We start from the raw sequence: 57,671 nt of genomic DNA, 5'->3' as shown, positions 1-57,671 counted from the left end.
CTGCAGATCTTTGATATTTTCCAGCGGATACAGCTCGTAAGCGGCATCAGTGATACCCTCGTTCTTGAATTTTTCGGCAAAATATTTCTTTGAAAAAGAATGTGAAAGGGGGTAGCCTATAAGCCCGTATTGTTTCATGGCGTAATATTAGCAACATTTCATAAGTTATGGAAACTATTGAGCAGTGGGAGGCAGATTCCTCTTATTTAAAATATAAAACTTTTGCTTTTTGCCTGCGCCAGCAAATAACGAATGCGATGAGCAAAGTACCCGCGGGTATAAACAAGGCATAATCATGCATAGGTTTGGTAGTTAAGGCAGCCAGGATAGCGCCTGCCAAAAAACAAACGCAAACAAAGCCAAACAGCCTGGCTTCGCGCAAGGCAACCGGGTTACGCGAGGGCATCGTTCCCCGAAAAAAAGCTTCGGCAAAGCGGCGCAGGTTGCCAGTGGTCATTACGGAGTTATAGGTCCATTGTTCCAGTTTGGTAAAGCTTGAATTTTGCATGGCCGCCACCAGCGATATGGCCAGCACCAGGGGAATATCCGGAAAAGAATCTGATAGGAAAGAGCAAGCTATGAGTACAACGATCTCAAATCCCAAACAAGTTAAGGCGGGCTTAGGCAAATATTTTAATACCGATGGCAGGTGCATCCGGTAGGCAATAAACACCCCGATCAAAAATGCTATAATGGGCGGAATATGGTGCATGGCCTGCTGCCAGTCGCCCTGAGCGGTATACATCCCCAGGAACACCACGTTACCCGTCATGGAATTGGCAAATACCCCGCCATGCCCTACATAGGTAAACACATCCAGGAAACCGCCAGACAGCGTAAGCAATGCCGCAACTTCTATAGAGTTATCGGAGTACACCTGTACAGGTACCTGATCCGGATTGGCTATTGATGGGTTTTCAGCTTCCGTGGCCATTGCTGCTGTTTTATAATTTAATAGCTCAAATGATATTCATGCCCAAGATAAAAAACAAATTAATGAAAAAGACATAAAAACGAATAAGCCGCGAGATTTCGCGGCTTATTTACAATTTACTGCGGGTTATTTAAAATAGGGGTTTTTATTGACTGACGGCCCATTCACTCAACTGAAAATCGGGGCTTCCGTTGTTAGCTGTGACGTACAGGCGATAATACTTGTAAGCGGTAGTATTGCTAAACGTATAACTTTTGGTTTGATTTCGGGACGGGAAGCTTTCGTTAGTACGCACATCAAGTTGGGTAAACACAACGCCATCATTGGAGCCTGCTAATTTCCAGCTTTTAGGGTCACGGTCAGGGGCATCATTACCGGATGTTAGCGCGTATCCTTTTAATACTACTGCCGTTGGGTAATTTAACTGCGCCCAGAAACCGGTGTCATAACCAGCCACAAAAAATTTAGAGTTAAGGTTGTTATCGATCAATTTTAAGGAACCCTCGGCTGCACCCGGGCCACCGCTGTTTTCTTTACTAACGGTAAGGGTAAGATTTGTTGGCGTACTTCCGGGATAAGTTACGTTGGGAAATGTGGCTTTGGCTTGTTCCAACTGTATGGTCCAGTCGTTACCCTGCTCGTCCTTGTTTCCAAAGGCGGTAAGGGCCAGTTGTTTCAGATCAGCACCGGCGGCACCACTCCAGAAGTGTACAAACTCGCCAAAACTCAAATCGCGGGAATACTCATTGATATTGGTTACCCCATTTGAAACAACATGCTTTGGAAAATTAGCAGCCAGCAAAGTAAAATACTTATTAAGCACTGCAGTTCCTCCGTGTTGGGTATAAAGTGGGTACCACCAATCTTTAAACCAATGGGTATTGGCACGCGGATAGGGATCTGAACCGCCTAAAACCAGGTTGTACCAACGTTGGGCATCATCGTTTCTGCCCAGGCCAAGATACACGTCATAAATATACATCTCCATCCATTTGCTATCGTGCCAGATATTAAATGCGGGTGAGCCATGCACATTTTTGGAAGCGCCTTCAACAATGTGCCCTACTTCGTGGGTGGTAAGGTCAAGATCGTTGCCGGTTCCGGCAGTCCAGGCTGTCAGGCTTGATGATCCGCAGTCGATCACGTTACGGTAATCGTGACTGCCATCCATATATGTACTGGGATGACCGCCACTATATTTACCGGCATGCAATATCACATACAACTGTGATTCGGCACCGAAAGATCCGTAGGTTTTTTTGGTATAGTTCCAAACCTGGGCCAGGTAGGTTTTAGGCCATACAATGCTTGGATTAACATCGTTATCATAATAAACGGCAACGCTGGTATCGTTGGCTACATTATGTACTATCTGATTGTGTTCAAACCAATGTTCCTGCCAAAGGACAGGGGCAGCATTGGTAGTTTGATTTTTCTTTGCATCACTGTCAGGCTGATCATTCCCGATTAATTGATTTTGCTTTGAACAGGACATAACAGCCCCAAGCAGCAGCGCGCTCAAAAACGTAGTTTTGATTTTCATAGTGTGTTTTATAAGGTTGATTAATAAGTTTCAATTAATACACGCCATACGGCCAAATCATAAAAGCACTTTCCCTATCGCCTAACTCAGTTTCACAAATCATATATTGATAAAACGATTTACTAATATATATAATTATTAAATCATTTATATTATTTCTCCGAAAATTTATTTCCAGTGGCTTAACAATTATATTATTGATTAAATATGTAGATAATGTATAGATATTGGAGACTAGAATGTATAAGGGATATTTTATAGTTTTCGCATTATTGCGCCAGCCTTGGTTACTTTTTGCTGCCGCGGGCTTTCAGCCCGTGGTAATCATGGCTTCAGCTTTCAGCTGATACTAAAGCTGAAAAGCTTTAATCATGTCACCTACCAGATACGCTGCGCTTAATCTCGCGGGAGCGTGGTGTTTGTTGAAATTACGTGAAGCGAGCTTTATGTCGAACTTATACTACTTAAACGGGTTACCTGTAGCGTATTGGCTAAAAGCTATTTCCAATCCCAATGCTGCCATACGTTTAATACTTAGTTTATCTATATACGGTCCTCCGATAAGACCATTCCCGTTATGAACATCCTGGTCAACCTGGATATAGGCTTCTGCATGATTGATCAGTTTTTCAACTCCCGATACATCCTGCTCCAGATGGCTAAGTAAGTTTTTTAGCTTGTTTTCAAAAGTATCCGGCCCCGGGCTGGGTTCATAAATGGCACAGCTATATTTATATAAAGCCTTACCAAATGCCCTTTTATCATCTTTGTTAAATGTTTCGCTGGGCTTTAATAAGCTCATAGCGGCTATTTGCAGCCAGGTAAGGTTTTCGGAGGTAGCTCGCAAATAAACTTTATGATGGCTTTCGGTACCTATATATCTGATGGCGATATCCGGCGAAGTGTCAAAATAAATGGCCAGGTAAAACTTCTCTCCTGCTACCTGCAGATACACTATAGCGGTATTTTCCTCGCTTTCCAGGTCAACCTTTACTATTTGCGGTATACTATCAAGTCGTACTACATCATGAATTTGCATATATTGTTCGGTAGCTCCCCAGGTTTGTTGTTCAATTTCCCGTAAAGCGGCCCGGATAAGCTGGTCTGTAAAATTCATTATATGATTATTGATATGATAAAGCTATACAATTGGCTCTAAACAAAAAAAGCCTCCAGCAATTAACCCGGAGACTTCTTAATTCATATAGTAAGATCAGTTATAAATTCAAAAAATGGTCGAAAGTATCACTGCGGATACCTAATCGTAGCGTTTCCAGCGGGATAATATCTGTTGGCGCGATATTACCCAGACTCACATTGGCGCCTATCAGTTTTATAAACCATACCTGCTGCGCTTTTTGCGGGGCCTCCCAAATAATCGTGCCTTCGGGTATCTGGGTCAGGATCTCATCAACAAGGCCCTGCCTTACCTCACCCGAATCGCGGTAAATGCCTACGTTGCCACTTTCGCGGGCCTCGGCTATCACTTTCCAGGAGCCGGCCTCAATTTCGGCCTGCATCAGTTTGATCCATTTATAAGGCGCGAAGATCTTTTGCACATCCTTGGAGCCCACTTCTGATATTACCGTAACCTGTTTAGCCAACCTACTGATGTAATCGCATTTAACCTCATGCTCAATAGTGATAGATCCGTCAGAAACTTCACAGTGCTCCAGCTTGTATTTATCCAGTATGCGGCAGTAATCATCAAACTGGTTGCGTACTATGAAGGCCTCGAACAAAGTACCGCCAAAATATACGGGAATGCCCGCGTCCTGATAAAGTTTTATTTTTTCGGTTAAGTTGGGGGTAACGTATGAAGTTGCCCAACCCAGTTTAACAATATCCGTATAAGCTGCACCTATTTCCAGAAAATCCTCTACCTGCCTTAAACTCAATCCTTTGTCCATCACCATGGTGATGCCTTTGTCACGGGGTTTTGCTGTGCGTTCGGGAAGATCATTGATCATATAATTCATACAATAGATGGTTATAGCCTATAACTAAAAGTTCTAACGATGCAAATATCCGAAAAAAAACTGACTCAATACTGCAATTGTGCTAATTTCAGATGTGGAAATGATGAAGTTTTTGTAAAATTTATATGTCGATTAAAGGAAGCATTGATCATGGTGTAAAAAGGGATGTCAGTCTGAGCTCAGTCGAAGACTCGCGCGCTGAGGCCTGCCCACCATGGTTCGACGGGGCTCACCATGACACCCTGCTCACCATAAACAAAAAATGGCGACTGATACTGAGATCAACCGCCATTCATTCATTCGCCCATCTGTTTATTTCGTATACTTATTTATAATATCCACAATCACTTTGTTCTTCTGCAACTGCGGCAGGTAATCAAAAAGAATATAATGCTTGTCCGGATCGCTGGTTAGGGCCATCTCCAGATGGTTCAGGGCCTCATTGTATTCGCCTTTGGCAAATAAATAAGCCACCATGCGGTAATAAAGTTCGGCCGCTTCGGGGTTGTTTTTAATAGCCTCCGAAATGATCTCGATAGCGCCGGGCAACCTGTCCTGCTCATATAAGATGGATGAGTAATCCAACCAGGCATCAATATCCAGCGGATTAAGCTCTACCACTTTTTCATAAGCCTGCTCAGCTTCGGGCATGTGGCCCAATTTATATTCGGCATCGGCTATGGCAAACCAATAGTCGGCATTGGCGATATCCAGATCGAGCGCTTTTTTATAAAAATGCAGGGCTTCAAAATAGCGCTCCTCAAAATCAAGCGTAACACCTATGCCAAACCAGGCGTCGGCCAGCTTAGGGTCCATCTTAACCGATTTTTTATAAAAGGCACGCGCATCATCCATCTGCTCCAGCTTTTCGTAGCATTCGCCAATAGCGCAGTAAGTATCGGCATTAGGCTGTTCGTACTCAAAAGTGTGGCGGTATACTTCAATAGCTTCGGCATATTTTTCCAGGTTAACCAGGGCATTACCCTTGTTAAAGTAGGCCGATGCAAAGCTGTCTTTGATCAGTATGGCGTAGTCGTAAGCGTCGATAGCCTTTTCAAACAGGCTCAGCTTGGTGTAAGCATTACCCAGGTTATACCATGCAGCATAACTGTAAGGTTCGTTATCGATATACTGCTGATAAAACTGTACGCTCTCCTGCTGGTTGTCCATTACGTCATAGCAAAACGCCAGTTCATAAAGGGCATCCTGATTTTCCATATTCTGCTTAAGGCAAAGCTTAAGGTAGGTTATGGCTGTGTCATAGTCGCCCATGTTTTGGTACACATAGGCAATATGCAATAGGATCTCGTCGGTTTCCTCTGCCAGGCCCAATGCTTTTTCATAATTTTCCAGGGCTTCGCCATAGCGCTCCATACTTTCGTACAGATTACCGCGGATAATATAAATATCCGCGTCGGAAGCCTCCAGCATAGCCGCTTTTTCCAAAGCCGCGAATGCCTCGGTCACTTTATTGGTAACAACCAGTAATTGTGCCTGTTTAATTAAAAAAACCGCTGCAAAAGGGTGCTGGTTACGCGCGTATTCTGCTACTTGCAGTGCCTTGGCCGGATCATTTTTCTCTATGTAATAGTCGATAATGTTCTCAAACGCCTGGGCATCAAAAAAGTACTGGTCGTGATTACGGATCATCTCCTCGTACCGTTCTACCGAAAACTTTGGATCTTCGGTAAAACCAAATTCAAATTCTTCTTCCATTCAGTTTTGTTTGCAGAACATCCGCTTTAGGTTAACAATTGTTATTGCCTTCGTAAAGACTTATTGAGTTCAAATTACAACAAGTAAGCCTCCAATAAACAATTTAGTTTTCAACATTCGCACATTTTTAACATGATTTGTGTGCAAAGTATTGATAATTAACCACAATCAATTCGCGTGCGAAAGGTGGATAAACTAAAAATTGCCTCAAGATTTTTACCTTTGACAAAAGTAACAATTATGAACCTCGATATTTCAGACATTCTAAAACGTTTACATATAAACGATATTAATGATGCTTTTAGTACAGGAAACCACTGGGGCAGCAGTGCAGGCGCTACCGTAAAAGATATCATATCGCCGGTTGACGGCAAAAAAATAGCCTCCGTAAAATTTGCTTCCGAAAACGATTATAACCAGGTAGTTGAACAAGCATCTAAAGCTTTTAAAACCTGGCGCAATACCCCTGCCCCCAAACGCGGCGAGATCGTTAGGCAGATAGGCGAGGCTTTACGTGCCCATAAGCACGACCTGGGCAGCCTGGTATCTTACGAAATGGGCAAAAGCCTGCAGGAAGGTTTGGGCGAGGTTCAGGAGATGATAGACATTGCCGATTTTGCCGTTGGTTTGAGCCGTCAGCTGTACGGATTAACCATGCACTCCGAAAGGGCCAATCACCGCATGTACGAGCAATACCATCCGCTGGGCATTGTGGGTATCATCTCGGCATTCAACTTCCCGGTAGCAGTTTGGAGCTGGAATTCCCTGCTGGCCTGGGTTTGCGGCGACGTTTGTATCTGGAAACCATCAGAAAAAACACCGTTGACCGCCATTGCCTGCCAGCACATCGCGCAGGAAGTATTTAAAAAGAACAATATTGAAGAGGGGGTATCCAACCTCATCATCGGCGACCGTAACATTGGCGAGCTGATGGCTGCCGATACCCGGGTACCTTTAATATCAGCTACCGGCTCAACACGTATGGGTAAGGCGGTTAGCGCGGCTGTGGGTGCCCGTTTGGGTAAAAGCCTGCTGGAGCTGGGCGGCAACAACGCTATCATCATCAGCGAAAACGCAGATCTGGACATGTCGCTTATCGGCGCCGTATTTGGCGCGGTGGGTACTGCCGGCCAGCGTTGTACCAGCACGCGCAGGCTCATCATTCATGAAAGTGTTTATGAGGCCTTTAAACAAAAGCTGGTGAACGCTTATAAACAGATCCGCATTGGCAATCCTTTGGATGAGCATAACCACATGGGGCCGCTTATTGATCATGATGCGGTAAACCTGTACCTGGACTCTATCGAAAAATGTAAAGCCGAAGGCGGGAAATTTGTAGTAGAAGGCGGCAAGCTCGAAGGCGACAACTATTCATCGGGCTGTTACGTAAAACCTTGTATAGCTGAGGTGGAGAACCACTTTAAAATAGTGCAGCACGAAACCTTTGCCCCGATACTTTATTTGATAAAATACAGCACGCTTGATGAGGCCATCGACCTGCAAAATGGTGTTCCGCAGGGTTTATCATCGGCTATTATGACTAATAATTTGCGCGAGGCAGAACAATTTTTATCCTACGCTGGTTCTGATTGTGGTATAGCTAATGTAAACATCGGCACATCGGGTGCAGAGATAGGCGGCGCGTTTGGCGGTGAAAAAGAAACCGGCGGCGGTCGCGAATCTGGTTCTGATGCCTGGAAAGTTTACATGAGGCGCCAAACCAATACTATTAATTATTCAAAAACGTTGCCTTTAGCACAAGGCATCAAGTTTGACCTTTAACGAGGTTCGAGGATCGTGTTGCGCGGATCGGGATATTAATACTTTATAAGAAAAGATCACCGAACCTCGCAACACGATCCCCGAATCCATTTAATGATTTTTTTATTTTCTAATTCTTGTACATGTTCAATTACCGCAATTTATTAATCACCGGCACCACCTTATTAACTGCATTAACATTAAGTCAAACAATTTCTGCACAAGTAATTCCTCCGGCAGAACCCGAGCCGCCCAAAGGCTGGCAACTGATGGACCTGAAAGAAAACGGTTTTTATGGCATCAGCCTTAAACCCGCTTATCTTTTTTTACAAGGCAAAAAAAGCAAGCCTGTGGTGATAGCTACGATAGATAGCGGTATTGATACTTTACAAAAAGACCTGAAAAGTATCCTTTGGACCAATACTAAAGAAATTCCCGGTAACGGCATCGACGATGATCATAACGGTTATGTGGATGATATACATGGCTGGAATTTCTTGGGCGGCCCCGATGGCAAAGCCGATTTTAATGAAACCACCGAAGAGGTACGTGAATACAATAAGCTGAAAGGTAAATTTGAAAACCTAACAGATACCAACGCTGTTGATAAAAAACAATACGCTTACTGGAAACGTGTAAAAACCACTTACGATAGCACAGTAAACAAATCGCGCACCGAGACCGAGCAATTACAACCCATCATGAATGCGCTGATGGTAACCAGCGGCTATATCAAAAGAGGGCTCAGCCTGCCTGCCAACGGCACATTTAAACAGGCCGACCTGGTAAAACTTAAACTGGCTAATGACACCCTTACCCAAAGCAAATATGTTTGGGATTCTATTTTCTCGCAGGAAGGCACTAATAAAACCAATGCCGCCATTATCAAAGATCTGAGCGAGTACCTGGCCAAATTAAATAACGACCTGTCCCCCGATTTGGAAGCCCGCAAACGCATAGTTGGGGATAATGTGGACAGCATGGATCATAAACCTTATGGCAACAACCTGCTTAAATTCACAGATGCCTCACACGGTACCGGCGTAGCCGGCTTGATTGGGGCGATCCGTAACAATGGCTATGGTATCAATGGCGTTGCCGATAACGTACGTATTATGGCCATCAAAGCGGTGCCTAATGGTGATGAATATGATAAAGATATCGCCAACGCTATCCACTATGCTGTTGATAATGGCGCCCGTATCATCAACATGAGCTTCGGCAAAAAAATATCACCACATAAAGAGTGGCTGGATGAAGCCTTTAAATATGCCGCATCTAAAGACGTACTGCTGGTACAAGCGGCTGGCAACGATAACCAGGATGTTGATATTACTCCCGATTATCCAAACGATACTTTCCTGGATGGATCAACCGACGCGGATAATGTGATCAATGTTGGCGCATCGGGCCCTAAACTAGGCGAGCACCTGGCTGGCGATTTCTCCAACTATGGCAAAAAGAATGTAGATGTATTTGCCCCGGGTGTTAAAGTAACTACTGTTGACACCGATGCCGAGTTTATGACCGAAGACGGTACCAGTTTTTCATCGCCCATAACAGCGGGAGTTGCGGCTCTACTGCTGGAGTATTATCCAACGCTGAGCGCTAAACAGTTGAAACAGATCATCCTGCAATCGGCCACACCTTTAACCGGCACTACGGTGTTCAGACCGGGCAGCAAAACCATCAAAGTTGATTTTACTACCCTTAGCAAAACCGGTGGTATTGTAAATGCTTACAAAGCCGTACAAATTGCCTCGAAAATGAAGGGCGAGCGGGCCAATTGATAAACCGCTCTTTATCATCCTGTGGAACGAAGGATCTTCTTCGAGAGCCTAGCAACCCAACACGCGTAATGAAGAAGATTTTTCACTTCATTCAGAATGACAGAGGGATATGAAATAAAAAAAGCCCGGCCGATAAACGGCCGGGCTTTTTTATTGATCACTTTATTTAATTCTACTATTCAATTCCGACAGTGGCATCGTAACCATCCGCCCAATTGGTTTTTTACCCCTGTAGGTGATCACCCGCAGCGTTGTGGCATCCTTTGGCGCATCAATAGGTTGCGTATATTTTGGATAGAAATTATCCGGGAACGAATTATCAAAACTGTAATAGGTATCCAGGCCATCCACCTCATTGGTCAGCGTTATTTTTAGTGTACCATCAGCATTGCGTGTGGCATTAAATGAGGGATCATAAGCGCTTGGCGCGTATTTAGTTTCGGCAGCGTTAAAGCGGCCGAACTGTTTCTCTACTTTTCCAAAGAAGTAAGGCCAGCTTTTCTTTTCCTTTGGCGACCATACCGACTCGGCAATGGCCATACCCCTTGGCCAGGTCATGTATTCGGCCTGGCGAATGTTGTACACCTGCTCGGTCCATAAATTAGCCTGGCCGCCTTTGATCAGCCTGGCATCAACACTATCAGGCACGGGTTCAAACTCGTACGATTTGCTCAGGCGCAGTGTGGCGTAAATTTTGGTTTCGTTAACACGGTCGCTTTGCATATAATCCAGGTAGGCAAAAGTTGTTGGGCTCATCACTACCTCATGGCCCTGTTTAGCGGCTTCAATACCGCCTTTTATCCCTCTCCAGCTCATTACCGCGGCGTTCGGACCAAGGCCTCCTTCAATGATCTCATCCCAGCCCATAAACTTTTTACCTTTTGATTCTACTATTTTTTCTAATCGTTTCTCAAAATAGCTCTGTACCTCCTGCTGCGTTTTCAGTCCTTCTTTAGCCATCAGGGCTTTTATAGCATCGCTTTGCTCCCAAAAGTTCTTAGCGCACTCATCACCGCCCATATGGATATAAGCAAAGGGGAAGAGTTGCGCCACTTCGGTCACTACCTTATCCAGAAAAGTGTATACATTTTCATTGGCCGGGCAAAGGGTGTTATCCACAATGGCCCTGTTGTGCGGGCCGCTCCAATCCATAAAAGGCTCGCCGGAGTTAACCACATATTTATCGGCGCCGGGCGTGCAGGATAGTTCCGGATAAGCTACAACAGCAGCAAGGCTATGCCCCGGCACATCTATCTCCGGTAATATATTTACAAAGCGGTCTTTGGCGTATTGGACAAGTTCGCGGATATCTTCCTGGGTATAAAATCCACCGTAAGTACGTGGTTCATTCGCGGCAGGTGGCGTAAACGTTCCAAACTGGCCAACCTTTTTAACGTTATAAGCGCCAACTGTGGTCAGCTTCGGTAAACTTTTGATCTCTACGCGCCAGCCTTCATCGTCGGTTAAGTGCAGGTGCAACAGGTTCAGCTTGTACTTCACCATGGCATCTATATATTGTTTTACTTCGGCTTTTGTAAAAAAGTGGCGTGCCACATCAAACATTAACCCCCTCCAGGCAAAGCGTGGGTAATCTGTAATTTCTACACAAGGTACCGTCCATTTCACATTTTTCGCCAGCTGCTTGCTTTCAATATCGGCGGGTAATAATTGCATCAGCGTTTGCACACCATAAAACAAACCCGCAGCCTCATTGGCCCTGATCACGATCTTTTTAGCCTTTACCGATAAGGTATATCCTTCGGTACCTATAGCGGCATCAACAGTTTTATTTAAAACAAGCCGGATAGAAGCCGTGGGGGCCGCACTTTTAATGGTCACGGATGATCCCGGCGCTGTAGTCAGTTTCTTTTTCAGATAACTGGTTACGGGCGCTAATTCGGACTGGCTACCCGCCTCCACTATAACGCTTTTGGGCAGCAGGAACTGACCCGCCGTACGCGTGGTTTTTACCGGTTCGGGAATAATGGATAAGCCGCTTTGGGCAACCTGGCCAAACGATAGGGCGTGCGCAAGGCAACAGCAAAGCAATAAGGATAATTTTTTCATACAGAAGGGATATGTTTTAATTGGGAAACGGTATGCAAATTAAACTTTTTAAATAAAATTAAAAAGTTGCAAGCTAAATTTTGTTGTTTTAAATTGCATATCAATACATCCGTAGCTGCGCCTGTAGTATATAACTGATCGTACAAACCAATTATTCATTTACCTGACCTAAAACCAGATACCTATGGCAACTGACAGAAGAAAGTTTTTAAAACAATTTGGCACCTCTGTACTCCTCACTTCGGCATCGCTCACCAGCCTGGCGGCCAAAGAAGAGCATGAAAAAAGAATTTTACAGGCCGAAAAACGCGTAAGTCCTAATGATAAGATCAGGATAGCCACCATAGGCATGGGCATTATGGGCTTTAATGACACCCACGCCGCGCTTACCGTGCCGGGTGTGGAGCTGGTGGCCGCCTGCGATTTGTACAAGGGCCGGTTACAACGCACTAAGGAGGTATATGGATCCAATATTTTCACCACCGATAATTACCACGATATTTTAAACCGCAAAGATATTGATGCCGTTATTGTAGCTACCAGCGATAACTGGCACAGCCCCATATCTATCGAAGCCATGCACAAGGGCAAAGCCGTTTACAGCGAGAAACCGATGGTGCACCACATTAGCGAGGGGTTGAATGAAATAAAAGCCCAGCAGGAAACCAAAGCGGTTTTCCAGGTAGGCAGTCAGCGGGTGAGTGGTATCGCCTTTAAAAAGGCAAAGGAGCTTTACCAGGCGGGCGCTATTGGTAAGATCAACGCAGTTGAGGCTTCTTTTAGCAGGCAAAGCGCGCTGGGTGCATGGCAATATACTATTCCGCTGGATGCATCGCCGCAAACGGTGGGTTGGGAGCAATACCAGGCCAACAGCAAGGTGAAACATGCTTATGACAGTAATCGTTTCTTCAGATGGCGCAATTACCGCGAATATGGCACCGGTGTAGCCGGCGACCTGTTTGTACACCTGCTTTCGGGTATTCATTTCATCACCGGATCCAAAGGACCAGATAAAATATTTGCCATTGGGGGCCTCGACTACTGGAAGGATGGACGTAATGTTCCTGATGTGATGAGCGCCGTGATATCCTATCCAGAATCACCGGAGCACCCGGCTTTTCAGGCTACCCTGAGAGTAAATTTTGTGAGTGGTGAAGGTGACCGCGCTTCAACCAAGATCGTAGGTTCTGAAGGCGTTATCGACATGAGCGATGGCGGCGGCTTTACCATACATAAAAGCAAAATGCCGGTAGCACCAGGTTACGGAGGCTGGGATTCGCTCGGCACCTATCCCGAGGCCATGCAAAAAGCCATTATTGAGGAATACAATAAAAAATATTCGGCTGCCGATCAGCAAACACCCAAGCTGGATGATGTAGTTTACCATGAGCCCGAAGGCTATAGCGATTCCAACGAGCATTTCGCCAATTTTTTTGATTCGATGCGTACAGGCAAACCCGTGGTTGAGGATGCGGCTTTTGGCTTCCGCGCCGCGGCGCCTTGCCTGGCCTGTAACGATAGTTATTTTGAGAATAGGGTGATCAAATGGGATCCGGTGGGGATGAGGCTGGTGTAGGGATTAATGCAATCAACCGGTCATGCCGAACTTGTTTCGGCACCCCATTAGCAAGGTGAGCAACATACCGGTTAGCCTGTCCTATGGGATCCTGAAACAAGTTCAGGATGACATTAGCCTTTATGTCATTGCGAGGAGGAACGACGAAGCAATCTCCTCACTTGCATATTGAACGCGAGGAGATTGCCACGCTTCGCTCGCAATGACATATTAATATAAAACAAAAAAGCCGCTTAACGCGGCTTTTCATATGTATAGTAAAATTTAAATCTTTTATTCTTCCACCATTTCACTGTTGGGACTGTTCACTTCGGGAACTTCGTGTTTGAAATAGTGTTTCTGAAATACCAGTATCAGGATAACACCTACGCAGATAGAGGCATCGGCCAGGTTAAATACCGGTCTGAAAAACTCAAAAGGCTCATTACCCCAAACGGGTACCCAGGCCGGGAATGTACCCCGGAACAATGGGAAATAAAACATATCAACCACACGCCCGTGAAATAGCGGGGCATAATTGTACATGATACCATAAAAGGTAGAGTCGATGATATTACCAACAGCTCCGGCCAAAATGAGCGCCACATTCATAATGAGGCCACGGTGGTATTTATGCTTTATTAAATAAATAAGCGTATAAACAATACCGCATACCGCAAAAATGCGAAACAGCGTCAATGCAAGTTTTCCTGCGTCACCTCCCCATTCCATGCCAAATGCCATACCGTTATTCTCGGTATAGTGCAGCATGCCATGGCTACCAAAAAAGCGGATCTCTTCGCCCATGAACATATGTGCCCTTACCCAGGTTTTAATGATCTGGTCAAAAAGAATAATAAATATAGCAGTGAGAAAAGGTTTGGTGTAAGCAGCCTTCATTTATTGCTTTAATTTAGCTTCCATAGTTAAGGTGGTGTGCGGCACGGCGCGCAAACGCTCCTTTGGTATCAGTTTACCGGTTTCGCGGCAAATACCATAAGTTTTGTTTTCAATACGCACCAGGGCGGCTTCCAACTGATCAATAAATTTTTTCTGACGGGCAGCTAACTGGTTAATTTGTTCTTTTTCCAGTGTGGCCGAGCCATCTTCCAAGGTTTTATAAGTACCGGCAGTATCATCAGTTCCGTTCGCGTTTGGCGAGCTTAACGAAGTTGCCAGCGAGTTTAACTCTTCTTTGGCAATACGCAGTTTATCAAGAATAAGAGTTTTAAACTCTTGCAGGTCCGATTCAGAATATCTGGTTTTTTCGTTTTCTACTTTCATTTATACTTTACTAATAACAATAAAAATTTCATTTCCGTCAATCTCTACTTTGTCACCTTCATGTAACTGAGCGTCAAGCACTATGCTCTCTGCTAAAATTTCGGCGCAAATATAGGATAAATTATTTTTTACCGCTTCGCTGATATAAGGGTGCTCGCTAATGCGAACGTCAATTTTATCAGTAACCTCAAACCCTTTTGTTTTACGCAGGTTCTGGATACGGTTTATCAACTCTCTCGCAATCCCCTCCTCTTTTAATTCGTTGGTTATGGTAACATCTAAAGCTACAGTTAGTTTTCCCAAATTTGCAACTTGCCATCCGGGAACGTCTTCTGCTATAATCTCTACATCCGCAATCTGTATTAAGTACTTGTTATCAAGAACATTAACAGCGCCATCACTTTCCAGTTTGGCTATATCATCCTGTGTAAAATTATTTATAGCCTCGGCCACAGCCTTCATATCCTTACCTACTTTTTGACCAAGAGCCTTAAAATTCGGCTTTATTTTCTTTTTAATAATGCCCGCGGTATCGGTAATATATTCAATATCCTTGATGTTGGTTTCGGATAAGATCAATTCTTTTACCTGCTCCACATGCTTCTTAAAGCCCTTGTCCAATATAGGTAATAATATTTTGCTGAGCGGCCTGCGCACCGGAATCTCGATCTTTTTACGCAATGATAATACCAATGATGATACATCCTGTGCCAGTTTCATGCGCTCTTCCAGGTCGGCATCAACCAGCTCATCATGATAGGTTGGGAAATACGCCAGGTGTACCGATTCAAATTCCTCTTTACCGGTAACCTTATTCAGATCTTTGTATAAACTATCGGCAAAAAACGGAGCTATTGGCGCCATTAATTTACTGATGGTGATTAAGCAGGTATACAATGTTTGGTAAGCCGACAGCTTATCATCGGAGTTATCTGATTTCCAGAAACGGCGGCGACTTAAGCGGATATACCAGTTGCTGAAATGCGCATCTACAAACTCCTGTATAGCACGGGCGGCTTTAGTCGGCTCATAATCGGCATAAAAAGCATCCACCTCACGGCTCAGGGTATTGAGTAATGATATTACCCAACGATCAATTTCCGGGCGTTGTTCCAATGCTATTTCGGGCTCGCTATATTTAAACTGATCGATATTGGCGTAAAGCACAAAGAAAGAGTAAGAATTGTACAGCGTACCAAAAAACTTACGACGAACTTCATCAATACCTTCTTCGTTAAATTTAAGGTTGTCCCATGGCGCGGCATTGCTGATCATGTACCAGCGAGCGGCGTCGGCTCCATATTGTTCAATAGTGGTAAAGGGGTCAACAGCATTGCCCAACCGTTTCGACATCTTGTTGCCGTTTTTATCCAGCACCAAACCATTTGAAACCACGTTTTTGAAGGAGATACCTTTATTGCCCACTTTGGCATTCACCGCTTTTACTTCGTCGCTGCATTCGCTCAGCATTACGGCTATAGCGTGCAGGGTAAAGAACCAGCCACGGGTTTGGTCGACCCCTTCGGCAATAAAATCGGCAGGGTAGGCAGCAGCAAATTCTTCTTTATTTTCAAAAGGGAAGTGCCATTGCGCGTAAGGCATAGCGCCTGAATCAAACCAAACATCGATCAGATCGGGCTCCCGAAACATTTTGTTACCGGCAGCCGAGGTCAGGATCACATCATCCACATAAGGGCGGTGCATATCTTCCAGCTTAAAGCCTGCGGGCATAAAACCGGCTGCTATCGATTTTTCGATCTCGGCATTCAGCTCGGCAATAGAGCCAATGCATTTTTCTTCAGATCCGTTCTCCTCTCGCCAAATAGGTAACGGTGTACCCCAGTAGCGTGAACGCGACAGGTTCCAATCTACCAGGTTTTCCAGCCAGTTACCAAAACGACCTGTCCCCGTTGATTCCGGTTTCCAATTGATGGTTTTGTTGAGCTCCACCATTTTATCCTTTACCGCGGTGGTACGGATAAACCAGCTATCGAGCGGGTAGTATAATATCGGTTCGTCTGAGCGCCATGAGTGTGGGTAGCTGTGCTCATATTTTTTAACGTCAAACGCCTTATTGTCTTCTTTCAGTTTAATGGAGATCAGTACATCCGTTGCCTTAAAACCTGGCTCGGCACGCTCTGCATCACTATAGTATTCTTCTTTAACGTAGCGACCGGCAAAATCGGTCACTTCATCAACAAAACGCCCCTGTTTATTAACCAGTGGAACTTCCTTGCCTGTTTCATCCAATACCATTACCGATGGTACGTTTTGTTCTTTACAGGCCCTGAAGTCATCCGCACCAAAAATAGAAGCAGTGTGTACGATACCTGTACCGTCTTCGATGGTTACAAAGTCGGCCGGGATCACGCGGAAAGCGTTTTTCTCCAGGTTTTCATTACTTACGTAAGGCATCAGCTGGTGGTAACGCAAACCGATCAGCTCAACGCCTTTAAATTCAGCTCTTATTTCCCATGGAATAACTTTATCGCCCCCTTTATAATCCTGGAACGAGGCGTTTTGGCCTTCGGCTTTAAAGTATTTGCCTACCAGGGCTTTGGCCAGTACTACACTTACCGGCTCATATGTGTAAGGGTTAAAAGTGCGGATCTTTACGTAGTCGATATTTTCGCCAATGGCCAGGGCGCAGTTTGATGGCAGTGTCCATGGAGTGGTTGTCCAGGCCAGTATCGCAGTATCCTCGTTTACATCTTCAAATAAAACAGGGATAAGGGGATGCTGCTGATCGTTCTTTAAATGGAACTGAGCTACTATCGAAGTATCCTTTACCATTTTGTAGGTGCCCGGCTGATTTAGCTCATGCGAGCTTAAGCCTGTACCCGATTTTGGCGAATATGGCTGTACCGTATAACCTTTGTATAAAAGATCCTTTTTATAAAACTCCTTCAGTATCCACCAAAGGCTTTCAATGTATTCGTTTTCATAGGTGATATACGGATCGTCAAGATCAACCCAATAGCCCATTTTTTCGGTCAGGTCGTTCCAAACGTCTGTGTAGCGCATCACCTCCTTGCGGCAGGCATCGTTATACTCTTTAACGCTTATTTTTTTACCGATATCATCTTTGGTTATCCCTAAAGCTTTTTCAACAGCAAGCTCAATGGGCAGGCCATGGGTATCCCAACCGCCTTTACGCTTTACCTGGAAACCTTTTAGCGTTTTGTAACGGCAAAAAATATCTTTAATAGAGCGCGCCATCACGTGGTGAATACCGGGCATACCATTAGCGCTCGGCGGCCCTTCGTAAAACGTGTAGGGGTTACTTGCCGGACGACTGCTGATACTTTTGCCAAATATGTTGTTCTGCTTCCAAAACTCCAGTATCTCTTTGCCTGTTTGCGATAGGTTTAACTGCTTATATTCCTTATACATGTATATAGTTCACCTCAATTTTTAGAGGTTGCAAAAATACGGAAATTATAAATGATTTTTTTAATTTGGACGAATGAAAAATAAAGTAAGGCGTACAGTATTGATGTTGTTGATTGCCGTAATTCTGTTTTCGGCATCAATGGCTATCCCTGCTTTATTCCATTCGGGGTGGAAAGACCTTGTTCAGGGTGCTGCTCTGGGCCTCACCATAGCCGGCATCATCAGTATTATTACCCTGGTTATTGATTACCTGCGCGAAACAAAAAAAGGAGCCTGATCTGTTATTTTTAAGACAGTTAAAATTTATATCTTTATATATACTTATAAAAAGCGCCAAATGAGATCTAAAGCATATATCATTATTTCGGGAATATTATTTATTGCAGCTTTAATCATCAGCCTGCAAAGTGCAGATCATTCAACCGCCGACAAATGGGCCAGCTTTGTGATGGGCCTTACATCTGTTACGTTTATAGCTGGTCTGATATCGCTTTTTACAAAAAACAAGCCAGCTAAAAACGAGCAGGCCTTGAATTAAAAGATGCTCCTGCTGGCCCCGCCATCTACCTGTATGGTTGTGCCGGTGATATAAGCCGCCTGCTCTGATGCCAGGAAGGTAACCAACGCTGCCAGCTCCTCGGGTTTGCCAATGCGGCCAAGCGGTATGCTTTTGGCCCTGTCTTTTATGGCTTGTTCCGGATCTACATCTTTGGGTAAGGTATGTTTTATCCTGTCGGTCAGGATCAATCCCGGAGCCACATTGTTTACGGTAATATTGTACGGACCAAATTCATCGGCCATGAGTTTGGCCATCCCCACCACGCCCATCCGCATAGCGGTCGACAGTACCGAACCACCCAGCACGGCTTTTACCGAAACACTAACAATATTGATGATGCGCCCGCTGCCTGTTTTTTGCATGTGCGGCAATACCAGCTTGCTCAAACGTGCAACACTTAGCAGGTTAAGATCAAAAGCTTTTTGCCATTGCTCGTCGTCAAAGTTCTCGAATTTATCAAAAGGAGGTCCACCGGCATTGTTCAGCAAGATATCTATCCGTCCAAAAGCGTTCCCTGCTTTGTTAACGAAAGCGTCTATCTCGTCGGCTTTGGAAACATCAACTGGTATCGCGATCACCTCGTTCCCGGTGAGTTGATTTATTTCGGCGGCTGTTTTATTTAATTCCACCTCATCTCGCGAGCCAATGATCACTTTTGCGCCCTCGGCAGATAAAGCTGTGGCTACAGCCTTGCCTAATCCTTTACTGGCCGCTAATATTACGGCTACTTTGTTGTTGAGTTTAAGATCCATAATACCCCTCCCTGCCCTCCCCATCCCGATAGCTATCGGGAGAGAGGGTTCTGATTTGCGTGATTAAAGTTTATTTACACTCCTCTCCCGATAGCTATCGGGATGGAGAGGGCCGGGGTGAGGCTCTTACTCCTCAATATCCGGTCCTTTTATTTTTTTACGGTCAACGCCGCCATCCAGGCTTAGTAAAAAAGCGGGCAGCAGCGTAAGATTGCTGATCATCGCTACCAGTAACGTGATAGACAACAATACCCCCAGGGCTACGGTTCCGCCAAATTTGGATACTGCGAATATGCCGAAGCCAAAAAACAGCACCGTGGCTATAAATATCATACTCACCCCGGTTTCACGAATGGTATCAGACACAATGCGCGATATGCTTTTACGGGTATAGCGCAGCTCATGGCGGTAGCGGGTGATAAAATAAATAGTTTGATCGGACGAGATACCCATCGCGATACTGAATATCAGTATGGTTGATGGCTTGAGCGGGATACCGAAAAAGCCCATAATGCCCGCCGTGATGATGAGCGGAACCAGGTTAGGCACCAGTGAAATAGCTATCATTTTTACACCCCTGAACAAGATCCACATTACCCCGGCTATCAGCACAATGGCCCAGGCCAAACTTTCGTACAAATTTGTAAGCAGGTAATTGGTGCCCTTGATGAAAATAATGCTGGAGCCAGTAAGCTCCACATGAAATTTTTTGGGATTAAATATCGAGTCGATGCGGGGCTGTAGTTCGGCCAGTACCACGTTCATTTTTTTTGAACCGGCATCAACCATTTCAAAAGTTACCCGGGTTATACGGTGATCTTTATCCAGGTAAGTGTTCAGCGCCCCGGATGAGCTTTTGCCCGAATTAGCGGCATAGTTCAATATAAAATTCTGCTCCAGACCATCGGGTAAACGATAGTATTCCGCATTGCCGCCATAAAATGCCTGGGTAGAAAATTTCAACACCTGGATGAGGGAAATAGAACGACTGAACTGCGGGTACGAAGAAATCAGCTTTTCCAGTTTTTCTACTTTGCGGATCACCGTTTGGTTCACCACTCCGTTTTTTCTTTTGGTATCAATACTTACCTCCAAAGGCAATACCCCGTTAAAGTTCGATTCAAAGAATTTAAGGTCTTCCAGGGTATTGTTATGCTGAGGCAGATCGTCGACCACGTAGCCATTGATATTGATACGATAAATGCCCACTGCCGAAATAATCACCAATACCAGCGTGGTAATATAAATGGCTTTCCGTTTTTGATGCACCAGGGTATCCAGCTTAACCAGCAAGGCTTTCATCCATTGGCTGTCCTTAATACCGTTTTGTTTGGCTTTCGGAGCGGGTAGATAGCTGAATACGATAGGCACCAATATCAGGCTCAAAGCAAATGTGGATAATATGCCCAGCGAAGCCACCAAACCAAACTGGGTAAGCAACTCGCTGTTGGTAAAACACAACACACCAAAACCAATGGCGGTAGTAATGTTAGCTATAAAAGTGGTAATACCGGCCTTTTCGAGCGCTATGGCCAATGCCTCCATTTTATTGCCCGATATATCAAACTCGTGGTAGTATTTATTAAGGATAAAAATAGTGTTCGGGATGCCGATAACCACCACCAGCGGCGGAATGATGCCGGTTAAAATGGTCATTTCGTAATGCATCATGTACAGGATGCCCAGGCTCCATACTACCCCAAGAACCACAATAAGCACCGGGAATATTACCGGGAAAAACGACCGGAAAAAGATAAGCAGGATAACAGCCGTAATCAATATAGACAAGCCCAGGAACATGGAAAACTCATGAGCCACCAAGTCGCCAACAACAGTACGGATCAGCGGCAGGCCCGAGTAATGTACCTTGATGCTATGCTTTTGTTCAAACTGTTGGCCCAGTTTAAGCATTTTGTTAATGATGGGCACACGGTATGGCGTATTGATGATCTTATCATCAAACGTTATCGCCATTAAGGTCGATTGACCATCGTTGCTCCATATTAAACCTTTGTAAAATGGCAGGTTTAACAAATGCTGCTTTACGCTATCAACCGCCTGCGCGGTGGGCAGTACCCCGGTAACCAGTGGCTTTACCACAAAGCGGTGCTGCAGGGTATCCTTTTGCAGATCATAAACATTGGCGATAGAAACCACTGCCTTTACCCCTTTGATCTGCTTTAGCTGGGTACCTATCTGGTACCAATCGTTAAACACATTTTTATCAAATATTTTGTCCGATTTGATACCCAAAACCATCGATGAGGCATCCTGGCCAAAGGTTTGTTTAAACTGGTTATAGCGGATGTAGGCCGAATCGGTAACGGGCAGCACTTTGCCCCCGTTAAAGGTTATTTTTACTTTCGACGCTTCAAAACCCATAAAAGCGCTCAGTGCTAAAACGCAGATAAATACGATGAGACGGTTTTTAAGGATAAAAGAAGCGGTATGTTTCCAGAACATTTGAGTGACTTTAAGGGCACCGCTAAACTACGAAATTTGATTTACCCACCGGCCCAAGATATTGACATTGTGACAAAAACTTAACCTACAACGTCATTTATAGCGGGGGGGAACAGATAATTTTAGCTTATGGATGGACATTACCCGGCAATAAGCACCAGCTGCTCCCGAAACTCCTGCAATGTTATTTTGCCGGATGCAAAGCGGTTTTCCAGTAACAATTTCTCTTCTTTCGGGGTAAAAGGCCTATTGTAAATAGTTTGCACCAGGTTATGCTCATAAGGCAAAGGTGCTGTAATGTGCGCCCGCGTGTTAAATGCTTCAAAATAACGTATACCCAGTATCCTTTGGGATACCGCGTTAAAATGAATCTGATCTTCATTGGCCGTTAAGCCCGCTGCGGTCACAAAATAACAATGGTTACGCGTTTGGGCATATTGCAACAACGCCTCATTAATTAATGGATAAGCAGTAAAATAACTGCCGTACAAACCGGCCGTTAAAAAATCTCCCAGTCCCCCCACAATCAGAGGAACATCCGGCACATTTAATTCAGTACGCAATCCATTAATTATCCGGTCAAATTTTTGGGCATATGCTGCGGCGCCATCCGCAGAACAATCATTTTCGCCCTGGTGCCATAAAATACCCGATAGCCGGCTGCTGCGCTGCGCCAGTTTTGCCTGGGCCAGGGCGTTGTCAAAAAGTACACCACCAACCGCCCAGTCGTCCAGGCTGGTGCCGCCATCGGCACAGGGGATCAGGCCTATTTCTTCTGCCGGATTATTCAAATGCCAGGCAGCGGCAAAGGATGCCGCCAAACCAACGCCTGCCGAGGGGCGGTCGTTATGGATAGGTTCTGTCATGATCTGCCAGCGACCGTTGCGCAGCATTTTAACAGATTCATTAAAAACTGGTGGAACTTCCTGTATAAAACCACGCCCGGCTATATTTGACTGACCTATTAATAAAAAGGAGTGTATCATCATTAATCTTTGTAATCACTTAACCCAATACCCAACAGCACTTATAGCAAACCTATGCTTCGGCTAAAAGAGTACCAGGCGAATTTTTTAATATCATTCGGAGCAACATCTCCCGATCGCAATGCTTGTATAGTAGTATTGATCATGTTCACAAACAGCATGCGGATCCAAGCGACTGACAAGCTGTCGCTGATCAGCTTTTGACGCTGCAGTTCCGGAACAAGGCTAAACCAGTTGTTTTTTGCCTGTTCGTAAGCTTCATTTTCAACGGCTCCCGCTTTCTCGTTCAAGTATTTTGTTTGAAGCGTATTCAAAAACGCGTATTTCACCCCGCAATCAATACCCGCATATAACATCTGCTCCAACTGCACCACAGGATCGGTACTGCTATGATAAGCCGCGAGCATCGCCCGATGCCAGGTTTGCATCATATCGGCCCAACAAGCGTCTATCAATGCGGCCCTGTCTTTAAAATGCCGGTGCAGGGTTCTTCTGTTTACGCCTGCCTGCCCGGCAATGATATCCAGCGGGGCATAAAAATCCTCATTCAAAACCGCTATGGCGTTGTCTATAATTTTCTGACTTGTCATGCTGGCGCAAATATAAGACAAATGTCACACACATGAGACATTTTTATTTTAACCCCTCTTATCAATGCAGGGCCGTTAAAACCACTCGAACTATTATTCGTCACATTTTTTAAAGGGTTTATCACATTTCAATTTTAACATCGCCGGGCTTTTGTACTATTGTAGCCGTAAACCAAGCATTCAAAATCTAACCTGTCATGTACAAGCAATTAAGTATAAAACTAAAAGGAGCTTCCCTTATTGAATTCTGGATAGTTACCGGCTGCCTCATCTTATCCTTTATCTTATCGCTTATTGATGAGATCCGTCTTAACGATATTCATCACACTTATTTTGTGGGCATACTGGCCCCGGTGTTGTTTAACCATATTATGGTATTTATTTGTTATGCTTTTATTTGTTTTTATATGGTGCCTGTGTTTGAAAACCAAACGCATATTTCGCCGGGCGGCACTTTATTTATTTTAATTTTCATATATGCCTGCATTACATTGGGCATCATTAACCTATATTTCGCCGTATTGCTGGCTATCAAGCTACTACTCACATTTTTTAACCGCGATAGCCGTAACACTGCAAACGTGCTGTATTACGATGCGGCATTGCTCACCGCATCCTGGATATTGCTCATTGTAGCCGCCCTTTATTTGGGATCGCCCGAAGGAGTTAAATTTTTTATCGCCTTTACCGTACCAGCCATGATCACTGTTTATTTATACTCGGTACACCGGCTGCTGCCCGCCACATTTTTACCCAAAAGGAGCTATGCGCGTTACTATGGCCGCATGATGGGCTTAACACTGCTGTCATGTATAGCGTTGTGGATACTGGGCCTTTGTTTTAAAGGGGGTAACCGTCTGTTAGGCCCAACATCACACGTGTTTTCCATCGAGGCCAATACCGACGAAGAACAGATAGCCGTCATTGTGATCAGCAATTTCTTTGCACAGCTTATACTCGTAGCCCCGTTTTCATGGAGCATTTTTAAAAGGCGCAATGCCAAAAAAGACGAAGAGATCAAAACCCTGAAAACGGAATTGGGTAAATCAGATGCCAGTCTTAACTTTTTAAAATCGCAGATAAATCCTCACTTTTTATTCAACGCCCTGAACACCCTTTACGGCACCGCCCTGCAGGAAAATGCCGAACGCACAGGCGAGGGCATCCAGAAACTGGGCGATATGATGCGTTTCATGCTGCAGGAGAACATCCAGGACAAGATCGCTTTATCCCGCGATACCGATTATCTGAAAAACTATATCCTGCTGCAAAAGCTGCGTACCTCAACCTCGCCGGCTATCGTTATCGAAACACAGATAGAAGACATTACATCCGATTTGACCATAACGCCCATGCTGCTGATCCCCTTTGTGGAGAATGCCTTTAAGCATGGCATCAGTTTGATCAATCCATCGCATATTAAAGTAACGCTTAATACCAGCGGCAATACCCTTTATTTTGATGTACATAACAGTATCCATATCAAGCCGGATAACGACCCGGAAAAGGGCCAAAGCGGCATCGGGCTCGACAACGTAAAACAGCGCCTGGCACTCCTGTATCCCGACAGGCACGAGCTGGTTATTCGCCAAAACGCAACGGAGTTTTTTGTTCATCTTACCTTGCAACTGGATAATTAATTACATTTAAAGAATGATAGCCATTGCCATCGACGATGAACCCATTGCGCTGAACATTGTGCAGGCACACGCCTCCAAAGTGCCTTTTGTGGAGTTGAAAGCCATATTTACCAATGCTTTTGAGGCCCTGGATTATCTGCGGCAAAACAAAATCGACCTGATGTTCCTGGATATCAAAATGCCCGACATCAGTGGTCTTGATTTTTTGAACAGCATCAGCAATCCGCCCCTGGTCATCTTCACCACAGCCTATTCAGAACATGCCGTAAAAAGCTTTGAGCTGGATGCCGTGGATTACCTGTTAAAACCATTTTCGTTACCTCGTTTTTTAAAAGCTTGTAACAAGGCCCATGAGCTATATACTTTACGCAACAGACCCGATACTGCTAAAGTGGCAAGCTCCATATTTATAAAAGATGGCTACGAGCAAATTAAAGTGGAGCTGAACGAGATATTGTTTATTGAAGCCGCGGGCAATTACACCCGCATCCACCTGGAGGGCGATCGCTCTTTAAGTACCCGGGTAACCATAAGCGATATGCTGATGCTGCTACCGCCCAAAAAGTTTATCCGTACCCACCGCGCTTATATTGTAGCACGCAGTAAGGTAAATAAGTTCGACCGTACACAGGTACAGATAGGTAGCCACAGCATCCCCATCGGCGCCACCTATGCCCAATGTTTACAGGAACTGGGTTGAATAATGCTACCGCAAGTGCATTAGCATTAAATTAAGTAATACTCCGTAAGAGTAAAAGCTTTGTAGCAAATAAACAATAAATATTTAGCATGCCGTAGGTATGCAACCTGGGTGCAGTACCTACGGCACTGGTTTTGAAATCAAATTCATTTCTACAAAGCTTTAACCCCGATGGGGCTTACAAAACCCCATCGCTACCGCGAGCGTCCCGCTTGTGGTTCACAGGACAAGACTAAATATTCATTGCATATGCCCACAAGCGGGGCGCTTGTGGTAGCATTAGGTATAAATATTAGTAGGGTTAAAAAAGGTGTCATTTCGAACGAACCGAGATGGGAATTGTACACAAGGGTGAGGAGAAATCTTCTACGCCAAGCAAGCTAAAATAGCAGATCGAAGAAGATTTCTCCTCGTACCTCGTTCGAAATGACATGTCAAAGATATTCATACACAAACTATAATTGCTGGAAACAAGACATAACAAACACGCCTCACTACGCGGCGAAAGCAGCCGTAGGGTTATAGCCAAACTGCTTTTTAAACGCGAAGGAAAAGTGCGACAGGTTTTCAAAACCTACATCGAAATAAACATCAGATGGTTTTCTTTTTTGTTCGGATATCAGGTAATGTGCCAGTTCCAGGCGTTTTTTAGTGAGCCACTTCTCTGGGGTATTGTTAAACGTTTTTTTAAAATCGCGCTTAAACGTGGTCAAACTTCTGCCTGTTAAGTAGCCAAATTTGGCAGCGGTGAGGTTAAACATATAATTCCGTTCCATAAAGTCCGCAAGGTCTATCTTTCCCGGCTCATCAAGCTGGCCCAGCAACTGATCTACATTTTTATCAATGGCGCGTAGTACCCTTATGGCTTCCTCCATTTTAAAAGCAGCCAGATCAGCGGGCAAGGCATCAGCCAGTTTAAAATAAGGCGTGAGCGAATTGAACAAACTTTCAAGCAAAGGGTGATCGGCCAGCTGTATCAGGCCGATGGCTTGATGCGGCTGCGGATCGATAGGATGAGCCGTGTAATATTGACTTAAGATTTCCTGCCTGAAAACGATAGATACGGCAATACAGGGTTCGCCGTTCAGGGGTAACTTGCTCATCCGCCCCAGTTGATTTCGGGGAAACAGCACCGTATCGCCTGCAAAAAAACTGAAATGCCTGTCGGCACCGGCAATCCTTACCTCGCCAGACATTACCCTTACCAGCGCGGGCTGCGGCAGCACCAGTTCACGGCTGTAATGCGCTTCTTTTTTGCAGGATATAAATATCTCCGGTACAATGGTAGGCGTTAATGGTTCCATATATTAAAATTATCGAATTTATCCTGATAATGACGAATAGCGATATTGTTCATTAACCGGTTGTCGCCCCCATTTTTCGCTACGTCGATCAGGCAGGCGGCCAGGGTTGTCACCTTAATGCTGAAAGCTTCTGAAAATAGATCAAGCAAGTTGGTAACATACCTGGCGATGGTTGGTATGAGCGGTCTTGGGGTATGTTTGTCCCCAGGTTTGATAAATGCCGGCCTGAACAGGAAAACATTGTTGCTCAGCTTGGCCAGTTCCCTTTCGGTGCGCCCCTTGATGCGCCCCTGCAAAGAAATGCCTTTCTCTTCCTGGCTGGCCGAAGCGCCACTTACAAAGCAGAAGCGCAACCGCGGGTTTAACGCCAGCATCTGCCCGGCTGCCTGCATGGCATAATCATAGGTGATCCGGATATATTCTTCTTTCGTAACCTGCCCCTGCGGCACACCCAGGCACCAGATACAGGCATCGGCCTCCATATCGGCCGCTATCGCGGTATAATCCAAAAAATCATTCAGCACCAGCTCTTTCAACTTAGGGTTGGTGATACCGGCCGGCCGGCGAACCAGCGAAACCACTTCGGTAACAGCTGCATCAGCCAGTAGTTGTTTTAGTACTTCCTGGCCTAAAAAACCCGTAGCTCCCGTAATGACGATTTTCATTATGCGTTTATTTGTTTTGAGTGGATTGTAATCGCGTTTATACTAATTTAAGTTTTATGTTATCGAACCAGGGTGTCATGCTGATTTTTATGATAAAAGCAAAGTTTTTTAATTCCCTCCCCACGGGAGGGGGGCGTTGGGCTGGTGTAATGGCGGGGAGGGGTTTCTGCGCGCGATGATTATCCTGTTCCATAAACCCCTTCCTCCCCTTCCCGAGGGAAGGAATCGCACAAAGCCCTGCCTCTTTTGATGGGTGTTGTGCCGAGCTCCCTTCAATGGCTCAGGGTGACAGCCCCTTTTCCGTCCCCCTTAGGATCTCCTGAAAGGAGCCCCTGAGTTTCTTCCCGGCACAACTCCAAACGCAGGGCTCTCTCAAAGAGACCCTGCGTGGACAAAATTAAAAGCAATATTTACTTCACGATACCCAAACGAATGAGGCTTTCGGCAGTAGCCACTATAGCCTCTTCAGTTGATCGGGGCGACCAGCCCAGCATACTTACCGCTTTTTGATTGGTCGTGTTCATCACCACGCCCAAAAAAGGGATGATGGCTTTGGCCATCGGGTTTTTCAACGCCGCCATACGTACCAGGGTATTCGGTAGTTCTTTAACGCTCACCTTTTCTGCCAATGCGCCTATATTTTGTTTGAGTATTTTGGCCACTTCCACCATCCAGATACTTTCGCCCGCGGTGGCAATAAAGCGCTGCCCTTTGGCTGCCGGATCGATCATGGCCCGCAAATGCAGATCGGCCACATCGCGCACATCCACATAGGAAGAATTGACCTTTGGATTCCCCGCCATTTTCCCTTCCATCAGGTTCTGCAAAAAATGGATGGAATGTGAATAATCTGTACCCAGCACTGGCCCCAAAACACCAACAGGGTTCACCACCGAAAGCTCCAGCGTGCCGCCTTCTTTTTCGATAAACTCCCAGGCTGCGCGTTCCGCCAGTGTTTTTGATTTTTGGTAGGCAGGTGTGTTTCCGGTAATCACCGTCCAGTCTTGTTCGGTATATGGCGCCGTTTGAGGTTTGTGACCGTAAACCACCGCGCCAATAGCCGATGTAAGTACCACACGCTTAACCCCGGCATCACGCGCGGCACGCAAAACGCGTAGCACGCCTTCACGGGCCGGGATGATCATTTCATCCTCGTGTTTATATTCATTTAAAGGTGTTGGCGAAGCAACGTGTATCACGTAGATACAGTCGGCTACAGCTTCGTTCCAATTGGCATCGGAGCCTAGCTCCGCGGTTATAAATGATAAGCGATCGCCCGCATCCACGCCGCCTTCTTTCAGCATGGCCCGTACTTCGGGTTCACGCGTCAACGACCGAACGGTAGTTTTTACCCGGAAACCTGCATTGAGCAGTTGCAGTATACAATGCACTGCTATAAAGCCCGAACCGCCGGTTACAAGCACTGTTTTTTCATTATTTGAAATTGTTGTCATCTGATTAATAATTTGATGCAACAAAGTTCGATGTAATAACAAAGCAGCGTTTTGTTTAAAAGACCTGATTTGCTTTGTTTAAAGGCCCAGTCAAATCCTGACGGGTAGAAGTTACTTGATTATTGTTACTCCAACATTAGTACTTACGGCAGGCGCTCATATGACATGTGTATATTTTGAAGAAGCTATACCCTTGGTAAAAAAATTCACTAAATCAGTAACTCAGTCATTCAATAATTATTGGTATATTTGTATATATACAACGGCCCGGTTTTCTGTAAAAAGGAGAACCGGGCCGTTGTGTTAAAGAATAAAAAGCAAAAAAACAGGCTGTTTTTAATTTAGTCATTTGACAATCAAAAATTTAATACTTTTTAAACTTTTCAAAACCCATCAAAAATTTGTTAAAAAGTGTTAAAGTGGCGTTAAAATTTAGTTAAAGTGGATAAAAGCAGCGCTTTTTCACCCTGTTTTTGACTAAAAATTTGTTAAAATTCAGGGTTTAAAAAGTTTTTAGGCTACCAAATTCATAAGTGCCGATAACAATGTATTTTTGTATATGAGAAGACTGATACGCAGTTTTGGTTTTGCCTTTAAGGGATTGCAATACGCCACCAGTACCCAGCCCAATTTCCGGATACACCTGGGGGCTACCGTGGTGGCTATTGGCCTGGGCATAGCGCTGCACCTATCCACCGCCGAGTGGCAATGGATAGCTATCAGTATAACCCTGGTACTGGTTACCGAGCTCGTCAATACAGCCATCGAAACCCTCACCGACCTGGTTTCGCCTACATACAATATCAAAGCCGGGCATGTAAAGGATGTTAGCGCCGGCGCTGTGGTTATAGCTGCCGTGTTTGCGCTGGTTACAGGCTGTATAATTTTTATACCCAAACTTATTTTACTGGTATAATATGCTGCATAAAACCCGGGGCATTGTATTTAAAGCAACCGACTATGGCGATACCAGTGTTATTGTACAACTATTTACCGAAAAGTTTGGTTTGCAATCATACATCATTAACGGCGCCAAAAAACCCAAGGCCAAAATAGGCCGCAATATGCTGCAGCCCCTGCACCTGCTTGACCTGGTTGTTTATCATAAAAACTCCGGTAGCGTACAGCGCATTTCAGAGCTTAAAAATTCGCCTGTGTTGCAAAGCATCCCTTATGATGTGATCAAAAGCTGCATCGCTATTTTTTTGAACGAAGTGCTATACAAAGCTGTAAAGCAGCAATCGCCCGATGAAAGTTTGTTTGATTTTGTATTTAGCGCCATTGAGTGGCTTGATCATCAAACAGGGAGTGTGGCTAATTTTCACCTGCTGTTTTTGGTTCAGCTTACCCGTTACCTGGGTTTTTACCCGGATAGATCCCAGGCAGGTCAGGCTGATTATTTTGATATGAAAAACGGCACATTCAGCAACTATAAGCCTGATAGCCTTCTATATCTGTCGCCCCCACATACACAAAATTTTCACCAGCTTTTGCAGTGCAGCTTCGAAAATATGCAGCAGTTAAAATGGAGTAATGATGAGCGTCGTTACCTGATCCAAAAGTTATTAGAATATTACGCGTTACATATAGAGGGTTTCGGCAATATCCGTTCTGCCGATGTGCTGGAAGAAGTGTTGTCCTGAAAATTAAATCGGGGCTTTATGCTGCAATAGTAAAATATAAGGTGGCCCGAAATAAAAAAAGAGAAAGCCCAAGGCTGCCTCTTTTTTGTTGACTGACCTCATTATTTACCATAAAGAACTAATTGGTTAGATCGATAATAACAATTATAACAAATATATGCACTATGGAATTAGTAGACTAATTTTTTAATAAAAAATTAACACACATTGCGCTTATAATGTGCACTATAGCTATAACCTATCCATAAAAATGAACCAGACACGCAGTGCAGATATCAGCGAATAAAAGTGCGCTCGTTAACATATCGTAAAGATATTTACCTTTGCCGCTATCGTAACATAAGCGGTTACTTATTCAAAATTTAAAAATCTGTTAATGTTGCCAAGGGTAAATTTGCAATATGTTATAAAATAACCGTCTCAAACCCCTGACCAGGGCGGTTGCCGCATATGGATCAAACACTATGAATAGTTCAGAAAAAATAAAATCAGGTATTCAGAAGCTTAAAGCTGTATGTGTTAATCCCGGATATTTTTTCAGATCTCTTTTCAGTAAAGAACGAGGCAAACAGTTTATAAAAAACCATTTGTTTAACCCAGACCAATCGGCGCAACTTAAGGCTCTGTCAATTGGTTTTGGTGTATTTATGGGGATAGTGCCTATATGGGGCTTTCAGTTGATCGTGGCATTTTCATTGGCTATATTATTAAAGCTGAATAAGGCGCTTGTTCTTCTAGCCGCGCATATTAGCTTTGCCCCCCTGATACCAGTCGTCATATTTTTAAGTTATAAAGCTGGCGGCTACTGGATGGGCGAAAAAAACACTGACATCCCTTTCAGCGGAAATATTTCATTAAAGTCCATCAGCCTACATCTGGAACAGTACCTATACGGCAGTATATCGTTGGCTATAGTGGCTGGTGTAACAGCAAGTTTAATAACCTTAGCTTTACTTAAGCTGATGGGTAAAAAAACTGCTATAGCTGCCTGAGCTAATAATACACACCATTATGCTATTTATTCATATATCATTAACAATGATATCTTTATACATTGTCAAAACTGATAAAACCTTTTAATTCAGTGGTTTCAAAAGAGTTGTTTACCTGAAAGAAACAGGCTAACTATTTCTTTATCTGTGCATTTCACACTTATCAGCAACATACAACAAATGATTTTTAACGAAAACGTTATCGTAAATAAAAACAGTTAAAACTTATGAAAACCTGATCTCCCGGGATATTTTTGGTAAATACAGTTTAGTATTTTGCCAATTACAAATAATAAGAAGCGCTTTAATTAATTATAAAAACAGCTTAATTATTAACTATAACTGCTTTATAAACCTGCAAACTTCATTGTCCTGCGAAAACGTGAATACTGTTTGGGCATTACCTTACAGGTGCAATAAAAGCAGTATCCATTAACCCAAAACCTTAGATCAATGAAAAAATAAATCAGGTCTTCCAAAAAAAAGAAATCGGCAGTGGGTTCAGCACTACCGAGATCAATACGTATCCCTTTTAGTCAAACAGCAACATTGAATGTTGCAGGGGATTTTTTTGCCTAATTCAACCGAAATTTTAATAAGCAATACAAATATGAAGAAAAAATCCTCACATTTTTCTATATAAACGGCCATTTATGCCTGATAGTATCAACTATATTACAATAATAAAACAGGCTTAATCCCAGGCACTTGGGATTAAAAATCTCCGTATTGCTTTCATTAAATCATTTGGGCAGGTCGCGCAGATCCCTTACAGTGGGTCTGTGTGCTTGTATGTAAGGGTATACCGGCACTATTTCAATCAAAGCAAACCACTTAAACCAATTAATTAATACTATTAAAATTATGAGAAAACAAATTACTCTCCTCATTCTATTCTTCCTGGCCAGCAGTATGCTTGCCCTGGCCCAGGAGCTGCCTGTTACTGGTACAGTTAAGGACGATAAAGGTCCGGTACCAGGAGTAACCGTTAAGGTAAAAGGAACAGGAAAAGGCGTTGCTACCGATTTCAAAGGCCATTATGTTATTAATGCACCATCAAATGCAATCCTCGTGTTTAGCATAGTTGGCTACGCCAGTCAAGAGCAACCCATAAACGGTCGGAATCAGATCAATGTTACCCTTGCCGAAGATAATAAACAATTAAACGAGGTAGTAGTAGTCGGCTACGGCACCCGTCAAAAAAAGGATGTTACCGGGTCGGTATCCAGTGTAAAAGCAACTCAGCTTGAAAATGAAAACCCTACAAGTATCGGCGACATTCTTAAAGGTAATGTTGCTGGTCTTTCGGTAAGCATGAATACCTCGGCCAAAGGTGGAGGCGACCTGTTGGTACGCGGTAAAACCACCCTTACAGCCAATACTTCCCCCCTTATTGTATTAGACGGGGTGATTTACAATGGTCAGCTGGCAGACATTAACCCCAATGATATTGAATCTGTTGATGTTTTAAAAGATGCGAGCGCCCTTGCGGTTTATGGTTCAAAAGCAGCCACCGGGGTGGTAGCCGTTACTACAAAAAAGGGCAAGAATGGTCCTCCGGTAATTACCCTGAACACTAATTTCGGTTTGGCCGAGCTTTCAAAAAACCAGAAAGTATACAGCCCGCAGGGCTTTTTAGATTGGCGTGCAGACGTGCTGAGAAGTACCAATACCACTAATCCATACTATCAATATACCGACCCGCGCAAATTGCCTGCAGGTGTAACGGTTGATCAGTGGATGGCCCTGACAGGCGCTACCGGCGATCCTGTTGACCAGTGGCTAAGTAGGCTGGGACTTGTTCCTAATGAAAGAGCCAATTATGTGGCCGACAAAACCATTGATTGGGCCGATCTGGTTTTTCGCAAGGGTTTCCGGCAGGATCATACCGTGAGCATGTCTGGCAAAAAGGATGAGGTTAATTACTATATGTCATTAAATTATACCAAAAACCAAAACCTGATCCAGGGCGGGCAATTCAGCAACGTTAGGGCCAGAATGAACCTGGAAGGCCAGGCTGGTAAATTCTTAACCCTGGGTATGAATGCACAATACGCGGTTAGAAATGAAGGCGCTATTGAAGCCGACTGGACGCAAATTACAAACAACTCTCCCTATGGTGACTTTTATGATCCTAAAACAGGTGAGTTAGCCCGGATACCTACCGATGATGCCGGCTTAAATGCCCGTAATCCTTTTTTGAATAATCATTACGATGAAAGCATGAACATACAGAACACCTTGTTTGCTAATCTGTATGGAAAGCTAAAACTACCGTTCGGTATCACTTTTCAAACCAACTTTACACCTGGTTTTGACTCTTATCGTAACTTCTACCATACCTCGTCAAAAAATCCAAACAATACCATTGTGGGTGGTACAGCAAGTCGGGCAATGGAAAACCGGTATTCGTACCAGATTGATAACCTGCTGAAATGGAACCACACTTTTGGAGAGATACACAATATTGATGTTACCTTGTTAGCCAATAAGGAAAAATATCAATCATGGTATACCTATGAGTATAATGAAGGTTTCAGCCCCAATGACGATCTGAGCTTTCATAACATTGGCGCGGGTAATAAACCATCCGTAAGCAGTGATGACCGTGTATATACCGGCGACGCTTTAATGGGCCGCGTTAATTATACCTTATTAAACCGGTATTTATTAACCGCTTCTGTACGCCGGGACGGCTATTCGGCTTTTGGACAGAGATTTCCACGGGCTACATTCCCATCGGTAGCCTTAGGATGGATATTTACTGATGAAAGCTTTATGAAAAAAGCTGAATGGCTAAACTATGCCAAGTTGCGTGTTTCATATGGCGTTAATGGTAACCGCGACTTAAGAGATGGAAATGGCACTGTTGACCCATATAGGGCGCTTTCGGTGATCACTACCGGTAAATATCCCCTTGTTAGTCCAACAGGTGTAGCTACTGCCAACTCGGCCATCTATGTAAGCCAGATGCAGAATGATCAGCTAAAGTGGGAACAAACGGCCTCATTGAACCTTGGTTTGGATTTTACCGTTATCAACAACCGTTTAAGCGGCTCTATTGATGTTTATAACAAAAAAACAACCAACTTGCTGGTACAAAGAGCTATTCCGGATGTTACTGGTTTTAAAAGCGTAATTGCCAATATTGGCGAATTGAACAATAAAGGTATGGAGCTTAACCTAAGTAGTAAGAACATTACAAAAGGCAACATCATCTGGAACACTACACTGAATTTTTTCTTTAACCGCAATACCATCAAACACTTGTATGGCAAGGCTGCCGTTACCGATGCCAATGGCAATACTACCATGGTTGAGAACAGCGACTTAGGCAATGGCTGGTTTATAGGCAAGGATATTGACGTGGTATGGGATTACAAAGTACTGGGCGTTTGGCAAACTGACGAAAAAGATGAAGCCAAAAAATACGGTGCCGTGCCCGGCGATTTTAAACTGGAGAAACTGGTAAACAGCGGCCCCAACCAATATAAATACACCAACGACGATAAACAGTACCTGGGCTACAGATCGCCAAGGTTCACCTGGTCGTTACGTAATGATTTCAATATTTATAAAAACTTTGATTTTTCATTTCTTCTGCTTTCAAACTGGGGACAGCTAAAGCAATATAACCAGGCCTTAAATAGCCCGGGTAGCGTTGGCTTTGGCCGCAGCACATCATATGTGCAACCCTACTGGACGCCAACCAACCCTATTAATGATTACGCGCGCCTTAACTCAGGCTTCAGCGGAACCACCGTTAACGTTTACCGCAAGGCGTCTTTTATCAGGCTCAATACGATTTCATTAGGATACAACTTCCCAAAACAATGGGTTAACCGCCTAAAAATGCAAAGCATGAAACTGTATGCCAACGTAAACAACGCCGCAGTTTATTCACCCGACTGGAATTTCTGGGATCCGGAAAATAATGGTCCAACGCCAAGATATATGTCTGTAGGCTTAAACGTTGTGTTTTAAAAATTTGATCAGAAAAGAAACATGAAAAAGATAAATAAAATATTAGCAATTGTAACGCTAACTTCTGCTGTTATTGCCGGAAGTTGCAAAAAAGACTTTTTAAAACCCAAACTCCTTTCGCAGTTTTCGCCCCAGGTAACCTACACTTCTGTTCCGGCTATGCAGGCGGCGCTCAATTACCTGAGTGTAAATTTGCGTGCAGAGTTTTTTGGAGACTCGGCCCCAATGCTTACTGAATCTATTTTTTCAGATGTAGCTGTTGAAGGCACCACAGATAAAACAACACCTGCCCAGGATCTGAACGTGCGTATAACGCCTACGGCCAACCTCAATAGCGACGATTATAATAAAATAGGTTGGTATTGGACACAGTGGTACAAGGGCGTAGGTTATGCCAATGCTATCATCTCTAATATTGATAATGTTAAATGGGATAATGACGCGCAAAAGAATGCCATTCTGGGTGCCGCTTATTTTCACCGCGCTTACTGCTATTACCGTTTAGTACATGAGTTTGGTGATGTGCCCTGCCCTGTTAAACAGGAAACTTCGCCCAATGTATCTTACGTTAGCGTAAAGCGTGAAGTTATTTTACAAAGACTTAAAACCGATCTGGAATTTGCGCAGCAATGGGTTAAAGATGGCGGTAATAAAGGAGAAGTGACCAAAGGCGCCGTAAGCCATTTATTAACCAAGGTTGATCTGGCCCTGGGTAAATTTGACGATGCTATTGCCGCAGCTAATTCCGTTATTAACTCGGGACCTTATCATTTAATGACCTCCCGTTTTGGAAGCACAGGTGCCGATGTAACTAAGAACGTGATATGGGACCTGCACCGCCCGGACAATAAATCAATAGCATCCAACACCGAAGCGTTGTTTTTAGTGATTGATCGTGAAAACCTGGAAGGTAATACCAATCTTGGTTCGCAATTGATGCGTAATACCACACCTTTTTATTCGCAAGCCAACGTTATACTTACCCCGGGTAAGAAAAAAGCGGGTATTGTTGACGCGATTACTGCCGAAATACCGCTCACTCTTTACTATGGCAGAGGTATTGGCCGCTATCGCGGTACACCATATAGCACCCAATATATTTGGACAGATAACACTGATCTAAGACACGCACCTGGCAACTGGATGAATATGACCGACCTGGTTTATAATAACCCGGCACTGAAAACATCAGACCCTGACTGGTATGGAAAACATTTGGAACAATGGACTAAAGATAACGTAGCTACCCGCTTTTTGAATGGAGCAAAAGATACCATTCGCTGTTGGTTTGGCTGGCCGCATTACAAAGTGTTCATCAGCTCAACCAATATCGCTACTGATAAATCATGGAACCCACCTCGTGGTACCAATACAGACTGGTACGTGTTTCGCCTGGCTGAAACCTATTTATTAAGAGCTGAAGCCTATGTATGGAAAGGCGACTTAAACAGTGCCATGGCCGATCTGAATGTGGTGAGGGCAAGGGCACAAGCCGCACCATTAACCGATGCCAGCAAAGTTAACATCGGCACTATTCTTGATGAGCGAGCCAGAGAGCTTTATTGGGAGGAGCCACGTAAAACGGAGCTTACCCGTATAGCCTATATTTTTGCATTAACAGGCAAGCCTTCTTATACCGGCAAAACCTATAATGTAAATAACTTCTCTGAATCAAATTTCTTTTTTGACCGCATTACTGAAAAGAATGATTTTTATAACAAAGGTGTAGTAACCAACTCTGGTAATACCTTTACCATATCAGCGTATCACGTGTTATGGCCCATCCCGAATAACGATATTCAGTTAAATATTAACGGGCATATCAATCAAAACAAGGGGTATGCCGGTTCGGCAAGTAATGTTCCGGCGTTGGACAAGATCCCGTAACACTTACCTTTAATAAAAAAGGGATAAAGCTTTGCTTTATCCCTTTTTTATTAAAATACGATTTAGTTATTTTGATTGGTAACTGCCAAATAGCTGCACCAATTTATCGGGATAGTTACTGATGATACCATCCACGCCCAAATCAGCCAGTGCCTTCATATCCTTTTCTTCATCTACGGTCCAGGGTAATATCAGCATCTTATTGTCATGTACCTTCTTTACAATGTCGGCATTTACAAAAGTGTAATATGGGCTATAGATATTGGGGGTAAAACCTAATTTCTTCAGATCATCTTCTACGTTGATTTTCCCAACCAGGTAAGAGAGTTTTATCTTAGGGTTTGTTTTATGCAAAACCTGTAGTGTTCTTACATCAAATGACTGAATAATCACCCGTTTATTGATATGCTTGCTGCTGATCACATCCATCATCAATTTAACAAAAACATCAGGGGTGGGGTTATAAATGCCATCACCTGCCGGGGTGCTCTTGGTTTCGATATTGTAATAAACGGGCTTAAGCTTATTCTTTTTAACATAGGCTTCCACGCTATCTATTAGATCTGATAATAAGGGTTTATAAGTTTTCAACCTGGCTTGTTTCGGGAAACGGACATTGGGCTTGGTACCCGCATCAAAACGACGAATGCTATCATAGGTCATTTTATACAGGGCCAGGCTTTTTTCTTCTTCCGGAGTTATTTCCGAGCCATCGGGTTTAAGCATAATGGCCGATGACATCCATTGATCATGCGATACCACTACTTTACCATCGCTGGTTATATTCAGATCGAGCTCCAGTGTTCTTACGCCAGTTTTTACCCCATTGAGCATAGACGCGATAGTATTTTCAGGCATCAGCCCCATACCGCCACGGTGACCTTCCACATCTAACTTTTGCTGGGCGAAAACGCCACTTAATCCACAAATAATGAAGGCAAGTGTTAATCCTATTTTTTCCATAGCTGTTAATTTAGTTCTTTTTTAATCGTTATCAATAATTTCGGATCATCGGTATAAATCCTTTCTATACCCAGTTTCAGCATTTTTTCGAATGTCGGGCGATCATCAACCGTCCAGGCACCTGTTTTAAGATTAGCCGCTTTGATCTTATCTACATTTTCCTGCGTAACTCCGGAGTAATGCATTACGATGGTCTCAAATCCTCTTTCTTTAGCCACTTTGATATCCTCATCGATATTGGTTGTTGGCAACCGGTCCCAAAAAATGGGGATAGCGGGCGCCAGTTTTTTAGCTTTAGAAACATAATCTAAACCACTATCATTAAAACCCACTATTTGTTCGGCATGAGCTTCTTTAATTATCGCTATAGCTTCAGTCACGCAATCAACCTTCAAATGCATAGATACGTGGGTACGGTTTTGTTTCATAAACAACAGCAAGGCATCTTTTAACAAGGGCATGCGCTGCACAGGGCATTGCGATAAAGTAAGTCCTTTGGCCTTACGAAAGCTGGCCGCTACATCCAGTCGCTCCAGCTCCTGGTAAGTAGCATTGGGAATAAGCAGTTCTACACCGGTAGTCCGTTTGGTGTCCGCGTCATGGCTGATCACGATCTGTCCGTCTTTGGTTGTACGGATATCAAGCTCCACCCAATCGGCACCTGCGTCTATACCACCCTGAAATGAAGGTAAAGTATTTTCAGGAAACTCAACCGAATTGCCGCGGTGCGCGGTGACGCCGGTAAAAACTCCATTAGCATCCGCAATAGCTGTTTGTGCAGTTGCAGCAACCGGTAAAACCAGCGCTGCAACCACAAACAAAATATTCAATTTTTTCATGATGATGTTGTTATCAAATTATTTCAATAGCCACATCACCCCGTTTACATCGTCCACATTTCCATACTGAGCGATGGCGGCGTTGTAATTAGCCGTATTGGCCGATTGCTCGGCAGCGAAATATTTATAACGTAAAGCTATTTTACCGTTATTACCGGTACCTACACCCGTTTTAAATACAGGATAACCGGTACGCCTCCAGTTAAAATAGGGTTCGAGGCCACTATTCAGAAAGAAAGCCACATATTTCTGCTCATTGATCTGGCGGATACCGGTTTCGTTGTTACCCGCGTATTTTACCGAAGCCTGGGCGTAAAATGCACCAAAATCTACGTTAACGGTATTACTAACATACGGGCCGGCAACAGGCACCCCTAAAGGCAATGAATAAACAGTCATGCTGCCACTAAGCGGCACCGAATAAAAGGCCATAGATGCTTTAATACCTGCCAGATAGTAAGCCTCAGCATCGCCCAAAGCTCCTTTGGCTACCCAGCCCCTGTTAATAGCTTCGGCAATATTAAAGCACATTTCGGTAAAACCAACTATGGCGGTATTTTCGCCGGTATAGCCTGAGTAATACCTGTAACGGTTGATATAGCTGATCTTTCCGCCACCATTCTGGCTGGCCAATACACCCATATCTAAACCGATATTACCACCCTGGAAGGATGAGAAATCAGTAGGGCTGCCGCCTGCTGTTACCAAACCCGGCGCCGGATCGGTAGTTACAAATACGCGCGGATCTTTATTGGCAGTAAGCAAACTTACGTAAGTATCGGCACTGTTGTTTAAAGCGCCATTAGCAAAGGTTTCCTTGTTTAGCGGATACCTGTTGGTTGGGTTAAGCCAAACATATTTAAGATCATCGGCGGTGCTCAGCATCAAAGGGTATTTAACCGGATCGGCCAGGATCTGTGTAAACTGTTGAGCAACTTTTAAATCGGCATCCGCTGTTTTTTTACTCAGGTGTATCAATAGCCTTAAGCGATAGGTATTCACTACCTTTTGCCAGGCCAGCAAGTTGCCCGAAAAATAAATGTCGCCGCTTAACCCACCAACATTGGTTTTTATCAGTGCTGCCAGGTCGTTGTTGGCTTCTTCAAGCAGGTTTAAACTATTCAGAAAAACAGTTTTTTGCGGATCATAAGCCGGTGTAAGCAACTTATCACCCTGTAGTGCCTGGGTCATGGGTATATCGCCCATCTGCAAACTCATCTTGGTAAAAAAGTATGCCCTGAAAAACTTACCCAGCGCGTGATAGGCGTTGTTGTTGCCCGCAGTAGGTGTTACCGCGGCATTTTCCATATTGGTTACATCAGTTAACGTAGGATAGTAATTGCTGCCCGGACCAAAGTTATACTGGTTGTTACCAAAATAAGAATTGTTCTGTAACTGATATTGATTGGTACGATCAAGCTGACCACCCGGTGCCTCCAGCATGCTGTTCAATATGTTATTCAGTAATAATGATGGCGGTACACTGGTTGGCTTGTTCTTGTTCAGGTACCTGTCGGTAAAGTCCTTTTTACAACCCGAGGATACTATGGTAATTATTGTTGCCAGTAGCAGCAACGCATTTTTTATATTTATTTTCATTGTGCGCATCTTGTTAAAAAACAACATTCAGGTTAACACCATAACGGCGTGTGGTTGGCGTTTGCAGGGTTGATGTAGCAATTGGCGTGTTGAACTGCTCGATATCAATACCCTTGTACTTATTGTCGGCATAGAAGTATAGCAGATTTCGGCCAACCAGGGTTATGGAAGCCTTTTTGATCAGTTTGCTTCTTAACCACTCTTTCGGAAAGTCGTAGCCTATCTGTACTTCGCGCAGCTTGGCATAGGTTTTACTTACCAATGAGCCTTCCTGTACCTGGCCATAGTATTGCGTGGCCCAGCTTTGTACCGTACTGGTAGCCGTGTTGGGTGCAAACTGTAGCTGATTGTAATTGGTAATATGGCCAAAATTATCATACTTAATAGCCGCGCCATTTGATACTTGTACCCCACTACCTACATAGGTACCTTTATAAGCCGCAACACCTGCATTGGTATCGTCATCAAGACGTGATTTTCCTATAGCACCTTCAACAGTTGCTATGTTGGCGCCGCCCTGCATGGTAAGCGAGTATAAGCGATCGGATATTTTGCCCCCTACGCTGCCATCAAACTGAAAGCTGAAGCTGAAATTTTTATACCGGAAACTATTACTTACCGACCAGACAAAATCAGGATTCATGTAACCCAGGAACTGGTTGATCGGGTTTTTTAATGGCTTACCACCCGCGTCATAAACGATCTGTCCGTCCGGGGAGCGTACAAATGCCGAACCGTACAATTTATCGGTCCTGTCGCCTTTCTGGAAGAATGTGTTATAGTAGGTTTGTCCAGGAGGTAACTCCAGGTACCTTTCGGTATAGGTAGACCAGTTGCTCATCACATTCCATGAAAAGTTTGACGTTTTTATTGGGGTAGCCGTAAGCGTAAGCTCCAAGCCTGTTTTACGCGTTTTTAGGGCATTAATGTAATAAGTGGTATAACCCGAGGTTGGCGAAATAGCGTTAGCCAGGATCTGCGGACCATCGATATACTGGAAGAAAGTGGTGCTCAGCCCCAACCTGTTTTTCAGTACGCGGATATCAAAACCTTCCTCAAAGTTTTTACGGTTGTACGGCTTGATGCTTTCCTGGTAAATGTTTTGTGGCGATGATGCAGCAGGTGTATTGTTATATATTTTGCTGGTTGAGAACACCGGCTGCAGCGAATAATCCGGACCACCGTACGGGCTCAGGTAATTATTGCCATATTGTGAAAATGACGAGAACAAGCTGTTGGCCGTTGAGCCGTTTAGTTGTGTAAACACGTTAAATGGCGTAGCACCAATAGTTGCCGAAGTAGCATCGGCACGTACGGTGGCAAAAGATCCGCGTATCTTGAAATAAGATATCAGCTCGGGCAGCCTAATATAATCTGTAATTACCGAGGCGGCAGATACGCTGGGGTAAAAATAGCTGTTGTTACCTTCGGGAAGGGCCGATGTTTTATCGATACGGGCTGTTCCAGAGATGGTAGCATACTGACCGATAGAGGCATCCAACGAGGCATAACTACTCAATACACGCATGTTTGAACTAAAATTGTTAACCATGAGCGTATTGAGCGAGTTGTTGAAATTGTAAACATTCGGTACGATCAGGTAATCGGTAGAGGTAAAGTTGGAGTTGTAGTTGAAAGTACGCATACTACCGCCTACCAAACCCGAGAAATTGATGATACCGGCATTATAATTATAATTCAATAATACATCGGTGTTATTCTCAAATAGGTTTCTTCTGTCTTCGCGGTAATCACCCTGTCCCAAAGTACGGGCATAGGTGAAAGCACCCCACGGCATTTTTTCGGCCCTCAATAAAGAGTAGGTAGTGATCTGCGAACGGCCGGTAATATTCAAATGCTCGTCGAGCTTATAGTTAAAGGATAAATAGCCGTTAATATCGGTCTTGTCATGGCTCCGGGTCCAGTCTTCCACCATCAGCCAAGGGTTGTTATAGTGTACGTGCTCCGGAAATATAGCAACCTGGTTTGTTTTACCGGGTGCCCATATATTCCTGATATCGGGGGCATTAACATCCCATTCGCCACCCGTCCATACCGAAAGGTTATAGATCAAACTGTTTGGCCCGTAGGTTACATCCGGTACGTTGTTTGAATAGGTTTTGGTCAGGTTCAGATCGGCATTAAAAGTCAGTCTTTTGGAAAGCTGGTAACTGGCATTAGTGCTGAAGTTAAAAATATTAAGACCGGTGTTGGGCACTATACCGCGCTGGTTTGACTCCGACGCCGAGAAACGGGCCGCGTATTTTTCGCCTGTGGCCGAAAGGGAAATATTGTTGGTAGTTTGATAACCCGCCTGGATAAAACGGTCAAGGTTGTTTTTGCCATCCACATAACCCCTGTTAACATATGGCGTTGGTTTGATATGCCCTATATAGGTGAGATCGCCAAATTTGGTGGTATAGGTTTGATCGGGCGTATACAGGCCATCATATTGCGGAATAAGCTGTCCCCTGAATTTGGGGCCCCATAACTGGTATTGCGCATCTTGCAAGCCCCCGCCAAAACCATCGGCATAAGCGTACTGACCGTACATACCGCCGCCATAATCATGCTGGGTTTTAGGTTCGGCAATAAAGCCTTTATCCATGGAGTTGGTTGAATTGAATTCCACCACAAAGCCCTTGTCTTTCCCGGCTTTTTTGGTGGTTATCAATATAGCACCATATTGAGCCCGGCTGCCATAAAGCGCCGCACCTGCAGGGCCTTTAAGTACCGTATAACTCTCAATATCATCCGGATTAAGGTTGTAGGTATCTGAACTGATGGGGATACCATCAACCACATAAAGGGTGATCTGGTTGCCACGTAACGATACCGATGGCGGGCCCAATAGCTCGGCATTCATCGCTACAGATAAGCCTGCCACCTTGCCGGTTAAACCGGTTATCGGATTGGAGTCGCGGGCTTTTACCAGCTCGTCGCCTTTAACTTCCTGCGTGGCATAACCAATTTTGTTGGCGCCCTTTTTTACACCCAGGGCCGTTACCACCACCTCATTGAGGCTGGTAGGCGATGGCACCATTTTTACATGCAGCATATTACCGCTGCTGGCTTGCACACCGGTAATGGTTTGCTTATCAAAGCCCATGTAACTAAAGGTAAGGTCATACGATTTACCCGCTACCAGGTTTTTGATACTAAAAGTACCGTCGATGTTAGTGGTGCCTGTTTTTTTGAGCTCGTTGGAGCCGCTTTCCCGTACCTGGATGGTAACGCCAATAAGCGGCAGATCTTTTTCGTCCAGCACCTTGCCTTCCAGGTGGCCATTATCTTCGGTTAAATAACCGGTGCCTGTTATATGGCTTGAATGGTGTAGCAGGGTACCCTTCGCCCTGGTAATTTGCGTGCTGGAACACAGCAGGATAATGATTGTAAAAATAAGGTGAGAGAAAGTGAATAGTGGTTTTAATACATTTCTTTTTGTAGAATTGCGCATAGCTTTTTAATGGTTTGTCGGTTTGCATAATCATGAATTATTGATGGCTTAGTGGGAGTGGGTTGGTGGAACAGCCCGCTCTTTTTTGCATCCGGCTCTGGCTTATATCTTCAAATTTTATCCTCCATCGGTAAGTTTTATAAATAAATTTCTGAATTAAGTGGAAAAGCGCTTTTGTATTCGCTACGCGTAGCTTTTTGTGAAGAGAAACAGGCGCACGGCAGGAGCGCGTTTGTTAATTATAGTATTAAAGCCAGGTAGATTTTTTCCGCCGCTAAAATAATAGCCCATACATTGCCCCTAGGTTAAGGATGTATTAAGGTTTTTGATATGTTAAAAACCCAAACGGCAATGTTCATAACTCACCATACAAGCTTCTGCATACCTTATTGGGCTTTATACTTAAAATGAGGCATTTCCGGCTATTTTTACTTCAGGGCCAACCATGAAGTAAATGTTAAATGTGTATAACTAAGTAAAGATACCCGGCAGGTTTAAAGCTTTGTAGTAAACAAAGTATAATATTTAGCATGCCACAGGTATGCAACCGGAGTTCAGTACCTATGGCACTGAATAAGCCTCCTTTTTTCCTACAAAGCTTTAAACCCCTATGGGGTTTGCAAAACGCCTTAACCTAATCACATCAAGAAGCCCTAAGTAGGCCAAAAGTGGGTTAACATGGGTTTACACTTTTTTGGGTTAACATTTTTATAACTATTTAATAGTCAAATAATTAATTCCATTTTTGGGGTAAAAAGCCCGAATTTATGTAAACCCACTTTTTACAACTTACAAGCACCATCAAATTACTAATATTTTTAGCATTTTTAAATTAAATTGCTTATATTTATAAAAAATAAAAAGACCAATGCAATATGAAAACACAGCAATTAACTTTAACAAACAGTGAGAAAAAGATCACCGCCCTGATGGCTCTGGAAACCATTACGATAAATGATCTGGATAACCTGGATCTGGCAGAACGGCAATATTTAGGAGTGGTCTGTACCAAAATGCTGCAAAATTTAAGGGATACGGAACGGGATGATTTTCTGAAAAAAATAGAACCAATTATGCTGGATAGCAATCAGCAGGTTTGGGAGTATAACCACCAGGCCATCACCGATGCCATTTCAAGGTTCACCGAAGAGCACGGCAGCATGCCCACCAGAAATCAGCTGGCCGAAGAAACCGGTTTAAGCCGGCAAACCATCAGCAAACATTTAAAAGAATACCAAACCCATCCCGGACATGCCGAGCAAATAGAACAGTTTAAAATGATGGCACCCAGGTTAATGGCCAAAGTATTCCAGTCGGCCACCAAGGGCGATATCCGAGCGGCCAAGCTTTACCTGGAAACCGTTGGCGCTACCGGTAAACAGCAGGTGGTAAAAAGCCAAAACAACCATATCCAGATTAACAATACCATCCTGAGCCAGGAAAATTTAAACCGCCTGAGCGCCGAACAACTCAGCCAGATAGAACACATCGTTGCCAAGGCTTTACCTGAAGCCAAAATGATTGGATAATACGCCCGTATTATTTTGCAAGCATGGAGTTTATGCAATTCTCTTTTAACTTATCTCTTTTAACTTAAAAGTTGATGCAATTCTGTTTATTTATTCTAAAAAACCCCTTAGATTAATTCTTTAATTAAAATTTAATCTAGAGCTTAGTAGCTTTTAATTGCGTTATGGTAGAAATCAGAAAAGGACAAACCGATAAAAATGCCTCTAGTGATAGCTTGATAAATTTTTTCAGAGCCAATGATGCTTTAAATGGGAAATTATACATAGGATATCCAATATTGTATAGTGGAGGTGAGAGCAGTGTTTTAGATGCTCTATGGATATCGCCCGAATACGGAGTGTTAGTATTCGACTTGATTGAAGGAACCATCATAAAAGATCGAGAAGAAGATAGAGATAATTTATTTACAAAGTTATCTTCTTTATTAGGCCAATATCCAGAATTAAATAAAAAACGAAGGCTACAAGTCGATATCAATGTTTTAACTTTTGCTCCAGCATGCGCAAATATTGATTATACGGATACTGCTACTACAGAAGAAGAGGTCTCAGAATTAATTGCCGAATTGAATTCATGGGTTAATCCAGAACTTTTCACACGTACTGTAGCTGTTATACAGTCTGTAATTCAGATAAAGACAAAAATTGACAGAAGTTTTGTAAAAAGATCTGATTCAAGGGGTTTTATTATTAAAAATTTAGAGGAAACCATTGCAAATCTTGATAATCAACAAGAAGAAGCGGTCATTGAATTTCATGACGGCTTGCAGAGAATTAGGGGATTAGCGGGGTCTGGGAAAACAATTGTTCTTGCTTTAAAAGCTGCGTATTTACATGCAATAAATCCCGAATGGAATATTGCCGTTACTTTTAATACGCGAGCATTAAAAACACAGTTTTATGAGATGATTGAGTTGTTTTGCATTCAAAAAATGGGGCAAAAACCTGACGAAAGTAAAATAAGAATTATTCAAGCGTGGGGTAGCGGATCAAATACAGGCATATATTATGAATTTTGCAAGGATAATAATATTGAGTATTTAGACTATAGGGATGGAAAGATATATTCAAATAAAGTTGGCAAACAACCATTTGATGCAGTTTGCAGAAAAGCATTAGATGAAGTCGACAAAGATAAAGTCATAAAGAAATATGATGCAATTCTTGTTGATGAAGCACAAGATTTATCCGAATCCTTCTTAAATATTTGTTATATGCTTCTGACAAAGAAAAAGAGACTTATATATGCTTATGATGAACTTCAAAAACTAAATGAAGGCTCTTCTTTGCGTAGTCCTCGAAAAATATTTGGAAAAGATGCTAGTGATACAATTTTAAAAAAATGCTATAGAAATTCGAGACCGGTCTTAGTAACGGCTCATGCCTTAGGGTTTGGAATTTATAGGAAGGCTGGACTTGCTCAATTTTTTGATCAGCCCGAACTTTGGAGTGATTTGGGTTATAAAGTAAAAGATGGGATGTTAAAAGCAGGACACTCAGTAACTCTCTATAGACCTGATGAAGCCTCGCACAAGTACTTAGAAGACAATGTGGATATAGATGATTTAATCATATTCAAAAGTTTCAAGTCAAAGACCGAGCAGTCAGATGCAATTGTAAAAGATATAATTAAAAACCTAAAAGAGGACGAATTATTGCATCGAGACATAATAGTAATTAATCCAATGGCATTAACTACAAAAGATGAGGTATATGAAATAAGGTATTCACTAACTAAAGCAGGCATTAAGAATCATATCGCAGGTGATTCAAATCCGGACAATTTTTTTGAGAAAGAATCCATAACATTTACCGGCATAAATAGAGCTAAAGGAAATGAGGTACCAATGGTCTATATCATCAATGCTCAAGAATGCTATTCACATCCAATATTGCATAACCTTGACCTTATTAAAAGGCGAAATATTTTATTTACAGCAATTACAAGAAGTAAAGCATGGGTTAGGGTATATGGAATCGGTGAACGAATGGAAAGTTTAACTAAAGAATTTAAAGACGTAAAGAATAAAGACTTTGAATTAGATTTTATTTATCCTGATTCAAAAACCATACAAAAGATGAATTTAATAAGCAGAGATATTTCTAAAAAGGAAGAATTACAATATGAAGAGGAAATAAAATCATTGAGTTCTTTGCCTCAAATCATCCAAAGAATCAAAGCGAAGGAATCTAATATTGAAGACTATCCTAAAGAACTTAGACCATTCATAAAGAAACTTATTGAAGAGGATGAAAATTGATAAATATTTTATAAAACAAATCATATCCTTAACATACTCGTTAATTCGAACCGGATTTGTAAACAATTACAATATGCCCTCCTCAAAAAACCAGGCTATTGTATGGGATAACTACAAAAACATTTCATTTACTTTAAAGAATCAGTCATACATTGATTTATATAATGAGTGTATTAAAGAAAAGGCCTATAACTTCATACTACTGGATGGGGCTATAATTCAATTGATGTATGAATTTGAAAGAGGACTCTTAATTAAACATCGTCTGGCATATTATCCCAGTCCAAATAAAGAAAAATTTCTTGATTCACCGGATGATTATGATGACCTGCATTTTGGTGACGAGTTGTTTTCAGATATTTTAAATGGCAAATCTATTTCTTTTCCAATCAGATTCGATTTTGACACAGATGAAAAAAAATATGTTAAAAATGATCATACCTATATTCATATGACATTAGGAAATTTTCAGAATTGCCGAATCCCTGTTTCAAAACCATTAAGTCCCAATAAGTTTATATCATTTATTTTAAGAAGTTTCTATTTTGAAAGATTTATCAAATATCACACAATAGATGATTTTAATTGCACTTACGAAGAAAAGAGCTATCTAGACCTCGATGAATCTAAATCCATTCATATAAGTCATTAACAAACCTCTTGCCAGCGCACACCTATGCTTGCAGGGGATGTTATTGATGCTTAGCCAGCCATTCTTGGTATTTTTTCTCCAGGAACTGGTTGCCCAGGGCACGCACTTCGGGGGTTGACACGGTAAAATGGTCGCCGGGGTAGTAGCCAAAAACAAATGATGAGTTTAGCTTTTTCATTTCGCCGTCCAATAATTTTACTGCGTAGTTCAACAAAAAGTTATCCTGTTCGCCAACGGTAACGCGCACTTTACCATCCAGGTCGCCTTTGATTTTGTCCCAGTTGGTTCTGAGATATAAGGAGATATCGTAATTTTTCCAGTGCTCAAAAACGGCTGCATCAATTTCGCCGGTTTTATAATTAATGATCCGACGGGGCTCACCGTCACTGCCTTTTTCGCTGAATACGGCATCGAATGAATGCATTTGCTCACCGCGATAAATTACGTGCTCCATCGTATAGATATCCCGCATATTAAACCATGGGAAAAAACCGGCAATTGTTCCGGTTTGGTTGAGCGTGCTATCTTTTCCATAATACATATTCTGATGCTCGTACAGGTTCACCCGCTGGAAACTGCGAAAGTCGACCGGATCTGGTGAGCTCGACCAGCAGGCATCAAACACCTTCGGATAATGTGTTTGCAGCCATAAAACCGTCCAGCCGCCGCTGCTGTGCCCGTTCAGCAACCTCGCGCCATTACAGCGATAGGTTTTTTCCAGTTGCGGAATCAGTTCTGTGGTCAAAGCATCGCCCCAGGGACCATTGTTGTCGCTGTTGGCGTATACGCTGTGCCCCAGGCGGCAGTTACCATCAAGATATACCACGATAACCGCGGTAGTATCCATAGCCAGGGAAGGATCGGCACTGCCAGAATAACGTTGGTAATCGCCACCATAACCCGAAACGTTAAACCGCACCGGAAATTTCCGGTTAGGCTCATTAAAATATTGTTTCGGTAAAATAACGGCCGCGGCAATAGTCGTAGGGCGATGACTAAAATTACTAAGCAATGCCGAATTTACTTTCAGCTCCTTAACAAACTGTGTTTCTTTAAAAACCGGTTCAGGAACAACTTTCGTCGCCTTAAGCGGGATCAGCTGATTATAGTTTTTTGTTAGCCTAATTTTCTGAACCGCGCTGTACAAGTTGCCCGGACTGTTACCTATGGAGCGCCCCCCCAGGTCCCTGTCCCACACAGCCTGTATATAATAGCTGTTTCGTTCCATATCTGAAATGGCAACCGGGTAAGAAATGGCCTTATCACCAATGATAACGGCCTGCCCGGGTTTGATATTTTTTACGAACACCCGGTAACAGGGAAATATATCCAAACCTGCCGTACCGCTCTTGGGGTCTTTGCTGTCTTTTGACAGATACAGCAGGATATTACCGCTGAATGATTGTTTTAATAAGCTGTCGGGAAAACTAACGCTGAATTTTTGTGCAAAGGCATTGGCGGCTAAATAAAAAACGGCGAGTAAAGTGATAAAGACTTTTTTCATAGGATGCGGTTAAGCCCAAATATACAAGTTTACATAAAGCTTGTTGAAATTTATAAATGGTCTTTTCGGCACTCAATACTACATTAATAACCTCCTTGCTACACACACAGGAGTCCGGCATCTCCTTATCCAAAACCAGGGTATCCGGACCGCTCCGAACGCTGCGGGCAACATGCAGATTAAATAATACCTAAACTATTGATTTGTAGCATTTAAATTTCGATATTGTGGGTAAAACCACTTATCACATTATATGAGACATGTAATCACCCTGCTTGTCCTGTTCATGCTTGTTGGCATGCCCGGGCGTGCTTCGGCGGCACAACAACAGCCAAGGGACACCACGCTTTTTAACAGCGCCCGCGACAGTACGATTTTTTATATTGACTGGTCGCAAATGACTCCCCAAACCAAGGCCACCTTCATTAGAGCATTTGGCGAGATAGCCAAAAGGAACGACTTTTATAAGACCGTCACCATTCAGCCTAACGATAACATCAGCAAATTAATCAAGCGCTATTATGATGTGGTTGCGGAGGTGAATAACCATTCCCACCAGGCTCTTATTGGGGTATTGAAAGACCTGAACGGGCTCGACGCGCAAAATACGCTTGTAGCGGGTAAAAGTTTCAAGCTGCTGCGCCTGCCGATTAAACAGGTGCCCGGCAGTAAGGATACCCTGGCCCAGTTTTTTGACCCGTACATCAAACAATCTTATATCCTCAGCACGGCATCCGCAGCCAATTCCGATTTCCGGATGGCTAAAACCGATGTAAATTTCAGGGAAGGCGGATTGTCGGCCTTCAAGCTCAGCCCTGAAGACCTTACGGTGGTTAAATCTATGCTATCCAAAAATCTTTACCGTTCCCTCTACGGCACGGGCATCGTTACTCTTGACAGTGTTCACATTTCCACGGTACGGTTCCCGGAGCGCAAGTCTTCTGTCAGACGCGAATTAACGCATACCCCAATTGTCGATTCTACCGTTGCCCGCCTGCTGAACGGCTTAAGTAAGGACAATTTCGGAACTTATTATGTATTCGATAATTTTAACGCCGGTTCAGAACATGGTGAAAAAGTGATGGATGTTGTCAATGCCCGCTTCGCGGCATATGGTCTGGATACGACAGGCCTGCGCATTCACAAAATCCCGATCAACTATTTCGATAATGTGGAATTTGGCCAGGAGCTTATCAAAAAATATTATGCTGTCGATGGCACTCCGTCCAATAAACTACCGTCCCTGGAGATACAGCATGAACTCAATCAGCTCAAGGGCATCGATGTATCAAAGTACGCATATGCCCAGTGCCAGGATTGTATACCCGAAGTTTACCTGAACGCGCTTTTTGGCTATTATTACCGGGATACGCCTGACGTTATCTCCAGTTCTTTCTGGGCCGATATGGAACTGAAGGGCATTCTGCCACGCTTGTATACAGCCCCCGTGACCAGTCTGGTTACCGCGGGCCTTAATGAAGATGGGGAGATTGAACATAAGATAAGAGATATCCTGGTTGAAAAAGACCTGCTGGTAGGAAGCATCCAACCCATCAATGATTACTTTAACTCTTACGCGGATGACGGTGCATTGATCATCGGTAATCGCTTAACCAAGGGTGTTTACTCCGGTTCATATGGTAAACACATCACCACCACCGGCCTTGGGGTAGGCTGGGCCGGCCGTACCATAATGCCCACAGATACTGGTACCAGTTTTGCCACGCCCGACGTTGCCGGCAAAATCTATATCGCCAAAGCCTATTGGCGCTCCAAAAAAATGAACATCAACGCGGCAGAAACACGCATGCGCGTATTATTGGCCACAGACATTGATCCGGAATTCATTGGCAAATTCGAATCGGCAGGCAGCCTTAACATGCTGAAGCTCTTACAACCCGGAAATTATGTAGAAACGGTTTCGGGCGAAATACTTCCGCTCAAATCTATCTCCCTTTCTGACGCCGGTATCGGATCATCAAAATTTAAACGAACACCTTTCGGACGCCGTTCCGTAGATGCCGATGGTGAAGCAACAGACGGTGTTTGTGGTTTCGCTTGCGTGGACGGGCGCTTTTATAAATTCACAGAAATGATGCCCTGGTGGCAGCCTGCTAATTTTAAAGAGATAGCCGTATCCTTTGTCACCAGCAAAGGCCCGGAGGTTATCCAAAGCCAGGAAGCATTCAGCTCAAAATTTAAACAACTTATCATACTTTCCAATCATGAAAAAAACAATTAAAATCGGCCTGACAGTTGTCTTTGCGATGACTGCCGGCTTTGTTCAGGCACAGAATTATAACAAAATGCTGATGGACGCAGTTAAAAAGGAATTTGGCAAAGACTTGCGAGGCTTCCAGTTTTTCGACAACCCGACGGATAACTACGGACTGATCACTACCTACAAAAAGAACACGGATCCGGATAATTTTGAATGCGATATGTATAACTGCATTGGTGCGGTATCCCCAAAATCAACAGATGATACCTGGCTCTCGATGAACGGGTTCGCGGCCGGCGGCGACAATGGCAGAAAGGTTACCCTGAGCGAAGATGTCAGCAATCAGGTGGGCTTAAACCTCATTCTGCCCAAGATCATGAGCATTGTTGGCCTGAGCAGCAGCTATAACAAAAACAATATAAAACACCTCGAACTAACCCTGGGGCCGGTTTACATCCGCCAGTTGAGAAAAGCACCCATGCAGGATTATCTGAATAAGCTCGATAAAACATCCCGTCAATATCTGCTGTATAACAGCGGGCAAATGGTGCTGATAGTAGGCGATTGCGTACTCACCACCATGGATGTCGACATCACACTAAACGATACATCCAAAACAGCCATCGATGCTAAATTCGGATGGAAGGGCTCAACCGTGGCCGCTAAGATCCTGGATAGCGCCTCTGTCAGTGTTAAAGTTGCGCGGGAAGCCGCGGGCCATTATAAATTTACACTGTCGCACCCGGTTATCTTTGCGCGCCTGGCCAAAAAGCAGGCGAAGGGCGGCGAACTGGGCATAACCAAAAACCAATATTTTCAAGACTGGGCAACAATAGACGAGGATAAAGTTATCGACCCTAAAACAATAAAGAAGAAATAAACCGCTCCATCACCCGGAGCCCTCCTGATGCAGCACCAGGAGGATTCAGAACATCTCATTGAACCACTGAATAAAAAGAGCCTTTAACTTTCGTTAAAGGCTCTTTTTAAAATACATTAGTCCTGGTTTGGTAAGCCTATCGGGTTAAGTATTATGGTAAAACCGCCCGCTATAGACCCCTGGCTCCAGAATTTTCATAGGATAATACTGTTATCTATATTTCTCCGCATAGTACAAGTGGGCATACATGACGTATTGGAGAACAAGGATCATCCGGACAGCATCTAAAACATAAAGGAGGCAGAGTGATGCCACCGGTAACATTTTTTAATTCCTCTCTTGTAAGCATTTTTCCCCTCTGAAAGGCAGAAGCTTTTTCAATTAATTTTTTCATCTCTCTTGTTTGGTTTATAATTTGGTAATTATTAGTTTAAATTTAACCAAACAGATATTATGTTTCCAAATATTTAATATTATTGTCAGTTTTCGCATACTTTCACAAGCGCACACCCTTGCTGGTGCACTAATATTGTGTTTTATTCTGCTCTTTAATTTATACCCGATTACTCCTTACCCGCCTTTTTCACCAGAAAACGTTTTCTAAGCCATTCGCGCAGGGGCTCGTCATAAAATTTCAGGCTCAGCCATGCTATGGTTATGGCGATAATGACCAATCCCAGGCCTACCAGTAGGCCCTGGGCCATGGGCACTTTATTATTGTTTACCCACGCGATGTGCCAATACATCAGCGGGTAATGGGTGATATAAAGCGGGTAGGATATGGCCCCCAGAAACTTACAAACTTTGATGGAACTTTTGCTGACCAACTTGCCGCCTGCGCCAATAGCTACAATAAGCGGAAAAATAACGATGATCACAAACGATTCATAGATACCATTCATCCACAAATGTTCGGCGCCCCCGATCCTGGGTACAGATAAAAAAACAATGATCAATAAACTGCAAATGGCAAACGCGCCTTTAATATGGATCAGCTTGCCCATTCGCATTAACAATACGCCCGCGAAAAACGGGTAAAGCAAACGTAGAAAGCCAATATTTAGCTGGATTTTATCAATGGACCAACCGCCAATAACATCGCCCTGGGGCCCCCATACCAAAAAGCCAACAAGCCAGCAGGCCGATAATATCACAAATATGGTAAGCACCGTTTTGGAAAAATGGCGAATGAATACCGCGTAAAGAATATTAGCAACATATTCAAAGAAAAGTGACCATGCGGCACCGTTCAGCGGGTATGTTTCCTGCCATCCGCGAATATCCATGGATGGCAGCAGCGGAATCATGGTAAAACCAACCACCGTTGCCAGCAGCAGCTTCCAAACGGGAGTTGAGGCAACCAGCGGCATCGCCGCTCCGCCCTGGAAGTAAAAAAGCAATGCGCCAATAATGGTACCTACAATTACCAGGGGTTGTAAGCGGATAAGGCGGCGTTTGTAAAAATCCCACTGAGTCATTTTGTCCCAGCGGTCATCATAGGCATAAGCCACTACAAAACCCGACAATAAGAAAAAGAAATCGACCGCCAGATAGCCGTGATTAATGATCTGGTGAAACCGATCACCGGAGTAGGTTTCCAATACATGAAATACAACTACCAGGATAGAAGCCACGCCACGTAATCCGTCGAGGATCTCATAATGGCTTTTTGATTTGAGATAAACTGAGGTTTGGGACATTGTCCGGGTAAAATAGGCAAAAATTAAACAGGTTGTATTTGAGGATTAATTTTTGTGTGATGGGGAGCCCGGCGAACCAGGATGATAGAAGATAAAGAAAAAAGCCCAACATTTCTGTTGGGCTTTCGTGGGAGTTACTGGGTTCGAACCAGTGACCCTCTGCTTGTAAGGCAGATGCTCTGAACCAGCTGAGCTAAACTCCCTTGCTTTTGGGTCTGCAAATATAGAAGTTCTGATCTATTCGTCAAAAAAAAATTTAAAAATTATATTAAAGCATTGATTATTAATCATAAAAATTACCAGACAGCCTTTTTAGACTTTACATAGCTATATTATTTCGCCGCGGGCGGGGGTCTTCAGGCAAAATTTCCATATGTGGGTATTGGATATAACTGGCATACCATCTTATGGCACCAACCAGGTCAATAGCATCTTCTGCAGCAATATCAATGGTTTCAAAGGCTAATAATTTACTATTGGCATACCCATATAACTGCACTTCGTTATCATCGGGCCTAAATGTTTCTTCATCAAGGCAATAAACCCTCACCTTTAAGCGGGTATCCCTGGAGTGTATAACATCCCGGCAGGGGTTCTTAGGGTCGGTTGCCAGTAAGTAAATGTTATGTTCCATAAGTAATTAACAATGATATGTTGGTATGGTTTCTAAAGTTGTTATTTATATTTTGTTGATCATCAGCTATTAACTGCCGGGTAACCCGCCCACACATTGGGAAGTATTTTCTACAAACCCTTGATAAACAATGCCCAAATTTGCCTTTTACTTGCTTAAATTGTAGCTAATAAGCAATTGGCATTGCATTTGAATTAAGTTTATTGCCCTTCTAAAAGGGTTGTTTTTCATAGGTAGATGTAGGGCCGAAACACTGCGAGAGTTTTTCGGCCTTTTTATTTATCCTCCGGCAAAACCACTGGGTCTGAAAAACTTTTTAAAGCTTTAATTTTAACAATTTCCCGCATAAAAAATTACCAAAGAAGCGTTAAAACTGCTAAAAACATGTTCAAAACCACCTGTTTTAACACTTCTTAACAAACCTCAACACACCTTTTTCATTTTAAAAAGTATTGGTTTATTGATCATCAATACCCACATATCAATCGGTAGCTTATTGATACTCCACAACAACTCAAATAACTGGCAAGCCCTATTAATTAATTTATATTCCTGATTTGTTTAATTTAGTTTGATCCTTAGCTGTTTTTACGGTTGAGATTTAATTTAAAGCAAAGCTACTCCAATTAAGAGTGGGTTATTTATCAACATATACCAATCCGGTATGTTCAAATGGGCGTATATCATCTACAAAACAAAACTAATTAAAACTTCAAAAAAATTAATTTCTATGAAAACAGACTCACAAGAAAGCATGCTCAATGCAAATATGGCCCGGAGGTCGTTTCTGCGTTATGCTGGTGTTGGAGTTGCTTCGGTAGGCTTATTGGCTACTGCTGCTTCCTGCCACAAAGATCATAAGATCAATCCACCAACTAATGGTATTGATCTTGGTGCAAAAGGAGACTTAGCTATTTTAAACTATGCCTATGCCCTGGAGCAATTAGAAGCCGCCTTTTACCTTCAGGTAGCAGCTACCCCGTACAGCGGCATCACTTCATCAGAAACAGCATTGCTGACTGATATCCGTGATCATGAGGTTTTGCACCGTGAATTTTTTAAAGCAGCGCTTGGGGTAAACGCCATTCCGGCTTTAACACCCGATTTTTCTGCCATCAACTTTAGCAGCCGTGCCAGCGTACTGGCAGCAGCAGCAGCATTTGAAGATACCGGTGTTAGTGCTTATGACGGCGCAGGCTACCTGATCACCACCCCGGCTTATTTGCTGATAGCAGGTAAAATTGTTTCGGTAGAGGCCCGTCATGCCGCTTTGATCCGCAACCTGGTTACTCCTGGCTCTTTTGCCGGGGCCGATGTAGTTGATCCTACAACCAGCATCAACAAAGCTGCATCTATAGCTGATGTGCTTAAAATAGCCAATATGTATTTAAAAACTAAGGTTACAGCAGTAAACTACGGTTACGCATCCGTTTAAAACCCCATCACCATGAATTTATTTAACATCATAGAAGAAATTGAAAATGTTGATCCGGAAGTTTACGGCCGCATAAGCGAACGCCGCGACGTGATCAAAAATATAACCAGCTTTGGTTCAAAAGTAGCTTTGGCCGCTATGCCATTTGCTGTTGGTACTATATTTAAAAAAGCATATGCGCAAAGCACAGCAACACCATCTGTAGTGGCCATATTGAATTACGCGCTTACACTGGAGTACCTGGAATCATACTTTTATAATCAAGGTAAAGCCAAAGGCACGGCATTAATACCCGCCGCAGCTGCCACCAATTATTTTAATCAGGTAACTACCGACGAAAATAACCACGTAACCTT

General features: G+C 43.5%; 44 protein-coding genes and 1 tRNA gene (2 of these 45 cut by a window edge). 20 read left to right on the top strand and 25 right to left on the bottom strand.

From position 1 onward, the window contains the following. The 5 genes from FHW89_RS15970 to FHW89_RS15950 all read right to left on the bottom strand — a co-directional run. Positions 1-138: the beginning of a shikimate dehydrogenase gene (locus FHW89_RS15970; RefSeq protein ID WP_172336055.1), read on the bottom strand. It extends 663 nt beyond the left edge of the window; only the first 138 of its 801 coding nucleotides appear in the window; the start codon lies at positions 136-138; its stop codon lies off the left edge, out of view. Between the two features lie 64 nt (positions 139-202). Continuing rightward, positions 203-934, bottom strand: coding sequence for a YoaK family protein (locus FHW89_RS15965; RefSeq protein WP_172336054.1), 732 nt, complete (start codon positions 932-934; stop codon positions 203-205). A gap of 145 nt (positions 935-1,079) precedes the next feature. Beyond that, complete coding sequence (locus tag FHW89_RS15960; RefSeq protein WP_172336053.1) at positions 1,080-2,477, bottom strand: discoidin domain-containing protein; 1,398 nt, start codon at positions 2,475-2,477, stop codon at positions 1,080-1,082. Between the two features lie 460 nt (positions 2,478-2,937). Continuing rightward, positions 2,938-3,594, bottom strand: coding sequence for a DUF4279 domain-containing protein (locus FHW89_RS15955; protein ID WP_172336052.1), 657 nt, complete (start codon positions 3,592-3,594; stop codon positions 2,938-2,940). A gap of 100 nt (positions 3,595-3,694) precedes the next feature. Further along, positions 3,695-4,456 (bottom strand): phosphosulfolactate synthase, encoded by a 762-nt coding sequence (locus FHW89_RS15950; RefSeq protein ID WP_172336051.1) that lies wholly within the window; start codon positions 4,454-4,456, stop codon positions 3,695-3,697. 125 nt (positions 4,457-4,581) lie between these two features. On the opposite strand from FHW89_RS15950, the gene FHW89_RS15945 reads away from it, so the two are divergent. Beyond that, the gene (locus tag FHW89_RS15945; protein ID WP_172336050.1) at positions 4,582-4,791 is read left to right on the top strand and encodes a hypothetical protein; all 210 of its coding nucleotides are present in this window, start codon (positions 4,582-4,584) and stop codon (positions 4,789-4,791) included. Here the strand turns inward: FHW89_RS15945 and FHW89_RS15940 are convergent. Continuing rightward, on the bottom strand, positions 4,769-6,172 hold the full coding sequence (locus FHW89_RS15940; protein ID WP_172336049.1) for a lipopolysaccharide assembly protein LapB: 1,404 nt from the start codon (positions 6,170-6,172) through the stop codon (positions 4,769-4,771). The two genes, FHW89_RS15945 and FHW89_RS15940, sit on opposite strands and share 23 nt — an antisense overlap. Positions 6,173-6,412: 240 nt before the next feature. On the opposite strand from FHW89_RS15940, the gene FHW89_RS15935 reads away from it, so the two are divergent. Then, complete coding sequence (locus tag FHW89_RS15935) at positions 6,413-7,954, top strand: aldehyde dehydrogenase family protein (RefSeq protein WP_172336048.1); 1,542 nt, start codon at positions 6,413-6,415, stop codon at positions 7,952-7,954. Positions 7,955-8,076: 122 nt separating this feature from the next. Continuing rightward, the gene (locus FHW89_RS15930; protein WP_172336047.1) at positions 8,077-9,723 is read left to right on the top strand and encodes a S8 family serine peptidase; all 1,647 of its coding nucleotides are present in this window, start codon (positions 8,077-8,079) and stop codon (positions 9,721-9,723) included. 162 nt (positions 9,724-9,885) lie between these two features. On the opposite strand, the gene FHW89_RS15925 is transcribed toward FHW89_RS15930, so the two are convergent. Then, positions 9,886-11,790, bottom strand: coding sequence for a beta-N-acetylhexosaminidase (locus tag FHW89_RS15925; RefSeq protein ID WP_172336046.1), 1,905 nt, complete (start codon positions 11,788-11,790; stop codon positions 9,886-9,888). Positions 11,791-11,974: 184 nt separating this feature from the next. Here FHW89_RS15925 and FHW89_RS15920 point away from each other — a divergent pair, with 184 nt between their 5' ends. Next, complete coding sequence (locus FHW89_RS15920; RefSeq protein WP_172336045.1) at positions 11,975-13,366, top strand: Gfo/Idh/MocA family protein; 1,392 nt, start codon at positions 11,975-11,977, stop codon at positions 13,364-13,366. Between the two features lie 273 nt (positions 13,367-13,639). Here FHW89_RS15920 and FHW89_RS15915 read toward each other — a convergent pair whose 3' ends face one another. Genes FHW89_RS15915 through ileS form a run of 3 tightly spaced genes read right to left on the bottom strand, consistent with a single transcriptional unit; the run spans position 13,640 to position 18,022 of the window. After that, positions 13,640-14,245, bottom strand: a complete 606-nt coding sequence (locus FHW89_RS15915; RefSeq protein WP_172336044.1) for a lipoprotein signal peptidase — start codon at positions 14,243-14,245, stop codon at positions 13,640-13,642. After that, positions 14,246-14,629: a TraR/DksA C4-type zinc finger protein gene (locus FHW89_RS15910; RefSeq protein ID WP_166092596.1), complete on the bottom strand. Its 384-nt coding sequence runs from the start codon at positions 14,627-14,629 to the stop codon at positions 14,246-14,248. Beyond that, positions 14,630-18,022, bottom strand: coding sequence for an isoleucine--tRNA ligase (gene ileS, locus FHW89_RS15905; protein WP_172336043.1), 3,393 nt, complete (start codon positions 18,020-18,022; stop codon positions 14,630-14,632). Positions 18,023-18,095: 73 nt separating this feature from the next. Between ileS and FHW89_RS15900 the strand changes: the two genes are divergently transcribed. Together FHW89_RS15900 and FHW89_RS15895 are read left to right on the top strand one after the other, a co-directional pair. Beyond that, positions 18,096-18,299, top strand: coding sequence for a hypothetical protein (locus FHW89_RS15900; protein WP_166092591.1), 204 nt, complete (start codon positions 18,096-18,098; stop codon positions 18,297-18,299). Between the two features lie 60 nt (positions 18,300-18,359). Then, positions 18,360-18,560, top strand: a complete 201-nt coding sequence (locus tag FHW89_RS15895) for a hypothetical protein (protein WP_172336042.1) — start codon at positions 18,360-18,362, stop codon at positions 18,558-18,560. Here FHW89_RS15895 and FHW89_RS15890 read toward each other — a convergent pair. The 4 genes from FHW89_RS15890 to FHW89_RS15875 form a co-directional block, all read right to left on the bottom strand. After that, complete coding sequence (locus tag FHW89_RS15890) at positions 18,557-19,333, bottom strand: SDR family oxidoreductase (RefSeq protein WP_172336041.1); 777 nt, start codon at positions 19,331-19,333, stop codon at positions 18,557-18,559. The genes FHW89_RS15895 and FHW89_RS15890 overlap by 4 nt on opposite strands. Before the next feature lie 126 nt (positions 19,334-19,459). Next, the gene (locus FHW89_RS15885) at positions 19,460-21,796 is read right to left on the bottom strand and encodes an RND family transporter (RefSeq protein WP_172336040.1); all 2,337 of its coding nucleotides are present in this window, start codon (positions 21,794-21,796) and stop codon (positions 19,460-19,462) included. Positions 21,797-21,936: 140 nt separating this feature from the next. Further along, positions 21,937-22,785 (bottom strand): sialate O-acetylesterase, encoded by an 849-nt coding sequence (locus FHW89_RS15880; protein ID WP_216650588.1) that lies wholly within the window; start codon positions 22,783-22,785, stop codon positions 21,937-21,939. 38 nt (positions 22,786-22,823) lie between these two features. Continuing rightward, positions 22,824-23,372, bottom strand: a complete 549-nt coding sequence (locus tag FHW89_RS15875; protein WP_172336039.1) for a TetR/AcrR family transcriptional regulator — start codon at positions 23,370-23,372, stop codon at positions 22,824-22,826. A gap of 197 nt (positions 23,373-23,569) precedes the next feature. Between FHW89_RS15875 and FHW89_RS15870 the strand changes: the two genes are divergently transcribed. Continuing rightward, positions 23,570-25,012, top strand: a complete 1,443-nt coding sequence (locus FHW89_RS15870) for a sensor histidine kinase (protein WP_216650587.1) — start codon at positions 23,570-23,572, stop codon at positions 25,010-25,012. Positions 25,013-25,025: 13 nt separating this feature from the next. Further along, positions 25,026-25,712, top strand: coding sequence for a LytTR family DNA-binding domain-containing protein (locus tag FHW89_RS15865; RefSeq protein ID WP_172336038.1), 687 nt, complete (start codon positions 25,026-25,028; stop codon positions 25,710-25,712). Between the two features lie 494 nt (positions 25,713-26,206). Here FHW89_RS15865 and FHW89_RS15860 read toward each other — a convergent pair whose 3' ends face one another. The 3 genes from FHW89_RS15860 to FHW89_RS15850 all read right to left on the bottom strand — a co-directional run bounded on the left by FHW89_RS15860 (position 26,207) and on the right by FHW89_RS15850 (position 29,135). After that, a complete protein-coding gene (locus FHW89_RS15860) occupies positions 26,207-27,016 on the bottom strand; it encodes an AraC family transcriptional regulator (RefSeq protein ID WP_172336037.1) in 810 nt (269 codons plus the stop codon). After that, positions 27,004-27,681: an NAD(P)H-binding protein gene (locus FHW89_RS15855; RefSeq protein ID WP_172336036.1), complete on the bottom strand. Its 678-nt coding sequence runs from the start codon at positions 27,679-27,681 to the stop codon at positions 27,004-27,006. The genes FHW89_RS15860 and FHW89_RS15855 overlap by 13 nt, the downstream gene beginning before the upstream one ends. A gap of 410 nt (positions 27,682-28,091) precedes the next feature. Further along, positions 28,092-29,135, bottom strand: a complete 1,044-nt coding sequence (locus FHW89_RS15850) for an aldehyde reductase (protein WP_172336035.1) — start codon at positions 29,133-29,135, stop codon at positions 28,092-28,094. Between the two features lie 559 nt (positions 29,136-29,694). Between FHW89_RS15850 and FHW89_RS15845 the strand changes: the two genes are divergently transcribed. The 5 genes from FHW89_RS15845 to FHW89_RS15825 all read left to right on the top strand — a co-directional run bounded on the left by FHW89_RS15845 (position 29,695) and on the right by FHW89_RS15825 (position 37,641). Beyond that, positions 29,695-30,051, top strand: coding sequence for a diacylglycerol kinase family protein (locus FHW89_RS15845; protein ID WP_172336034.1), 357 nt, complete (start codon positions 29,695-29,697; stop codon positions 30,049-30,051). Position 30,052: 1 nt separating this feature from the next. Beyond that, the gene (recO, locus tag FHW89_RS15840) at positions 30,053-30,778 is read left to right on the top strand and encodes a DNA repair protein RecO (protein ID WP_172336033.1); all 726 of its coding nucleotides are present in this window, start codon (positions 30,053-30,055) and stop codon (positions 30,776-30,778) included. A gap of 464 nt (positions 30,779-31,242) precedes the next feature. Next, positions 31,243-31,770 carry a DUF2062 domain-containing protein gene (locus tag FHW89_RS15835; RefSeq protein ID WP_172336032.1) on the top strand — a complete coding sequence of 176 codons (528 nt, stop codon included), beginning with the start codon at positions 31,243-31,245 and terminating at the stop codon, positions 31,768-31,770. Positions 31,771-32,634: 864 nt separating this feature from the next. Next, entirely contained in the window at positions 32,635-35,754 is a 3,120-nt protein-coding gene (locus FHW89_RS15830; protein ID WP_172336031.1) for a SusC/RagA family TonB-linked outer membrane protein, read from the top strand. Between the two features lie 21 nt (positions 35,755-35,775). Further along, on the top strand, positions 35,776-37,641 hold the full coding sequence (locus FHW89_RS15825) for a RagB/SusD family nutrient uptake outer membrane protein (RefSeq protein ID WP_172336030.1): 1,866 nt from the start codon (positions 35,776-35,778) through the stop codon (positions 37,639-37,641). A 66-nt stretch (positions 37,642-37,707) separates the two neighbouring features. Here FHW89_RS15825 and FHW89_RS15820 read toward each other — a convergent pair whose 3' ends face one another. From FHW89_RS15820 to FHW89_RS15805, 4 genes are read right to left on the bottom strand one after another with little or no spacing between them, the layout of a single operon-like run. Continuing rightward, entirely contained in the window at positions 37,708-38,604 is an 897-nt protein-coding gene (locus FHW89_RS15820; RefSeq protein ID WP_172336029.1) for a glycerophosphodiester phosphodiesterase family protein, read from the bottom strand. A gap of 5 nt (positions 38,605-38,609) precedes the next feature. Next, on the bottom strand, positions 38,610-39,443 hold the full coding sequence (locus tag FHW89_RS15815) for a glycerophosphodiester phosphodiesterase family protein (RefSeq protein WP_172336028.1): 834 nt from the start codon (positions 39,441-39,443) through the stop codon (positions 38,610-38,612). Positions 39,444-39,461: 18 nt separating this feature from the next. After that, the gene (locus tag FHW89_RS15810) at positions 39,462-41,042 is read right to left on the bottom strand and encodes a SusD/RagB family nutrient-binding outer membrane lipoprotein (protein WP_172336027.1); all 1,581 of its coding nucleotides are present in this window, start codon (positions 41,040-41,042) and stop codon (positions 39,462-39,464) included. A 13-nt stretch (positions 41,043-41,055) separates the two neighbouring features. After that, a complete protein-coding gene (locus FHW89_RS15805) occupies positions 41,056-44,499 on the bottom strand; it encodes a SusC/RagA family TonB-linked outer membrane protein (protein WP_172336026.1) in 3,444 nt (1,147 codons plus the stop codon). An 875-nt stretch (positions 44,500-45,374) separates the two neighbouring features. On the opposite strand from FHW89_RS15805, the gene FHW89_RS15800 reads away from it, so the two are divergent. The 3 genes from FHW89_RS15800 (at position 45,375) to FHW89_RS15790 (ending at position 48,941) form a co-directional block, all read left to right on the top strand. Continuing rightward, positions 45,375-46,028, top strand: coding sequence for a hypothetical protein (locus FHW89_RS15800; protein WP_172336025.1), 654 nt, complete (start codon positions 45,375-45,377; stop codon positions 46,026-46,028). Positions 46,029-46,192: 164 nt separating this feature from the next. Continuing rightward, the gene (locus tag FHW89_RS15795; protein ID WP_172336024.1) at positions 46,193-48,289 is read left to right on the top strand and encodes a DEAD/DEAH box helicase; all 2,097 of its coding nucleotides are present in this window, start codon (positions 46,193-46,195) and stop codon (positions 48,287-48,289) included. A gap of 73 nt (positions 48,290-48,362) precedes the next feature. After that, positions 48,363-48,941 (top strand): DUF2290 domain-containing protein, encoded by a 579-nt coding sequence (locus tag FHW89_RS15790; RefSeq protein ID WP_172336023.1) that lies wholly within the window; start codon positions 48,363-48,365, stop codon positions 48,939-48,941. 40 nt (positions 48,942-48,981) lie between these two features. On the opposite strand, the gene FHW89_RS15785 is transcribed toward FHW89_RS15790, so the two are convergent. Then, positions 48,982-50,445, bottom strand: a complete 1,464-nt coding sequence (locus FHW89_RS15785) for an alpha/beta hydrolase-fold protein (RefSeq protein ID WP_172336022.1) — start codon at positions 50,443-50,445, stop codon at positions 48,982-48,984. Positions 50,446-50,698: 253 nt separating this feature from the next. Here FHW89_RS15785 and FHW89_RS15780 point away from each other — a divergent pair, with 253 nt between their 5' ends. Both FHW89_RS15780 and FHW89_RS15775 read left to right on the top strand, forming a co-directional pair. Beyond that, complete coding sequence (locus FHW89_RS15780; RefSeq protein ID WP_172336021.1) at positions 50,699-52,687, top strand: hypothetical protein; 1,989 nt, start codon at positions 50,699-50,701, stop codon at positions 52,685-52,687. Further along, positions 52,671-53,546, top strand: a complete 876-nt coding sequence (locus FHW89_RS15775) for a hypothetical protein (RefSeq protein WP_172336020.1) — start codon at positions 52,671-52,673, stop codon at positions 53,544-53,546. The genes FHW89_RS15780 and FHW89_RS15775 overlap by 17 nt, the downstream gene beginning before the upstream one ends. A 563-nt stretch (positions 53,547-54,109) precedes the next feature. On the opposite strand, the gene FHW89_RS15770 is transcribed toward FHW89_RS15775, so the two are convergent. The 3 genes from FHW89_RS15770 to FHW89_RS15760 form a co-directional block, all read right to left on the bottom strand. After that, entirely contained in the window at positions 54,110-55,246 is a 1,137-nt protein-coding gene (locus FHW89_RS15770; protein ID WP_172336019.1) for an acyltransferase, read from the bottom strand. A gap of 128 nt (positions 55,247-55,374) precedes the next feature. Beyond that, a tRNA-Val gene (locus FHW89_RS15765) sits at positions 55,375-55,449 on the bottom strand. A gap of 116 nt (positions 55,450-55,565) precedes the next feature. Continuing rightward, positions 55,566-55,880 carry a hypothetical protein gene (locus FHW89_RS15760; RefSeq protein ID WP_172336018.1) on the bottom strand — a complete coding sequence of 105 codons (315 nt, stop codon included), beginning with the start codon at positions 55,878-55,880 and terminating at the stop codon, positions 55,566-55,568. Positions 55,881-56,610: 730 nt separating this feature from the next. Here FHW89_RS15760 and FHW89_RS15755 point away from each other — a divergent pair. Together FHW89_RS15755 and FHW89_RS15750 are read left to right on the top strand one after the other, a co-directional pair. Continuing rightward, a complete protein-coding gene (locus FHW89_RS15755; RefSeq protein WP_172336017.1) occupies positions 56,611-57,315 on the top strand; it encodes a ferritin-like domain-containing protein in 705 nt (234 codons plus the stop codon). Positions 57,316-57,327: 12 nt separating this feature from the next. Then, on the top strand, positions 57,328-57,671 hold the beginning of the coding sequence (locus FHW89_RS15750) for a ferritin-like domain-containing protein (RefSeq protein WP_172336016.1). Its footprint extends 556 nt past the window's final position; 344 of the gene's 900 nt are visible here — the first part of the coding sequence; the start codon lies at positions 57,328-57,330; its stop codon lies off the right edge, out of view.

The sequence above is a fragment of the Mucilaginibacter sp. SG564 genome (assembly GCF_013149275.1).
In the GTDB taxonomy this organism is placed as follows: domain Bacteria; phylum Bacteroidota; class Bacteroidia; order Sphingobacteriales; family Sphingobacteriaceae; genus Mucilaginibacter.
The sequence above is the reverse complement of the archived record's forward strand: the minus strand, read 5'-3'. Positions and strand labels throughout refer to the sequence as shown.

Excerpts from the sequence above, each read along its gene's own strand:
- FHW89_RS15755 (WP_172336017.1), top strand. The coding sequence starts at position 56,611 with ATGAAAACAGACTCACAAGAAAGCATGCTCAATGCAAATATGGCCCGG.
- FHW89_RS15885 (WP_172336040.1), bottom strand. The coding sequence starts at position 21,796 with ATGTTCTGGAAACATACCGCTTCTTTTATCCTTAAAAACCGTCTCATC.
- FHW89_RS15770 (WP_172336019.1), bottom strand. The coding sequence starts at position 55,246 with ATGTCCCAAACCTCAGTTTATCTCAAATCAAAAAGCCATTATGAGATC.
- FHW89_RS15935 (WP_172336048.1), top strand. The coding sequence starts at position 6,413 with ATGAACCTCGATATTTCAGACATTCTAAAACGTTTACATATAAACGAT.
- FHW89_RS15820 (WP_172336029.1), bottom strand. The coding sequence starts at position 38,604 with ATGGAAAAAATAGGATTAACACTTGCCTTCATTATTTGTGGATTAAGT.
- FHW89_RS15880 (WP_216650588.1), bottom strand. The coding sequence starts at position 22,785 with ATGATGATACACTCCTTTTTATTAATAGGTCAGTCAAATATAGCCGGG.
- FHW89_RS15845 (WP_172336034.1), top strand. The coding sequence starts at position 29,695 with ATGAGAAGACTGATACGCAGTTTTGGTTTTGCCTTTAAGGGATTGCAA.
- FHW89_RS15835 (WP_172336032.1), top strand. The coding sequence starts at position 31,243 with ATGAATAGTTCAGAAAAAATAAAATCAGGTATTCAGAAGCTTAAAGCT.
- FHW89_RS15825 (WP_172336030.1), top strand. The coding sequence starts at position 35,776 with ATGAAAAAGATAAATAAAATATTAGCAATTGTAACGCTAACTTCTGCT.
- FHW89_RS15865 (WP_172336038.1), top strand. The coding sequence starts at position 25,026 with ATGATAGCCATTGCCATCGACGATGAACCCATTGCGCTGAACATTGTG.
- FHW89_RS15960 (WP_172336053.1), bottom strand. The coding sequence starts at position 2,477 with ATGAAAATCAAAACTACGTTTTTGAGCGCGCTGCTGCTTGGGGCTGTT.
- FHW89_RS15870 (WP_216650587.1), top strand. The coding sequence starts at position 23,570 with ATGTACAAGCAATTAAGTATAAAACTAAAAGGAGCTTCCCTTATTGAA.
- FHW89_RS15920 (WP_172336045.1), top strand. The coding sequence starts at position 11,975 with ATGGCAACTGACAGAAGAAAGTTTTTAAAACAATTTGGCACCTCTGTA.
- FHW89_RS15785 (WP_172336022.1), bottom strand. The coding sequence starts at position 50,445 with ATGAAAAAAGTCTTTATCACTTTACTCGCCGTTTTTTATTTAGCCGCC.
- FHW89_RS15800 (WP_172336025.1), top strand. The coding sequence starts at position 45,375 with ATGAAAACACAGCAATTAACTTTAACAAACAGTGAGAAAAAGATCACC.
- FHW89_RS15780 (WP_172336021.1), top strand. The coding sequence starts at position 50,699 with ATGAGACATGTAATCACCCTGCTTGTCCTGTTCATGCTTGTTGGCATG.
- FHW89_RS15915 (WP_172336044.1), bottom strand. The coding sequence starts at position 14,245 with ATGAAGGCTGCTTACACCAAACCTTTTCTCACTGCTATATTTATTATT.
- FHW89_RS15945 (WP_172336050.1), top strand. The coding sequence starts at position 4,582 with ATGTCGATTAAAGGAAGCATTGATCATGGTGTAAAAAGGGATGTCAGT.
- FHW89_RS15855 (WP_172336036.1), bottom strand. The coding sequence starts at position 27,681 with ATGAAAATCGTCATTACGGGAGCTACGGGTTTTTTAGGCCAGGAAGTA.
- FHW89_RS15900 (WP_166092591.1), top strand. The coding sequence starts at position 18,096 with ATGAAAAATAAAGTAAGGCGTACAGTATTGATGTTGTTGATTGCCGTA.
- FHW89_RS15930 (WP_172336047.1), top strand. The coding sequence starts at position 8,077 with ATGTTCAATTACCGCAATTTATTAATCACCGGCACCACCTTATTAACT.
- FHW89_RS15890 (WP_172336041.1), bottom strand. The coding sequence starts at position 19,333 with ATGGATCTTAAACTCAACAACAAAGTAGCCGTAATATTAGCGGCCAGT.
- FHW89_RS15850 (WP_172336035.1), bottom strand. The coding sequence starts at position 29,135 with ATGACAACAATTTCAAATAATGAAAAAACAGTGCTTGTAACCGGCGGT.
- FHW89_RS15950 (WP_172336051.1), bottom strand. The coding sequence starts at position 4,456 with ATGAATTATATGATCAATGATCTTCCCGAACGCACAGCAAAACCCCGT.
- FHW89_RS15810 (WP_172336027.1), bottom strand. The coding sequence starts at position 41,042 with ATGAAAATAAATATAAAAAATGCGTTGCTGCTACTGGCAACAATAATT.
- ileS (WP_172336043.1), bottom strand. The coding sequence starts at position 18,022 with ATGTATAAGGAATATAAGCAGTTAAACCTATCGCAAACAGGCAAAGAG.
- FHW89_RS15875 (WP_172336039.1), bottom strand. The coding sequence starts at position 23,372 with ATGACAAGTCAGAAAATTATAGACAACGCCATAGCGGTTTTGAATGAG.
- FHW89_RS15940 (WP_172336049.1), bottom strand. The coding sequence starts at position 6,172 with ATGGAAGAAGAATTTGAATTTGGTTTTACCGAAGATCCAAAGTTTTCG.
- FHW89_RS15910 (WP_166092596.1), bottom strand. The coding sequence starts at position 14,629 with ATGAAAGTAGAAAACGAAAAAACCAGATATTCTGAATCGGACCTGCAA.
- FHW89_RS15815 (WP_172336028.1), bottom strand. The coding sequence starts at position 39,443 with ATGAAAAAATTGAATATTTTGTTTGTGGTTGCAGCGCTGGTTTTACCG.
- FHW89_RS15895 (WP_172336042.1), top strand. The coding sequence starts at position 18,360 with ATGAGATCTAAAGCATATATCATTATTTCGGGAATATTATTTATTGCA.
- FHW89_RS15830 (WP_172336031.1), top strand. The coding sequence starts at position 32,635 with ATGAGAAAACAAATTACTCTCCTCATTCTATTCTTCCTGGCCAGCAGT.
- FHW89_RS15795 (WP_172336024.1), top strand. The coding sequence starts at position 46,193 with ATGGTAGAAATCAGAAAAGGACAAACCGATAAAAATGCCTCTAGTGAT.
- recO (WP_172336033.1), top strand. The coding sequence starts at position 30,053 with ATGCTGCATAAAACCCGGGGCATTGTATTTAAAGCAACCGACTATGGC.
- FHW89_RS15955 (WP_172336052.1), bottom strand. The coding sequence starts at position 3,594 with ATGAATTTTACAGACCAGCTTATCCGGGCCGCTTTACGGGAAATTGAA.
- FHW89_RS15790 (WP_172336023.1), top strand. The coding sequence starts at position 48,363 with ATGCCCTCCTCAAAAAACCAGGCTATTGTATGGGATAACTACAAAAAC.
- FHW89_RS15860 (WP_172336037.1), bottom strand. The coding sequence starts at position 27,016 with ATGGAACCATTAACGCCTACCATTGTACCGGAGATATTTATATCCTGC.
- FHW89_RS15925 (WP_172336046.1), bottom strand. The coding sequence starts at position 11,790 with ATGAAAAAATTATCCTTATTGCTTTGCTGTTGCCTTGCGCACGCCCTA.
- FHW89_RS15805 (WP_172336026.1), bottom strand. The coding sequence starts at position 44,499 with ATGCGCAATTCTACAAAAAGAAATGTATTAAAACCACTATTCACTTTC.
- FHW89_RS15965 (WP_172336054.1), bottom strand. The coding sequence starts at position 934 with ATGGCCACGGAAGCTGAAAACCCATCAATAGCCAATCCGGATCAGGTA.
- FHW89_RS15775 (WP_172336020.1), top strand. The coding sequence starts at position 52,671 with ATGAAAAAAACAATTAAAATCGGCCTGACAGTTGTCTTTGCGATGACT.
- FHW89_RS15760 (WP_172336018.1), bottom strand. The coding sequence starts at position 55,880 with ATGGAACATAACATTTACTTACTGGCAACCGACCCTAAGAACCCCTGC.